Origin of the sequence: Corynebacterium sp. HMSC06G04 (assembly GCF_001807365.1) — a bacterium.
Lineage (GTDB): Bacteria > Actinomycetota > Actinomycetes > Mycobacteriales > Mycobacteriaceae > Corynebacterium > Corynebacterium simulans.
The window spans coordinates 37961-94613 of sequence record NZ_KV788599.1 but is presented as its reverse complement, the minus strand read 5'-3'; the positions used below and the strand labels follow the sequence as shown (position 1 = coordinate 94613).

Genomic DNA, 56653 nt, shown 5'->3' with positions numbered 1-56653 from the left:
AGCTTTGCCTTTACGTCAGGGGATACCGGATCCCACTCGAAAGTGCGCATGGCCAGGCGGAAACGGTCGGTAGCAGTCATTTCGACGTGGGAACCGTTGATTTCCATATGCACGCCGGTCAGCATCGGCAGAGTGTCATCCTTGCCGGCAGCGGATGCGACCTGGCTGATGGCCTCAACGAAAAGCTGTGGGTTGATGGTGCCGGTGACCTCCGGCAGAACCGGCAGCTGCGGGTAATCATCGAGTGGAATGATAGGCAGCTCGAAGCGGGAAGAACCGCAGGTGAGCAGGACCTTGGAATCCTGCTGGGTCATCTCGACTTCCTTGTTCGGAAGGGTGGCAACGATGTCTGCGAGCAGCTTACCGGCGACGGCGATGCGGCCTGGTTCGTCGATCATTGCCGCGATGCGTACGCGAGTAGAAACTTCGTAGTCGAAGCCGGTGAATTCCAAACCATTGTCATCGGCGGTGATAAGCATCGCGCGAAGAACAGGCTGCGTCACCTTGGAAGGCAGACTACGGGCTACCCAAGCAACTGCGTTGGCCAGATCATCTTTGGCAACACGAAATGACACAGATTGGTCCATGGTCTCGATGAGCTCCTTGCTGGGTTCTAGCTGGGTTGATTTTTGTAAGTAACAAAAGCTGTTTCCAACTTACCGCATAGGCGCCGTGCGACAGACTTTTGTAATTTACTCGCGGCCTGGCGCCTCGGGCCGAGGCGAGGGCGAGAATTACACACATCCCCTTTTTACTTAAGGGATCAGGAAAAATAGTTAGTAGTAGTAATAACCGTTGTGAGATCTGTGGATAACGCCCTAAAAGGCAAGGTGACGGGCCCGATCCGCGCTGTGATCGTGGCTGTGGGATCAGTGTGATCAAATTACATAAATTGTGAGTAACCGGAGGGGTGCCGGTTTTATCCACAATCTATCCCCAGGATTGTGGAATTTGATCACAGCATTGATCACAAGCTCCTGATCAGGACGAATGCTTTGTGAAAAACAAAAATGTGTCGAAGATCTATGAATTACAACAATGAAATTACACAGATGTGAATAACGCTGTGGATAAAAATAACCCGCCACCTAAGTGCAGGTGGCGGGTTATATTTCTAGCTGCAGAAAGCGTTTTAAGAACGGCTGTGGTTCTTGATCCTTTGCGTCAGCGCCTGGATCTCATCGTAGGTATTGCGGTTTTCTGTCATTTCCTTACGGATCTTGCGATCGGCATAAATGACAGTCGTATGATCCTTGCCTCCGAACTGATCACCAATCTTCGGCAAGGAAAGCTCAGTCAGCTCGCGGCAGAGATACATAGCCAACTGGCGGGCATGAGCGACGGCGCGCTTCTTGCCCGCACCACGCAGGGTCTCGACGTCGATGTCGAAGAACTCTGCTGTTACTTCCATGATCGCGGTTGCCGTAATTTCACGTCCCGCTGCATCGGGCGCGAGATCGTGCAATGCGATCTCCGCCATCTCTAAGCTGATCGGTTCGTTAACCAAAGAGGAATAAGCAGAAACGCGAATCAGCGCGCCTTCAAGCTCGCGAATAGAAGACTCGAAGCGCGAAGCGATGAGCTCTAGAACAGATCGATCTACTTCGGTGCCGTCCGCAGCTGCCTTCTTCATCAAGATGGCTATGCGGGTCTCGAGATCTGGCGGCTGAATATCCGTGATCAAACCACCTTCGAAGCGAGTGCGCAGGCGATCCTCCAAGGTGGTCAGCTGCTTCGGCGGACGGTCAGAAGATAAAATGATTTGCTTATTGGCTTGATGCAGTGCATTAAAGGTATGGAAGAACTCCTCCTGAGTCGATTCCTTACCCTCCAAGAACTGAATGTCATCAACCATCAAGATGTCCAGATTGCGATAACGCCGCTTGAAGGACTCCTGGCGGTCATCGCGCAAAGAATTGATGTAGTCGTTAGTAAATTCCTCGGAAGAAACGTACTTCACGCGCAGACCCGGATGCAGAACCTGCGCGTAGTTGCCCGCGGCGTGCAACAGGTGGGTTTTGCCTAGGCCGGAGCCGCCCCAAATAAACAGTGGGTTATAAGCACGCGCTGGATTTTCCGCTACGGCCACCGCCGCGCCGTTGGCAAAGCGGTTGGAGGAACCGATAACGAAGTTTTCAAACGTGTGCTTTGGGTTCAGCGACTCTTCCCTATTGGGATCGTGCGCCGGCTGCTCACGCGGAATGCGGGCATCTGCATTGTGCTGGGGCTGGTATTGCTGCTGTTGCTGGTTGTAATGATCAGCCAGTTCATCCAAGCTCGCCGGGGCATGGCTGGTCTGCCAAGCCTGCTGTGGCGGCTGGTACTGCTGCGGTGACGGCGCCTGCGGTGCTTGAGCCGGGGCGTCGTTAAGCGGTGCTTCTTCTTCCACCGGATTGGCCAGAGTTACAGCAAGCGTGCAAGGCCTGCCCAGGTGCCGGGTAAGGGCACGCGAGATGTGTGAGCCGAGATCGGTTTCGATGACTGCCTTGGCCTTTTCATTGTGTGCTGCCAGTAGTGCGTAGCCATCCATCATCATGATGGGTCGCGCGAGCTGCAGATACAGTCGCTGCGTGTGGTTGAAGTTGGGTACCTCTGAGTTGGGTTTCTCAGATTGGGCGAGCAGATCTTCCACTACTGCTCGCCAGTTGGCGTTAAGTACCGCTTGTTGATCAGTCAACGCGCCTACCTTGTGCGGCCTTCCCAGAAGAAGGCCCTAGTTCGGACGGAGAAAAATTTACAGTGAATTTCACGGACGTATCCACATCGAAAATTGCGGCACGACCTTGATCTCCACAGAGTTATCCACAGATGTGGAACAAATGTTTATCCACAGCCTAGTCGATGGCTGTGGATAACTATCAATCGGGTACTTTAGGCTATTTACCTGCTGGAATACAAAAAGTCTAAAGCTGAGATTTAGAGTTATTCACACCTTGTGGACGGCTGTGGAATTCGATTCTTTAGTTTTACCGCCGAGTTAGCGGGGCTGTCTAACGCTTTTCGGCGCTTGCATGGCGTGAACCTAAAATGCAAGCCGCCGTATGTGCTCTGACCCCGCAAAGTAGCCTTTTAGCTGCAGATAAAAACATCTTTGTAATTTTGGGTACACCCGGGTGTCGATTTGTTCAAGGCTGCATTCGTCACGTAATCTGTCATGGTCTATCGCAACAGAAGACGTTGCGCGTGAGTGTGAACCCACTCCCAAGGGTTGCTAACTACTCACATATCCATTCATCAGTGGAGCTGGGGGAATGACTTTCCCTGGGCTCCGCGCACAACTTCAAGGAGATAATCGTGGCAAAGGGTAAGCGTACCTTCCAGCCCAACAACCGTCGTCGCGCTCGTAAGCACGGCTTCCGCACCCGCATGAGCACCCGTGCAGGTCGCGCTATCGTCGCAGCTCGTCGTAAGAAGGGCCGCGCAAAGCTGTCGGCATAATCGTGCTTCCAGCCCAGCATAAGCTCACTTCGCCAGCGGAATTCCGCAGGACGATCAAGGGCGGCAAGCGGGCCGGTACACGTACGGTTGTTGTGCACTTTCGTAACAACGCCAGCCAAGACACCAAATTCGATATTGCGGCCGCCGGCCCAAGGTTCGGATTGGTTGTTTCAAAAGCCGTCGGGAATGCAGTGGTTCGCCACCGCACCTCCCGGCGGCTTCGGCATGTGTGCAGGTCCCTCTTTCCGGATCTTCCACCGACCGCAGATCTGGTTATCCGCGCGCTTCCCGCAAGCGCCACAGCGAGCAGTGAGCAATTAGAAAAAGACATCCGCAAGGCTCTGCGTAAATGCGGTATGTAAATTCTTCCGGTGCCGAAATCCCGGAAGCTAAGGGTGCGGCAAAACCGATGGTAAAAGCGGTGCGCTTCTACCAAAAGTATTTCTCACCCCTTAAGATGGTTTCCACCTGTCGTTTTGAACCGACTTGCAGTGCCTACGCCCTCGAAGCACTCTCCGTTCACGGAGCTATCAAAGGCGCCGGCATGGCCATCGCTAGGGTTTGCAAATGCGGCCCTTGGCATCCGGGCGGGTTTGATCCCGTACCCGGCACGAACAACAACTGAGGACTATCCTTGCTTAATATCATCTATTGGCCGATCTCGGCCGTCTTGTGGTTCTGGCACTGGCTTTTGAGCTTCGTGATGGATCCTTCTTTGGGAATCACGTGGATTCTCTCGATTGTCCTGCTGACGTGGACGCTCAAGGCCATCATGGTCAAGCCGACCATCACTCAGCTGCGCTCATCCCGCAAGATGCAGGAGATCCAGCCGCAAATCCAAGAGCTGCGTACCAAGTACGCGAATGACCAAACCAAGGCTGCGCAAGAGATGCAGCGCATCTACAAGGAATCTGGCGTTCGCCCGATGGCAGGCTGCCTGCCGATCTTCGCTCAGATCCCAATGTTTATTGGTCTGTTCCATGTTCTGCGCGCCTTCGACCGCACCATTCACACTGCGGGTGGCTTCGGTCACCCAGCTGATGAGCCAATGTCGGTGGAGGCTAACGCGAACACTGCGAACTACATCTTCAAGCCGGAATTGGTGCAGCAGTTCCTAGACGCCAAGATCTTTGGCGTTCCGCTGATTACCAACTTGCGCGTGAACTCGCCGATTCTGGATCAGCAGGGCATCACGACGTCGCAGGCAGCGGTCATCATCGTTCCGTTGATTGCCATCATTGCGGTTTTGACCCACTTCAATGCCCGTATGTCGCTCAACCGCCAGGAGGCACGCCGTGCTTCCGGTAAGACCCCGACCCCGCAAGGCCAGAACGCTGAGATGATGCAGCAGCAGATGGCAATCATGAACAAGATGATGCTGTGGGTCATGCCAGGCATGCTGGTCTTCTCCGGTGCTATTTGGCCTATTGGCTTGCTGTTCTACATGTTGGCCAACACCGTCTGGACCTTCTTCCAGACTCGCATCGTGTACAAGAAGATGGATGAGGAAGAGGAGCGAGAGGCAGCCGCCAAGGCAGAACTCAAGCGCACTTCCGCACCGAAGCCAGGTGTGCGCAAGAAGGACAACCGCACCAAGAAACAGCGCAAAAACAACAACTAAAAACAGGAGTTTCTAGTGTCCGATTTGGACCCGTCTGAAGTATTTGGCTTCCGCCTGCCACTCGCGCAGGCTTACCACGATTCGCTCGCTACAGACGGGTCCATTCGTGGTTTTATAGGCCCGCGCGAAGTCCCGCGCCTGTGGGAGCGCCATCTTCTCAACTGTGCCGTGATCGGCGATGTCATGCCGGAAGGCGCCCGCGTAATCGACGTCGGCAGTGGCGCAGGCCTCCCAGGCATCCCGCTGGCCATTGCGCGCCCAGATCTTGATATCACTCTGATCGAGCCGCTCCTAAAGCGCTCTAATTACCTGTCTGAGGTCAAGGAGCTGCTGGACCTAGATAACGTCACCGTCATCCGCGGCCGCGCCGAAGAAGGCCCAGTGAAAAAGGCCGTGAAGGGTGCAGACATTGTGACCTCTCGCGCCGTCGCGCCCTTGGGCAAGCTTGCCAAGTGGTCGCTGCCATTGGTCAAGGTGGGCGGCGAGATGATCGCTTTGAAGGGTGAGTCCGTGCATGAGGAGCTGGAGCGCGACGCAGCTGAGCTAAAGCGTGCTGGCGCAGGTAAAGCCGAGGTCATCACCATCAAGGGCACGACTATCATCCGTGTCCCCCGCGTGAACTAGAGTAGACGGCATGACTAATCCACGTCTTATCACCATCGCGAACCAGAAAGGCGGCGTCGGCAAGACCACGTCGGCTGTCAATCTAGCCGCGGCGCTTGCTGAGGCCGGCAAAAAAGTGTTGGTGATCGACCTGGACCCGCAGGGCAATGCCTCAACTGCGGTGGGCGCTGCTCATACCTCAGGCACTGATTCGAGCTACGAGGTCTTGCTGGGAGACCGCACTGCGGAGCAAGCAATGCAGCCGTCTCCTTCTAGCACCAATCTCTTCTGTATTCCCGCCACCATTGATCTGGCTGGCGCGGAGATCGAAATGGTCTCGCTGGTACGCCGTGAGTTCCGCCTTTATGACGCACTCCACAACGGCTTCCTTGAAGAGCACGGCTTTGAGTACGTCTTCATTGATTGCCCGCCTTCGCTGGGCCTTTTGACCATCAATGCCATGACCTGTGCCGAAGAGGTCATCATTCCTATCCAGTGCGAGTACTACGCACTGGAGGGCGTGGGTCAGCTGCTGGGCAACATCTCCATGATTCGTGAGCACCTCAACGAGGAACTACATATTTCCGCCGTTTTGCTCACCATGTATGACGCCCGCACCAAATTGGCAGAGCAAGTTGCCCATGAAGTGCGCGAACAATTCGGCGCCGTAGTTCTTGGTAATGTAATTCCGCGTTCGGTGCGCGTGTCTGAGGCGCCGGGTTACGGCAAGACTGTTATCTCCTATGATCCTTCTTCCACCGGTGCTAGGGCTTATTCGGCGGCGGCCCGCGAGCTCGATTCGCGCGGTGACTACCGCCCGCACCCCACCACTGGCGCCATCGGCGTTAGCCCAGAGATTTTCGCTGAATTGGAAGGATAAGTTTTAGCATGACGGAACAAAAGCAAGGTGGCCTCGGCAAAGGTCTTGCAGCACTTATCCCTTCTGGCCCCGACGCCCCATCCCGCAAGCCGCGCCTTGGTAACGATGCAGCAGATATCATCCTTGGCGCTGCTACCGGCGGTCCAGCTGGGGATAAGCCCCGCGTGAAGGGCGCGCCAACTATTCCACAGGGCGCTAATAAGAAGCGTCAGGCAAAGCCTTCCGTGATCGGCGCTACCTACCGCGAGATCGCGGTTGGTGACATCATCCCTAACCCAAAGCAGCCGCGTACCGTCTTCGACGAAGAAGGCCTCGCAGAACTCGTTCATTCCATCAAGGAGTTCGGTCTGCTCCAGCCGGTCGTCGTGCGCCCGGCAGATGAGGGCGGCTTTGAGCTCATCATGGGTGAACGTCGTTGGCGTGCTTCCTCCAAGGCGGGACTTGCCACCATTCCGGCCATCGTCCGCGATACCAAGGATGACAACCTCCTGCGCGATGCCTTGCTGGAAAACATTCACCGCGTGCAGCTTAATCCATTGGAAGAGGCACACGCCTACCAGCAGTTGCTGGAGGAATTCGGCGTCACCCAGAACGAGCTGGCTGATCGCCTCGGCCGTTCCCGCCCGCAGGTGACCAACATGATTCGCCTGCTCAAGCTCCCGGTGAACGTGCAAAAGCGCGTCGCTGCTGGCACCTTATCCGGCGGCCATGCGCGTGCCCTGCTGGGCCTGCCCGATGCTGAGGCCATGGAGCTCATCGCCAACCGCATCATCGCAGAAGGCCTGTCCGTCCGTGCCACCGAGGAAGCGGTTACGCTGTACAAGAGGGGCGATAAGCCACAGGAGAAGAAGCCTGCTGCCCCGCAGCCACAGTACTTCACCGATTCCGCAGAGCGCCTGTCTGACCGCTTCGACACCAAGGTCACCGTCACCATGGGCAAGCGCAAGGGCAAGATGGTCGTCGAATTTGGCGATCAGGAAGATTTCGAGCGCATCCTTGGTCTCATCGAGGGCAAGTAATGCTCGTCGAGTCAGTCAAGGAAGGGGTGGAAATCAACCCCTTGGCGGCTCGTTCCATCTTTTGGGAGCTTGATACTGAGGTAACTGATCCCGCCTTCGAGAAAGAGGCGTGGATTTCCGCTGTGCTCCTAAGCGCCGGCGACTGTGGCCTAACGGTGGGCAACGAGGCTACGGTCTTCTTCTGCCCCGCTGATTATGCGCCTGGGGCGTCCAAGCTGCCTACCGCACCCGTAAGCCAGGACGCAGCTTTGCTGTCCTCATTGTTTGTGAAATCCCATCGCGCGGCACGTGGCTTGGAAGCGGTGCTTCTCGACGCCGCGATTATGAACCTTTCCTCGCGTGAGTTCAGCGCGGTAGAAGCTTTTGGCTACCGCGACGCAAAAGAGGCAGAGTTCCTATTACGCGAAAAACCCGCCTTCATCGGGCTTCTGTCAGTAGAAACCTTAGAATCGGCGGGTTTTATGGTGGTCCAAGACCACCCCGTTACTCCACGGCTGCGCCTGGATCTCCCACCAGCCTTCGACCTGCTCTCGGCCGCTGCGGTAGAAGATCTGCTAGCAAAAGCTTTGGCTTAAGCCTCCTCGGCGCGCAGCAACTCCGAGAACTTATAGGTGCCGGTGACAGCATCGTCATCATCGAGCAGGTAGAGGCGCTTTACAGAAACCACGATTGCTTCTGCAATATCATCGCGCTTGGCTGGCGTAGTAAGCACTTCTACGTCACCAGGGTTGGTGAGATAGCCCAAGACAACCTGGACAACTGGCATCTGCGTCAGGCGCAAAAGATCCCAGGTGCGGCCGTGGTTCCAGCAGTTTTGCAGTGGCGTGCGAGCCACGATCTCGCGCTGGATGAAACCAGAAAGAGTTTCACCAATGAGCGAGGAGCTGCCGATCTCTGAACCAAAGTAGAAGGTGGCAATGCCATTGGCCTTCTCGTTTGGATAGCGGTCACAAGCCAAAGAAATAACCAGATCGGCGTCGAAGGCGTTTGCCAGATCCGCACGGTCCTTGACAGAAGGATTATCGGTACGTGGACGCGAGATGATGGTTTCCATGCCCGCTGCAATCATGCGTCCGGCCACGCGCTCTGCCAAGTCCCACAGAAGCTCTTCTTCGGTGACGTCACCAAAGCGGCCCTTGACCTTGATGCCCTTGTCGGCACCGCCTAAGGCAGGGTCGATGACGACGCGCTTGCCTGCAAGCTGTGGGCCGGCGTTGCGGACACGCTCGCGCTCTTGGATGTTGTGTGCGGAACCGCCGGTGATCCGGCGGCCCAGCAGATTAAGAGCGTTGATCGTGGTCGGACCACACACGCCATCCTTCTGGAGACCGCTGTTGAGTTGGTATTCCATGAGTGCGGCGTGAGTATCGGGACCGAAGTGGCCATCCACTCGGTTCTGGTAGAAACCGAGTTCTTGAAGTTGCTGCTGAAGTTGTGCGACATCGTCGCCAACTAAAACGTTGCCCGGCTCGTACGTGAGTACGCGCGCGCCCAAGCTATAAGAAGCCTGGCGCAGCTCACGAAGGGTAAGGTCATCGATTACGCCGGTGGGAACAATTCCGCGAGACTGCTGAAAGGCCTTGATGACCTCAGAGAGTTCGGCGTCGAATACTTTTTCCGTCTCGGAATACTTTTGTTGCTTCCAATCGGACAGTGCGCCTCGGTAATCCTTCATGAGGCCGAGACGGGCGAGGGTTGCACGTGCTTCGGCGACGCGGACACTTTGGTCACCGACCTGCAGAACGCGATTCACACCTACCCCTTTTCTCGTGTTAAAACTGTGCGCCCTGTGACGCATGTGAATAAGGCTACCAGTTAAAGCTGCTTTTGAATTTGTGCCACGATGTCTGACTTGGAACGCAGGCCGACAAATTCGTCGACCTTCTCGCCGTTGCGGAAGATCAGCACAGAAGGAATCGACATGATCTGGAACATGCCGCCCAGAGTGCGCTCCTCGTCGACATTAACCTTTACGACGGAAACATCCTCGCCCAACTCGCTGGCAACTTCATCCAAAATCGGGGAAAGCTTCTTGCATGGACCACACCATTCAGCCCAGAAGTCCACGACGACAGGCTTGGAAGCCGAAGCCTCAACGACGTCAGTACGGAAAGTATCCGTGGTTACGCTTTTTACGTTGCTCATGATTATTTAACGCTTTCTGCGAGGAAGTGCTCCGCATCGATTGCTGCGCGGCAGCCGGAGCCTGCCGCAGTAATAGCCTGCTGGTAATGGTCATCAACCAAGTCGCCGCAGGCGAAGACGCCCGGCAGGTTGGTCTTGGTGGAAGGCTGCTCAACGACGACGTAGCCGCCCTCGTTGAGCTCAACCTGGCCTTCCAGGAAGGCGGAGCGCGGATCGTGGCCGATGGCAACGAACATCGCGGTGACGTCCAGTGTGGAGACCTCACCGGTGATGGCGTCCTTGATCTCCAGGCCGGCAACCTTGCCCTCGCCCTCGAGAACGCGCTCTACGGTCTTGTTGGTAGCCCACTTGATCTGTGGATTGGCCTTTGCGCGCTCCAGCATGATCTTGGAAGCTCGGAAGTTCTCGGAGCGGTGAATGATGGTGACGGTCTCTGCGAACTTGGTGAGGAAAGTTGCCTCTTCCATCGCAGAGTCACCACCGCCAACGACGGCGATGTTGTGGCCCTTGAAGAAGAAGCCGTCACAAGTAGCGCAAGCAGAAACGCCGCGGCCAGCCAGCTCGGCTTCACCCGGGATGCCCAGGTAACGCGGTGCTGCGCCGGTGGCAAGAATGACGGTTCGAGCTTCGAAGACCTCGTCTCCAACGTGCAGCTTCTTGATATCCCCTGCCAGCTCGACAGAGTCAACAACTTCCATGCGCAGGTCTGCGCCGAAGCGGATGGCCTGGGAACGCATTTCTTCCATGAGCTCTGGGCCCATGATGCCCTTCTGGAAGCCTGGGTAGTTCTCCACCTCGGTGGTGTTCATGAGTTCGCCGCCGTACTCGAAGCCCTCGAAGACGATCGGCTTCAGTTCAGCGCGTGCGGCGTAAAGCGCCGCGGTGTAACCGGCAGGGCCGGAGCCTACGATGGCGACATCGTGGACGGTCATTAAAAACTCCCTTGCAATGTTTTGCTGGATTAACCCCACAAATCCTACCCGCGCCATGGTTAAATTCGGGTATCAGAAACGGGGTTGATGCTTAAACGTGACCTGTCCTGCAACGCTAAATACCGCAAGCTTATTTCCTTAATTAGGCCATGGCCTTGCGTAATACGCTGCGTGCGCGGGCTCTACGGGATTTGATAGTACCTGGCGCTACTCCCTGCGCTGCGGCGACTTCGGCGATGCCATAGCCTTCAATGTCGGTCCAATACAGGGCGTCGCGTTGGTCTTGGCGCAGCAGCTCTAGGGCTTCGCGGACTGCCAGTTTGTCATCCAAGAACTCGTTCGGGTTATGCGCAAGCAGGTGGTTGCGGTCATCATCGATGAAGTCCACATCGAGAGAAGAATTTTGCTGGTTGGAGCGATGCTTAACGTAGTCATAACCACAATTCATGACCAGCCGATGCAGCCACGTAGAAAGCGCTGACTTGCGCCGGTACTTGTGCAGATTGCAGCTGGCGCGAAGCAGGGCTTCCTGGACGACGTCCTGCGCATCGGTGTCGTTGCGCGTATAACGGCGCGCCACAGTTGTAAGGCGGGCGCGGTGCCTTTCTACTATGACGGAAAAGGCTTTGTTATCCCCCTCGATGAAAGCCTCAACCAATTCATGATCACTGCGTTCAGACATGTAGATTCCCCCCGGATCAACAAGTATGTGAACCTGTTTTAACCGAGGGGAATCTAGTCGCGCTAGCGAACTGTGTCTTTCCTATTGACCACTTTTGACCCGCAGCGTGCGGCGCAGGTGATCCTGGCATTCGAGCAGCACGCGGCGCAGGGCACGTGGGCGCTCAATGCGCAGGAACTCGTCCGTCGCGCCGTCTGCCATAGGCAGCTCTGGGTAGAGCCCGCGGACGAGACGGTTGGCGATTTCGATCGGATGCTCCTGCCAGATCTTGTCCAAGACCGTGAAGAACTCTTCGGCGAAAGGCTCGGTGAGCTGCTTCGAACGTGGCGCGTTGAAAGCGGCCAGCAGCGAATCGACCTCGGCATTCGAGTAAGCGCCAGGTCGCAGGACCATATCAAAGACCTCGCGCTTGTCCCCTGGGAAGGAACGGGATACGCCGAGGTACGCCGCTGCACCGGTCAGCGTGTTATCGCGCTGCTTTTCTGCTTCCAGCTCCTCCTTCGTCACTGCCTCACGGGCTGCGAGCGCACGCAGCGCGGCCCAGCGAATATCGGGATCCGTGGCGTCGTCAAGCACTGCACGCAGGCGCCCGTTGGTGTCCTCCGGGCTGTCACCGAGCGCCGCGATGGCCGCACGCGTGAGCAGCAGGTGGGTATCGGTACCTTTTTCTGCGTCTTGCAGCAGCTGCCAAATCTGGTTGGCAAAGTCGGGTGATTCCGGCAGATAATGGCTAACGGCGTACTGCGCATTGTTCAGGGCCGTGGCCAGCAGTGACGGCGACTCCCCTACTGCGTGCCGCAGTACGGTGTCGACGTAGTTTTGAGCCGGCCATTCGCCATCGCGCGTGAGGTTCCACAGGGAGGTCCAGATGACGGCGCGGGAAAGCTCATCCTCAATCGCAGAGAGCTTGTCTTGGATGGTGGCAAGCGAGGTTTCGTCGAAGCGCACCTTGGCATAGGTGTGGTCGCCATCGTTAAGCAGCAGCAATGCGGGTGCTGCCAGGCCAGAGGCGGCATTGACAATCGTGCGCGGGCCGGCGACATCGACGTCGAGGACCGCGTACTTGTTGAGATCGGCGTCGAAAAGCGCGGCGTTGAGGCGGTGCGGGCGTGTCTCATCCTCGGCCTCGGCGAGCACGGCCAACTCCGTGATCTTTTCTCCTTCTACGTGCAGCTGCGGGGTCAGGGTATCTGGACCCCAGGTCTTGAGCCATGCTGCAGACCACGCGTCGAGATCGCGCTCGGTGTGGTTTTTCAGCGCATCCAGTAGATCATCGAAGGTCGCAGCGCCGAAAGCATGGGCCTGGAAGTAGTCCTGCGCGCCCGCATAGAAGTTCTCACGGCCGACGTAGTGCACCAATTGCTTGAGTACGGAAGCGCCCTTGGCATAGGTGATGCCGTCGAAGTTCTGGCGCGCGGCATCCACGTCCGGGATATCGGCCTTGATGGGGTGCGTGGTGGGCAGCTGATCCTGCAGGTAAGCCCAGTTCTTGCGCTGGCCTGCGAAGTTCGCCCACGCCTCGGTGTACTCGGTGGCCTCGACGGAAGAATCCGCGCCCATGAACTCCGCGAATGACTCTTTGAGCCATAGATCATCCCACCACTTCGGTGTCACGAGATCGCCGAACCACATGTGCGACATTTCGTGCAGGATCGTGTTGGTGCGGCCCGCATGCTGGGCACGGGTGGCCTGGGAGCGGAAGAGGTAGGTCTCGGTGAAGGTCACCAGGCCCGGGTTCTCCATCGCACCCAGGTTGTACTCCGGCACAAAGATGGAATCGTACTTGCCCCACGGATACGGGAGCTTGTACGCCTGGTGGAAGAAGTCCATGCCTTGTGCAGTGATTTCTAGGATCTCATCGTCGAGGTACTGTTCCATCGACGCACGTGCGAAGGCGCGCAGCTGCGCGCTTAGGGTGCCATCCGGCGCGTTCCAAGTGCGCTGCTTGGACACGTAGGGCCCTGCGGCAAAGGAGGTCAGGTAGGTAGAAAGCAGCGGAGTGGATGCGAAGGTGACGCTCACGGAATCGCCGGACTCGCTGCGGTTTTCCTCCGGCTGGTTCGAAAGCAGCTGCCAGCCTGTTGGGCCGCTCAACGTTACCGTGAAATTCGCCTTGAGATCCGGCTGATCGAAGCATGGGAAGATGCGGCGGGCGTCGGAAGGCTCAAGGTGCGAGTAAAGGTAGGTATTCCCATCGGCCTGATCCTGCATGCGGTGCAGGCCCTGACCGGTGCGCGAATAGCGTGAGGAGCCCGTGATCTCCACGCTGATCTCCTCGCCTACCGGAAGATCGCGCAGGTAGATGCGCCCACCATCAAAGGTATTTTCCACCTCCGTGCCGTTTAGCCGCACGGAATGGACCTTATCGCCTAAGTAGTCCACGAAGGTCTCAGGTGCGTTAGTAGTAAAGGTGATGCGGGAAGTTACCTCAAATGTCTCCGCCGAGGTAGGCGCGCTGTTGACATCGAGGTGCAAGTCATAAGCGGAAATCTGCAGCGCCGCGCTGCGGGCCTGCGCTTCAGCCTGTGTGAGGTTCGCGGTTTTACGGGAAGTCGTGTTAGCCATGTCGCTTATCTTAGGGATTGCTGTGCCCCGCGACGCCGTTTTATCAGCTTGGTCTGATTTGTTTCGGCTTGGCGGGTGCAAGGACCTTGTGGGCGCATGACTAAACCCCAACATCGACCGCACTTTGGGCGCGCTATCGGTGATGGGGTTTATGGCTGGTAGCCGGGCCAAATCTGGCCGCAAATTTTTTACTGCTTGATGGCGGAGATCTCGAGCTCGATCTTGATCTCCTCGGAGACCAGCACGCCGCCGGTCTTCAGCGGTGCGTTGAAGTCGATGCCGAAGTCGGTGCGGTTGATCTTGGTGGCTGCCTCGAAGCCGAAGCGGGTGTTGCCGAATGGATCCTCTGCCAGGCCCTCTGCCTCGACGTTCAGGGTGACCGGCTTGGTGGTGCCCTTGATGGTGAGGTCACCTGTAACGGTGCCGTTGCCAGTCTCGTCAACGTCAAAGGAGGTAGCGCTAAAGGTCAGCTCTGGGTACTGCTCGACGCTGAAGAAGTCATCGCCCCTAACGTGTGCGTCGCGGTCCTCGTTGCCGGTGTTGATGGAAGCGGCCTTGATGGTGGCCTCCGCCTTGGAATCGGCGATGTTCTCAGCGACGGTGATGGTGCCCTCGAACTCGTCGAACTTGCCGCGGGTCTTGGTGACCATTGCGTGGCGAGCTACGAAGCCGATGGTGGAGTGTGCTGGGTCGATTGCGTAAGTGCCTGCGAACATGGTGTCCTCCTAAAAAGTTTCGCTTTTGTTGATGTGACAACATTGATTCTAGTTACCGTCTTGAAATAGTCAACGCTTTAAGTAAAACTACTATTTCCAAAAACAAACGCCATCATGCCTAAGCAGGCATGATGGCGCTATTTAGAAGTGAATAAAATTATGGCAATCCAACGACTTGCATCTCTGAGACGGCCGTCTTGCCGTCAAACATGATGAGCACGCCGTCGAAGCCCTCCTGGACCTTCTCTAATTCGATGTCCTGCTTGGAAGAGCTCAGCTTACCTTCGGCCAGCTCGGTGCCCTCTGGGTCCTTTGGATCGAAGTCGGCCATGTCGACGCCATAAACCGTGAACTTATTTCCCGTGGCGCCGTAGTGGCTCAGCTGCAGCACGTGCAACTGCGTTTTCTTCTCAAGGGTGACCAGCGCGCCTTCTTCCACGTTGACGCGGTCAGCTGTCTTGCCATCAATGAGCGCCTTCTGCGGCTTATTATCCGGAACCGTGAAGGCTTCCTTTTCCTTCAGCAACACGGGCGGCGTATTCGGGAAGCTCGTTACCGAAGTCGAAGGCTTCGACACTGGCGAGTCATCGCCCACCAGGGACATGATCCACGCCGTCAGCGCCGCCATCAACACCACGAAGACCGTGGCAAAGACGCCCAGCACAATCGCGCCCGATCCCGAGTAGCCGCGGCCGCCGAAGCCTGGGATGGCCTCTGGTTGTTCAACCTTTTCTTCCGGAACGTCGAGCTTGTGGACCTCAGGTGCTTCGCCCTCGCCTTCGAGCTCCGCGTCCTCCTTGGCGAACTCCTCAAGCTTCTGCGCGCGCTCGGCCAGTCCGTCTTCGGAATCGGCAATTTCTTGCAGTTCGCTGGAACCCGCGGCCTCGGTCAACAACGTGATCGTGGAGTTGATTCCATCGAGGTCGGTTTCTTCCGTGTTACGCTCCAGCACAGCGGGGAAAGCCAGCTTTGCGACGCCGTCGGTACCGATCTGCACGCGGCTGCGGTTGTCCAGACCCAACACCAAGCCGTTTTCGTGGGCCGTAGCGATATCAGCAACCAGCGGAGCCAGAGCACGTGCGACGGCCTTTGGATCCAGGTTGTGGTCTTCTGCAACCGTCTTCAACGGCGTGCCCTCAATCCAGTCAGCCACTACGAGGCAGCCCTGACGATAGGACAGGATCTTGATGTTTGATGCAATCGCCGAAAGATGAAGCTCGCTGAGCTTGCGGGTATTGCGGGAGATCTCAGCCGAGCGGCGGGCAGCTACCGCCGGGGTGGCCGGTGCCAGCGGAGCCTCACCAGTGGTGTCCACGAAAGTCAGGGAGACGAGCCTGCCAGAGGACTGTTCGCGGGCCTTCCAGAAGCGGGCACCGGGGACGGAGCCGTAGTCTTTCAACAAGCGGAAGCGGCCATCAGAGACCGGAGCGCCCGGCACCAGGCTCGGGCCGCGGACAATGCCAGCAGACATCGGTGGCGGAACCGGCGAGGAGTTGAATGCGTCTGCCGTGTAGACCGGCTGAATCTCTCGCACCTCCGGTTCTTCGATCTCGATAGCTTCGGCGTGCTCGATCTTGATGATCTTCGACATGCCCGGAATGCGCTGCAGCTGGCGGCCCAAGTTGATGACTTCTGGCAGTCCGGAGCGCGAAAGCACGATGCCGGCCACGACCACGAATACAACGCCCAGGAAGGCTACTTCGAGCAAGTAGACGATGGAAGGAATGCTGTCCGGCAAGACTAGGTTGAAGCACCAGTGGAGGGCGATTGCTGCGAGCAAGCCAATGCCACCGGCCAGGGTGGACCAGATGACGGTGGTGCGCAGTTCGCGGCCGCCCAGGCTGCCCAGCTTGCGCTTAAGCAGGAAGCCGCCGATGACCGCACCGGAGAGGAAGCCGAAGCCGTTCGCAGTACCCAGCAGGATTACTACGCGGTCGGTGGAATCAGCGACCATCGGAGCAAGCAGGGTCAGCGCGATCTTGGTGGCCGTAATGCCGGCGATGATGAAGGTCGGCGTCCAGGTTTCCTCACGGGCGTAGAAGACGCGCAGGTGCAACAGTACGAGCGCATAAGGAATGAGCGTGAACGCGGAGAAGCTAATAGTCAGGCCGAGCTGCTCTGCGCTCGATGCGCCATAAGCGCCGTATTGGAACAGCGCGCGGGCGATTGGAATACCGAAGCCGGTCATGAAGATGACGATCGGAATAAGAGCGATAAGCGTCAGCTTCGAACCCAGCGTGAGATCGCGAACCACGGCTTCGACATCGCCGTCTGCTGCGTTGCGCGAAAGTCGCGGCATGATGGCGGTCAGCAGCGTGACGCCGATGACGCCATAAGGCACCTGCAGCATTAGCCATGCGTTCTGATAGACCAACATCGCGCCGCGGTCGGCGTAGGAAGCTACCTGGGAAGTGACAATGTAGCCGGCCTGGGAAATGGCAACGTAGACAATAATCGCCAACGCCATTCCGCCGAACTGCTTGATGCGGTGATCGATTCCCCACTTCGGGCGCAGATCGATCTTGGCCTTAACCAGATAGGGAACCAAGATGAGGCACTGGACTACCACGCCCAACGTGGTGCCCAAGCCAAGCAAGATGACGTGCTTATCTGTCACGGGGGAAGCTGCCGTCGGATCCAGCTCACCCGGCAGCAAGCGGTACATCAACAGCACTGTAATGGAAATGACGTTGTTGATAACCGGTGCCCAAGCGCCCGGCCCGAATACATTCTTCGTATTCAGGATCGCCTGGAAGAGCGCGAATAGACCATAGAAGAGGATCTGTGGAAGCAACAGATACGCCATCGATGTGGCCTGGAAGGCATTAACTTTACTGTCTTCCGGGACCATCAATCTGGTAATCAGTGGCGCGAAAACGATCGACAAAATCGTCACCACCGCAAGTATCGACATCGCCAGGGTAAACAGCCTTCTCACGAAGGTTCTGCCGTTATCCGAATCTTCCTTTTCGGCACGAACCAAAACTGGAACCACCAAAGAAGTCAGCACGGCGCCCAGGACAATCTCAGTAATGAGGTTAGGGATCTGGTTTGCCGTACCGAAGGCAGTTCCGACTACTTCGCCGAGGGTTGCGCCAATGAGCATCTGACGTAGGAAGCCAGTGATGCGCGAAAATAGCGTGGCAATCGCCATGGTGCCTGTCGCGCGGACAATCGAGCTATTGGAGTCTGTCTCCTGCTCGTGGTGAGAGCCACGCAGTGTCGACTTGTCTTCTTCTGGAACGACCTGGACGGGTTCGATCCGTTTCTCCGGGACAGGTGCCGGTGGCGTCGGCGTCACGATGCGACGGCGGGAGCCATATTCATTAGTCATAAAAGGAACTAACTATCTCTTTTTCGAACTTTTCTTTTCTCTACGGCCCAGCCGGAAGAGCAGGGTTAAAATGAGAGCAAGAGCGGCAATGGTGCCGACTCCGTACACGCTTACGATACCGGCACGAGTCTGAACAGCGATATTTATCGGCTCGGAGATGGTCTGCTGGTTAGGCGTGGCCAACCACAAGCTGATGTCTGTTCGGTCGACGTCCGGCATATCTGCGGTCATGGTTACCGTAATGGAACCCTTTGCTGGGATGCGCACGCGCGACGGAGTGTTGAGCGATGCGTCGTCGGACTCATAGATAAGCGAGGCGTCGACAGGCAGCGGCAGTCCATTTTCCGCCACGATGAGCAGCGGCGATGAATCCGAGACGCGGGTATAGACGTTGCCCGGTGGGATCAGCGACACCGAAGAACGCAGAGTGCGCAGCATCTCAGATTGCTTGGACAGGCGGTAATCAAAGTCCCGGGTCAGCGCCAACAGCAGGTCGCGGCGCAGCGGCAGCGTAAACCCATAGCGCGTCATTGCAATCGCCGGGTCGTTGACCATGATGTTGGTCAGCTCATCCGTATAACGCGCCTGCTGCTCCACGCGCACGATATCCGTGTCGCTGTAGGCATTTTCATCTTCATAAGGCGAGCCCAACGGGCGTTCAGTCTCCTCCAACGGCAGCTGCGTCACTGGGCGCGGCTGCACCTTGTCATGCTCGATGAGCCGCGCCGCGGTCTCGAGCACCTTCTGGCCTTTTTCCGGGCTCAGGTTATTGGGCAGCTTGGCCACCACATCTTCTTCAGTTGCCGCAATGCTTAGCGATGCCGCGCTGCTCAGCGCCTCAGCCAGCGCAGAGTTCTCTGCCTCATCGTGGCGCAGATACGGGTTACCGTAGCCCGCCTTCGGATCCAGAAGCGCTCCCAGCGAGGCGTCGAAAGTTGCAGCTTTACCAGACCAGCCGGTGTTATCGGCCACCAGAGCCGGGCGTGAAAACTCCTGGGTGACATACCCGGCGTCGGGAAGCAGCAGCGTCGACGTCGGCTTGCCCAGCAGATCATCGAAGTGGCGGTCGATCGCCTCATGAGTCAAGAACTGATTATTAATGTGGGCCACCGCATTGATATCGGTGTTGCCCCACGGCAGCGCCATTGTGCAATCGATCTGCTTGAGGCGCTCAATCCACGCCCTCGCATCCGCGGAACCGCTGCCCTTCTCGCCGCGCTCCTCGGATTCATCCCTAAACCAAGAGTCGCGCAGGCGTTTTGGACGCTCCGCAATTGAAGGACGCGTGGAATTGACCGTATAACCATCGGCCATGCGGTCCACCGTATCCACCAGCGCAGGATCCAAAGCCACGCAGCCCGCGCCCTTTAAATCATGATCCAGGTAGGAGTCCAGCAACTTATCCAGCCGGCCGCCCTCACGCAGCTCCCCGGCCAGACGATCATCGCTCAAGATGAGGGACTCTCCCCCGGTCTCACCAGGCACGATGTTTATGTCCGCGGTGATCGGGTAGATCAGCGTCAGGGCGTGACGATTTTCCACCTGCGCATTGAAATCAAAGATCATGCGCTCCTCGGCAAAGCTATTGGCCTGCCCATTCTGGGTACCCGTCAGCGTGAAAAGCAGCGGGTAATTGCCCGGCTCCGTCATTGCGAGCGTGGGCTCCTGCCCCAAAGAAAGCGGCGCTTTGATCGTCACTTCCTTGGTATCCCCTGGGGCAAGGCTGCCTGCGCTTGTCGACGCCCCGTAGTACGGGTAGGTGCCCGCCGCCAGCTCTTCCTGGGCCTGCGCAGTGGTCGAAATGGCATCGCTGCGCCGACTCGTAATCTGCAGATCCTCGATCTCTTCTTCCGTCGGATTATGGATCCGGAAGGTCGCGGACATGACGCCGTCTTCGGTTGACTCGGTGAGCATGTCGAAGTCGAGCGTGCCCGACGACGTGGTCTGCGTGGTCTGCGCCTGCGCAGGAATCGGGGCAGCCAATGCTCCCGCGAGGATCAGTGCTGCCAGCCGCTTCACCGTGGGGTCGCCTTTCCTGCGGCGGCTTCCTTTCGGGCCAGATCCGGCAGCAGATCGTGCGCGATGCGCGCCAGCTTGCGTTCATCGGCATAAGCCAGGTGCTCGATGAGCTCCGAGACCGGGATCCAGGAGACCTCGGTGACTTCTGGGTCCTCGTCGTTCAAGACGCCGTCGACGAAGCGCAGCAGGTGGTGATGCACCGTCTTGTGGATGCGCACGCCCTCAGAGACGAACCAGTAATCAATCATTCCAAGATCCGCGAAGACCTTGCCGTGAATACCCGTTTCTTCCCAGACCTCACGCTCAGCGGTGACGTTTTTGTCCTCACCGTTTTCCACGTGCCCTTTCGGCATGGACCACAGCAGGCGGCCGCGGCGGTCGAGGCGCCCGATGAGCGCTACATAGATACGGGACAGATCTACCTGGTCCCCATCGACGGCTTCGGCGAGTCCGGACACGACAAGTCCGCCTGCGGAAGTCTCGTCACGCGTGGTCATGTGCGTGGCGGAGCTGCGCTGGGGGCGTCTTTCCGGACGGCGGCGGCGACGCCGTCTGCCGGAACCTTGTTCGTGCTTAGTCATCCTGGTTAATCGTAGTAGACTCACATCCGTGAATTTTCAGGACACTCAGCTAAACGGCGTTGAAAAGACTCTAGCCTCGCTCAGTGGCCTCGCAGAGCAATTTCGTGCTCGCGGAAACCGGCTCTATCTAGTCGGCGGCTCTGTGCGTGACGCGTTGTTGTCGCGCCTCGGCCACGATCTTGACTTCACCACGGATGCGCGTCCCGAGGTGGTCCAGGAGATTTTGGAAGGCTGGGCCGAAAAGGTCTGGGATACCGGCATCGACTTCGGCACTGTATCGGCCGTCTATAAAGGCCAGCAGATCGAGATCACCACTTTCCGCTCCGATTCCTATGATGGGGATTCCCGTAACCCCGAGGTAGTCTTCGGCGACACCCTCGAAGGTGATCTGGTCCGCCGCGACTTCAAGGTCAACGCCATGGCCATCGAGCTTAAGGAAGATGGGTTTGAGTTCCACGACCCGATGGGTGGCCTAAGCGATCTGCAAAACAAGATCCTCGATACTCCTGATAAACCGGAGATCTCTTTCCACGATGACCCGCTGCGGATGCTGCGTGCTGCGCGCTTTGCCTCGCAGCTGGAATTCCAGGTGGCAGATCGCGTCAAGGCCGCGATGGAAGAAATGGCTGGCGAGATCCGCCGTATCACCGTCGAGCGCGTGCAGGTCGAGCTGGATAAGCTGATCCTGGGCAAGCGCCCGGAAACGGGCATTGACCTGCTCGTTGATACCGGAATCCTAGATCATGTTTTCCCCGAGATTCCGGCGTTGCGTATGGCGCCCGATGAGCATGCACAGCACAAGGACGTCTATGTCCACTCGCTGACCGTGCTGCGGCAGGCCATCGATCAGGAGGAAGAGCCGGACCTTATCCTGCGCTGGGCAGCCTTGCTTCACGACGTCGGCAAGCCCGATACCCGCGATACCACCAACGGCAAGGTGACCTTCCATCACCACGAGGTCGTCGGCGCGAAGCTGGTGCGCAAGCGCCTGCGCAAGTTGAAGTACCCCAAGGCCACCGTCGAGGCCATCGGCCAGCTGGTCTACCTGCACATGCGCTTCCATGGCTTTGGTGAAGGCCAATGGACCGACTCTGCCGTGCGCCGCTACGTCACCGACGCGGGCGATCTCCTTCCTCGACTGCACAAGATCGTGCGCGCCGATTGCACCACCCGCAACGAAAAGAAGGCTCGCCGCCTGCAGCGCACTTACGATCACTTGGAAGAACGCATCGCGGAGATCGCTAAGAAGGAAGATCTGGCCAAGGTGCGTCCGGATCTCGACGGCAACGAGATCATGGAGATCCTCGGCCTGCAGCCCGGGCCGGAGGTTGGCCAAGCTTGGTCTTATCTTAAGGAATTGCGCTTGGAGGAAGGCCCGCTGGGGCGCGAGGTTGCTATTGCAAAGCTGCGTCAGTGGTGGGAGTCTAGGTAAGTAATGTATGCCGATAGACTTTTCAACGCCCTAGAGCGCAACGAGCCCGCCCCCGGCCAGCTTTTGATCGCTGCACCGGGCATGCTTTCTCCTGAATTCGCTCGCTCGGTGATCTTGGTGATCGAGCACAACGACGTGATGACCTTCGGCGTCGATCTGACCAAGCGCTCCGAAGTGGCCGTGTTCAACGTGCTTCCTGAGTGGCTGCCCCTCGTGGCTAAGCCGCAGGCGCTCTACATCGGTGGCCCGATGAATCAGCAATCCGTCATAGCGCTTGGCATGACTAAGCAGGGCGTGCGCATCGAGCAGGAGCCACAGCTCAATAAGCTTGCCCCGCGCCTGGTGCACGTGGATCTGCGTGCTGAGCCCGAGGAGATCGCTGAGCTTGTCGCCGGCGCGCGTTTCTTCGCCGGCTATGCGGAGTGGGGCCCTGGCCAATTATCGGAAGAAATTGATCGCGGCGACTGGTACGTTGCTCCGGCGCTTGCGCAAGACGTGCTCACTCCCGGTGCCGCTGACCTGTGGGGCGATGTTATGAAGCGTCAGCCTATGCCGTTGCCTTTGTATTCCACATACCCAGCGAATATTAATGACAACTAATGATCTAGTATTTGCGCATGCGTGAGGAGATTCTTAAAGGTCTGAAAGATACTGCGCCGGTAGCCTTAGGACTAGTACCGCTTGGACTCGCGTTCGGAATCCTGATTGTGCAAACCGGCTACGACTGGTGGTGGGCGCCCATCTTTTCCACCGTTATTTATGCGGGTTCGATGGAGTTCCTCGCCATCAATATGGTTACGGCAGGCACCAGTGCAATTGCCTCGTTGGTCACTGGTTTCATGGTTAACTTCCGCCATATTTTCTACGGGCTTACATTCCCACGAGATAACATCCACGGCCGTCTGGGCCGCGCTTATGCCACTTATGCGCTAACCGACGAGGCCTATGCCATCGTTTCCTCCAAGCCTAAGGATGAGGAAGTTAGCGGCCCACGCATCCTTACTATTCAGGGTCTGATTCAGTCCTCCTGGGTGTGCAGCGGAATCGTCGGCGCTCTTGCTGGCCAGGTTATCCCCGCGGATATCAAGGGCCTCGAATTCGCCCTCGTGGCGCTCTTCGTTGTCCTGACCATGGATGCCTTCCAAAACAACAAGGATTACTCTCTGCCGCTTTCCGCAGCAGTGTGTGGCATTCTTTCCGCGGTGCTGTTTCCGGGGCAGGTTCTCATGGTCGCACTGGCAGCCTATTTCTTGCTGCTGTTGATGCGTCACTTCTCTCCACGTCTTGATACCGCAATGATTTTGCGAAGGGGTGAGCGTTAATGCCAGCTGGCGTAAGTCTGTCCATGGTAGCGGCGGTGTTGCTGCCAATCTGCGTTGTTACTCTGCTGTTGCGTGAGCTGCCCTTTTCCTTCATCAAGGCGCTGAAAGGCAGCCAGTTCATCGGCCTGCTCGGCATGACGATGCCGGTGGGCGTTATGACCGTCCTGGTGGTTTATACCGTCTATGGACAAAAAGAAGCGCCCGGCGGAATCCTCGCCGCCTTGATTGGTGTGGTGATTACTGCCGGGCTGCACTGGTGGCGAAAGAGCTCCGCTTTCTCGATCTTCGGCGGGACTGTCGCCTATGTGCTTTTAGTTAACTTCGTCTTCTAACGCTTCTACCTCGAAGCGTCTTATAGATCTCCGTAGAGCGCCAAAGCCTCGGTCCACAGTGCCGTGAAATCCTCTTCGGAGACATGCTCCGCGCTGATATTCGGGTAATTGTCGTAGGTGTTTGGATGCGGCACCGTGGATTGCGGGATGTCGGCGTTTCCCACCGATTTATTTGGGGTGGCGGCGCCTGCCACGGCGTCGTTTGGCGCGAGCGCAATCATGCGCAGCATGGTGCAGGTCTCGGCGTCTACTTCTTCCATTTCCGCTACGTGAATGGCGGAACCGACGCCCGGGACCTCCATGGTAGTGCGGATGTACATCAGGGTGCTCATGACTGCCCAGCATACCGGGCGGCCAGCCAGGAGCAGATCATTAGCTGAACCTGGTGGTAAATCATCAGCGGCAGGATTAAAAGCCCCAATGAGGTCCCACCCGCCGCGAAGATAACTGACGCCATGGGCAGCCCGGTGGCGAGAGACTTCTTGGAACCACAGAATTCGATGGCGATGACGTCCTCGCGCCCGAACCCGATGTGGGAGCTAATGATGCGCGTTAGCCACAGCATGAAGGCCACCATAGCGATGGAAAGCGCCACGAGGGACACCAGCTCCCAGATCTTGATTGAGCCCCAGATGCCGTCGACCACTCCCTTGGAGAAGGCGCCATAAACCACCATCGCGATCGAACCACGGTCGACGATCTTTGTGCCTTTGTTAGCGGCAAAGTCCTTTACCCAGCGACGCGTGAGTTGACCTAAAACGAAAGGTGCAAGCAGAAGCAGACTGATCTCCAGGAAGACTCCCCCGTCTACCGATATGCCATCTCCCGCGCCCATCAGCGCCATGACTAACAAAGGAGTTAGGACGACTCCGACTAGGTTTGAGGCCGAGGCAGACACGATGGCTCCCGCGACATTTCCTTTCGCCACCGAGGTAAAGGCCACCGAGGATTGCACTGTTGATGGCACCAGCGTTAGGAACAGGATTCCCAGATACATGTCCTGTGAAATGAATGCCGTAAGTGGGCGAAGTGCTAATCCCAGCAACGGATAGGCCACGAAAGTAAAAGCCAAGATCGTTAAATGTAAGCGCCAATTTTTCAGCCCTGCCAGTGCTTCCGCAGTAGAAAGACGAGCACCGTAGAGGAAGAACAGCAGCGCAATAGCGATGTTCGTTAACGAGTCGAAGACTGCGGCAAATTCTCCTCTGGCCGGGAAAATAATAGCGACTATTACCGCGGAGACGATGAGCAAGATGAGCGGATCTATCTTCTTGAGGCGCGAAGTCATGAGCAAATCTTATCGGTAGCATGTGAGCATGACTAAGCTATTTACTCCGCTGACCTTGCGCGGCGTCGAGTTTCCCAACCGCGTGTGGATGCCGCCGATTGGATCTTTGATCGTCCAGCTTGGAATGTCGAGGAGACCGTCAGCCTTGCCGTGCAGCTGCGTGAACGTGGGGTCGACCTGATTGACGTATCTACCGGCGGCAACGCGCATGCCGATATTCCGGTTGGACCTGAATATCAGGTGGACTATGCCACTAAGGTCCGTGAAGCGGGCCTGCCGGTTTCGGCGGTTGGCCTCATTACTGAGCCGCAGCACGCCGAAGAAATTCTTGCTGCCGATCGAGCCGATGTCATTGAGGTTGGCCGTGCCGCATTAAAGGACCCCCTATTGGCCGCGACGCGCTGCCGAAGAACTCGGTTCACCGTTGGAGGCGCTCCCCTCCTATAGCCGCGCTCGGTGATTGCGTCTTAGTGTTTCGGCGTTATTAAGCAAAAGAGCGAGTGTTTCACGTGAAACACTCGCTGTTTTTGGTGTTAAGCCGAGACGTTCTTAACCTTGTCGCCTTCGGTCTCAACGCCGTACTCGGTCAGTGGCTTACTGCCCGGACCATCAATGACGGAACCGTCTTCCAAGTTGTAAGAAGTGAAATGTGTGGTGCAGGTTGCCGTCATCTCCTCGATCTGGGTGATTAGGCTGCCCTGGTGTGGGCAAGTCTGCGAGTATGCTTTAAACTCACCCTTCTTGGGTTGCGCGAAGATGACCTTGTCTACGATGATGGCCGAGCCGACCGGAACCTCGGTGGCTGCGATTTCTGCGCTTGGTTCCTTACCGCATGCGGCAAGGTAGGCGCCCGCGAAGGTGGTTGCGGAGCCAAGAAGGAAGATGCGACGTGAACACTGAGTCATGTGTCTACCCTATCGCATTCTTTTGGACATTCGGTCAAGTTTCCTTTCGACGGGTGAGGCCAAGTCTTGGAGTAAACAAATTCTTTACACTCCCCATTTTCGGCTGACATAAGTTGCCAATGTTAAAGTCACCTATGACGATAAGTCTTTAGACTATCTGATTTGTTAATTAACATCACTGTGTCTTTATGAAACGCCATGAAAATAGCCCCCGCGGCGCGAGGGCTGAAGGCTTGCTAGGCGCGATCTGCTTGCTCGGCTGCCTTGCGGAGCGCGCCGAGATCTACCTCGGGTTCGGTGGAGCCGCATCCATCGTCGCCACAGTTGCAGCTGTCGCCGCAGCCCTCTTCTGCCTTGTGGGCTTCATCCCACAGGAAGGCTGCGCGGGAACCCATGTTGGATCCGATGGACAGTGCCAGGATGGAAATAACAAAAGTCAGGGCCGGGATGGTCCACATCCAGCCGCGTGCGGAGATCGCCACGACTCCGCCGAAGAGCAAAGAGACACCAGCCAGCATCCAGAATGGGCCAGCGATTGCATGAGCATTGTCCCAAGCTTCCTTAGTCTTGCGGATCTCTACCAGGCGGAGGCCCACGACACTATTACCGGGGAGCTTACGCGCGGTGGCGAGGCCGCCCACGATGAGGAATATGGCGGCGAGGGTAAAGAAGATGATGGCTATCGCGAGCATGTCCCCTAGTTTATCCCTGAATTTGCCAGAAGAAAATCCAGCTCTTCGTGGGTTCGCGGCGATTTTACGATGAGTGTGAAAAGCCGCTCGTTTGGTAACATTCTGCTCGTGTTGTGCCAAAGAAAACAGTCGTCACACGCACCACATAACAATGAAAAGAAAGCTAAATGAACCTCAAGAGTATTACTGGCTCTTTGCTCTTTAAGATCGTCGCCGCGATCATATTGGGCATTGCTGCCAGCTTCATTCTGCCGGAATGGGCCGCGCGCATCTTCGCCACGTTCAATGGGCTCTTCGGAAATTTCCTGGGCTTTTTCATCCCAGTTCTGATTTTCGCCCTCGTGGCGCCTGCGATTGCGGGGCTTGGTCGCGGCGCCGGCAAGTGGCTCGGAATGACGGTCGCACTCGCGTATGGCTCCACAATTCTCGCGGGCTTCATTGCCTATGGATTGTCAGTCGCGCTTTATCCAACGATGCTTGCGGGCCAGAACATCGATACCAACGTGTCCGATATTGAGGAAGGCGCGCTGCAGCCCTACTTCACCGTGGATATGCCGCCGCCATTTGAAGTAATGTCGGCGTTGCTTTTGTCCTTCTGTATCGGCGTCGCGATGACTGCGGTGAAATCCGACACTCTCTACGCGGTGACCAAAGAGCTGGAAGCCGTCGTAGTCAAGATCATCTGGGGATTCGTCGTTCCGCTTCTGCCGATCTACATCTTCGGCATGTTCTTGTCGCTGGGAATGAATGGCAATCTTGGCGACGTCCTCGTTGCCTTCTCGAAGGTGCTTATCCTCGCCGTCGTCATGACCATCGTGTACCTCCTCTTCCAGTACCTGGTCGCTGGTGCAATCGCGCGGAAGAATCCCTTCGTCGCGCTAAAGAATATGGCACCGGCCTATTTCACCGCGCTGGGTACCTCATCCTCGGCTGCCACGATTCCGGTCTCCCTAGAGTCCGCGCTCAAGAATGGCATCTCCCGTCCGGTGGCTGGTTTCGTCATTCCGCTCGGTGCAACCATCCACATCTCGGGCTCGATGATCAAGCTGACCCTGTACGCTTTCGCCATCGTCACGATGACGGGCATGGATGTTTCCTTTGGCGAGGCGGCAGGGTTCATCTTTCTTCTGGCCATCATGATGGTTGCTGCGCCTGGCGTCCCAGGCGGTGCGGGGATGGTTGCGGTGGGTCTTCTGCAGGCAAACATGGGCTTCGATGATTCCCTCGTGGCGCTTATGATTGCGGCATACATTGCCATCGACTCTGTCGGAACCGCAGCGAATGTCACGGGCGACGGTGCAATCGCGATGATTGTGGATCGCTTCGCGCGCGGCGAAATTGAGGGCCTTGACGAGCAATCCGCTTCCCCAGCCGAACAACAGTAAGAGTTGGTTTTATAGGCGCTTAATCCAAAACTAGGGCCCGAGGATAGTTCAGGTGAGAACTTTCCCTCGGGTCCTTTTCGTTTTGCTTACGTTCTAAGAACCTAGCTACGTTGCGCTGTTACCGCTTGGTTGCGGCCTTCATGGATGCGACGAAGTCGGTGATGTCTTGCTTAAGGGCATCGATATCAATGTCGGTTTCACGTGAAACGTGCTTCTCAATGATCTTGGTGATTGCGGAGCCGGTGATAGCGCCCGCTGCGCCGGCGGCGATGGCGTCGGCAACATGTTCTGGGGTGGAGATGCCGAAGCCGAGGAGAACCGGAGCGCCTTCGAAGCGTTTGACGTTGGCGACCACTTCGTCGAGGCCGCGGGTCTCTGAGGCTTTCTCCGTACCAGTCACGCCATCGCGGGAGATGGCATAGATGTAACCCTTGGAGTACTTAGCCACGCCTGCCAAGGTCTTCTCGCTCGCCTGTGCCGGTGCGATGAAGATTGGGTCGACGCCAGCCTTTTCCGCGGCCGCGACGAATGGGGCGCCTTCGCGCACCGGGACGTCGGGAAGCAGGATGCTATCTGCACCCGCATCGTGGAACTCCTGATAGAAGTTCTCGATGCCGCGGGTGAATGGGACGTTGCCGTAGATCAGCATGCCGATGGGAAGCTCCGGAAACTCGGAGCGAATCTGCTTGATCTGCTCAATTGCGGCATCGACGGTCGCGCCGTTGGCTAGCGCGCGGATGTGCGAGGCCTGAATCGTCGGGCCATCGGCAACTGGGTCGGAGAAAGGAACGCCCAACTCGAGGGCGTCGGCACCGCCGGCGACGGCCGCGCGGACGATCTCCAGAGCTACTTCCAGAGAGGGATCGCTCAGCATGATGAAAGGAACGAATGCTCCCTCGTCCTTGAGGGCGGCAAACAGGGTGTCGTAGCGGCTCATTAGTTTTCCTCCTTGAGGCGCAGCTGTGGGTTCTGCTCGAGGGTGTGACGGACATGGTCGATGTCTTTATCGCCGCGGCCAGAAAGGGATACGAGGATGGTGATGTCTTCTTCTTTACGCTTCAACGCGTAGGCCAGAGCGTGGGAAGATTCGAGGGCCGGGATGATGCCCTCTTTCTTGCTCAGTAGCTGAAAGGCTTCGAGTGCCTCGGCATCGGTGATGCCGACGTACTTAGCGCGGCCGGTCTTAGACAGGTGTGCGTGCTGTGGGCCGACGCCCGGGTAATCCAGGCCGGCGGATATGGAGTAAGACTCCTCTACTTGGCCGTCAGCATTGCGCATCAGATAGGAGCGCGCACCGTGGAGGATGCCTACCGTTCCGTTGTTGATGGTGGCGCCGTGCTTACCGGAGTCGAGGCCCTCGCCTCCTGGCTCAGCGCCAACTAGCTCGACTCCCTCGTCTTCGATGAAATCGGCAAACATGCCGATGGCATTGGAGCCGCCGCCGACACAGGCGACGACGAGGTCTGGCAGCGCGCCAGTCTGTTCGATCATCTGTGCCTTGGCCTCTTCAGAGATGACCTTGTGGAACTCGCGCACGATGGTTGGGAATGGGTGCGGGCCGGCGGCAGTACCGAGGAGATAGTGGGACTCGTGGAAGGTTGCGGTCCAATCACGCAGTGCTTCGTTAACGGCGTCCTTGAGGGTGCCGGAACCGGTGTCGACTGGGACGACTTTGGCGCCCATGAGTTCCATGCGGTAGACGTTGGGCTGCTGGCGCTCGACATCCTTGGCTCCCATGTAGACCACGCACTCAAGGTCGAGCAGCGCGCAAGCCAGTGCGGTGGCGGTGCCATGCTGGCCGGCGCCGGTCTCTGCGATGATGCGGGTCTTGCCCATGCGCTTGGCCAGCAGAGCTTGGCCGATTACTTGGTTCGTCTTGTGTGCACCACCGTGCACCAAGTCCTCACGTTTGAGGAAGATGCGGGCCTTGCCGCCTAGCTTGGTTGCCTCAGTCAGCGGAGTCGGGCGGCCGAGGTAATCCTTCAGGTAGCCGGCGAGATCCTCACGGAAGGAGGGATCGTTCTGGGCATCTACGAAGGCTTGCTCAAGCTGATCGAGAGCTGGGATGAGGGATTCTGGCACGAATTGCCCGCCGAATTCACCGAAGTAGGCCGGGAGCAAGGTTTCCCTGGTTTCTTGTGTTTCAGTCATGTTCTTTCCTGTGTCGGGGTGTTGTGAAGAAGTCAATTTAAGGATTTGTGTAGTTGCGGATGGTTTGGAAGGCGCGGGCGATGAGGCCAGAGTCCTTGCCGCGGGAGGTCTCCATTCCGGAGTTGAGGTCGAGGCCGGCGGTGCCGACGGCGAGCGCTTCCTCCAGATTCTCGAGGTTGAGTCCTCCAGCGAGGAGGGCCGGGATATCACGTGGAACCGTGGACCAATCGAAGGTCTGCCCCGTGCCGCCGCGGCCGGTGTCGAGAACGAGGAGATCCGCGTCTCCGGCAAGCGCCCGCGCCAAGTCCGGGGCATCCGGCGCCGTCATGTCGATGGCACGCCAGACAAAGTTCGAATGCTTGCGGGCCTCCGCGATGAGCGCGCGCTCGGCTTCGACGCTCCCCTGATACGGGGCATGCAGCTGGATTGCGTGGATGCCCTCGAATGCAATCTCCGCGAAGTTGGATGTGCGGCGCGAGACCGCAACGTAACGCAGCCCCGGCTCGTGGCTGATGATCTGTTCCGCAGTTTCACGTGAAACATTGCGCGGAGAGTCCTCCTCGAAGATGAGTCCACCGTAGATGGCACCGGCCGTGCGGGCTGCCTGTGCCGCGGAAGGAGTACTGAGTCCGCAGACCTTGTTGTCGCCGTAGACGAGGCGGCGCGCGGCCAGGTCAATGTCCGGCTGGCTCGTCAGTTGAGAGCCGACGAGGAAAGCGTTGGCGTGGCCGCCGATGCGACGCACCGTCTGGTTATCGCGGATTCCTGACTCGGAGACAATGATCTTGCCTTGCGGAACATATTCCGCGAGCTTTTCCGAACGCGTCAGGTCGATGCTCAGATCGTGGAGGTTCCGATTATTGATGCCGATGATGTCGACGCCGAAGGCGACGGCGCGGTCGACCTCCTCCTTGGTAATCGCCTCCGTCAGTACGTCCAGTCCTAAGGAATCGGCGAGCGCCTTCAGCTCCGCGTAGGTCGCGTCGTCGACGATGGACATCATCAACAAGATGGCGTCGGCGCCATAGTAGCGCGCGGCATAAACCTGAATCGGGTCGATGATGAAGTCCTTGCACAGCACCGGCAGATGTGTGGACATCGCGACGGTTTGCAGATGATCATAATCGCCGCCGAACTTATCGGGTTCGCACAGTACCGAAATTGCCGAGGCATAGCGGGAGTAGATGCGCGCGATGGCACCCGGCTCGTAGTGCTCGCGAATAAGTCCGAGCGAAGGTGAGGAGGACTTGCACTCCATGATGAAACGATTGGTGCCATTCAGGGCGTCGTAAAGCGAACGCTCCGACTTCGGCAGGTTCGCCAGATCCACGTGGGCGATGCGCTCATGGATCTCCGCGAGATGGGTGCGGCGCCCCGCGACGATCCCTTCCAACACCGTTGGCAGCTTAGGCATAGTTGGCCTCCTCGTGGGTGCGCAACCACCCGGCCACCTGGCCGGAGTCGATGATTTCCTTCGCGTGGGCAACGCCCTCGGCAATGGTTGCGGTCTTGCCGTAGAGATAGAACATCGCGCCCGCCGCGGCGACGATGGCATCGCGGTGCGCGGGCTTGCCCTCCCCCGCGAAGACGTCGCGAAGCAGCTGCGCATTCTCCGCGCCGTCGCCGCCGACGAGGTCTGCGAGCTCGTGGCGTTCAACGCCGAGGCTTTCTGGCGTGACGTCATATTCGGTGATCTCGCCATCCTTTAGCTCCCACACGTGGGTGGTGCCGTGGACAGCAATCTCATCGGTGCCCGCACCGTGGACCACTAACGCGCGAGTGCGGCCTAGCTCCTTGAAGACTTCCGCGATGAGGCGTCCCTGCGCGGGGTTGGCGATGCCCATGATCTGAAACTCCGGGCGGCCCGGGGAAAGCAGTGGACCGAGGGTGTTGAAGATGGTGGAGATGCCGAGTGCTTTGCGCACCGGCTGCACGTGTGCCACCGCCGGGTTATAGGCTGGGGCGAAGAGGAAGGTGAAGTTGGACTCCTCAAATTGGCGTACAGCTCGCTCGGGGTTGAGGTCCAGTGGGATGTTCAGCGCCTCGAGGACGTCGGCCGAACCCGACTTGGAAGAGACCGAGCGGTTGCCGTGTTTAATCATCTTCACCCCATCGGAGGCTGCGACTAGCGACGCCGCGGAGGTGATGTTGATGGTATTCGCGCCGTCACCACCAGTGCCCGCGGTGTCCATCAGGCCCTCGCCCGTGATGGGGAAAGGGCGCCCGGCCTTCAGGAAGGCATGGGCGGCACCGGCGACGTCGGCAAGCGTCTCGCCCCTGGTGCGGATGTGGATGAGCAAAGCGGCGATGTGAATGTCGTCGTACTCGCCGACGGTCAGAGGAGTAAAGACCTTCTCGGCTTGTTCGAGGGTGGGTTCGGCGGTGTTCAAGTACTCCTGGAGCAGCTTCAGTGCGTTCTCGTTTTCCATTTAGTTGGCCTTTCCAAATATCTACTTCGCGGACAAATACTCGATGCAGCGTTCCAACATGATGGGCCCGGTGGGACTAAGTACGGACTCTGGGTGGAACTGGACCCCGAAGGCCATCTGGTCCTCGGTCTCGGCCGCCATGACGACGTCTCCGATGGCGGTCTCGGTGGTGGCCAGCGCCCGCATTCCTGTAGAGATTTGCTTGCAGCCCAGGGAGTGATAGCGCGCCACTGGGACTTGGGTGCCGACGTAATCCGGATTATCCGGCTCGGAGTCGACGGCGAGCCCGGTGAAGATGGGATGTTTCGCGCCAGCTTTAGTGAGGGTCATCCGGACCGACTTGCCGTGTACCGGGCCGCAGGGCTCGACGATGCCGCCGTGGTGATCCAGCAGCGCTTGGAAGCCGAGGCAGATGCCAAACAACGGGATCTTCCCCAGCACCTTATCGATGAGTTCCATCATGCAGCCGGCCTCGCGCGGGTGGCCCGGGCCTGGGGAGAGACAGATGATGTCGGGTTCCGCAGCCAGGACTTCTTCAACCGAGACGGTATTGCGGAAGATGGTCGTGCGGTAGCCGGCGAGTGCGTCGACCAAGTTGTAGACGAAGGAATCGTGGTTATCGATGAGCACCACGTGCGGGGAATGAGTCTGCGTGGAATGAGTCACCGGACAACCTCCAGTTTTGCGTTATGAGCGAGTGTGATGGCGTGCAGCACGGCATAGGCCTTGTGCAAGGTTTCATCGGCTTCGGCCTGCGGCACGGAATCGCGGACAACGCCGGCGCCAGCCTGAACCACCGCTACCCCGCCTTTCACGTAGGCGGAGCGGATGACGATGCAGTTATCCATGGAGCCATCGCCCTTCAGGTAACCCACTGCCCCGCCGTAGGAACCGCGGCGCGTTTTCTCGGTTTCGCGGATGAGTTCCATCGCGCGAAGCTTCGGGGCGCCGGTGAGGGTGCCCATGTTCATGCATGCGCGATAGGCGTCGAGGGCGTCGTAGTCCTCGTGGAGGGTGGCGGTTACACGTGAAACCAAGTGCATCACGCGGGAGTAGCGATCCACCTGGAGGAGCTCGGCGACCTTGCGGGTCTGTGGGACGGCCACGCGCGCGAGGTCGTTGCGGGCCAGTTCCACGAGCATCGTGTGCTCGGCAACTTCCTTGTTATCCGTGCGCATTTCGAGCTCATTGCGGATGTCGAGTTCGTGGTTGATGCTGCCATCCTTGTTGAGCCCGCGCGGCCGGGTGCCGGCGATGGGATAAAGCTGAACCTCGCGGCTTGGGGCGTCGAACTTTAGGTTGGATTCTGGTGAGGCGCCGAAAAGTTCGTAGTCCGCGCCGCGCACGTAGAACATATACGGCGAAGGGTTCGTCTCGCGCAGTTGGCGGTAGGCGGCGAAGGCGTCGGGGCAATCGAGGGAAAATGCGCGGGCGGGCACCACTTGGTAGATGTCCCCCGAAGTCACGTTATTTTGTAACTGTGACACAATGGTGCGGAACTCGGAGTCGGAGATCGAAGCTTCCGCAACGAGGCGATCACGGTCCGGCGCGGGTTCTAGAGCTTGCGGCTCGATGGATGCGAGCTCTGCTAAGCTTGCCGACGCCGCGTCCTCACTCAGGTCGACCGCATGCAACGCGGCGGTCTCTGCGGCGTGGTCGATGGTCAGTAGCGTCTGCGCGACGACAAACTCATAATCCGGATAATCGTTCGGGCCCTCCCCTACGGCGGGCAGTTTCTCGAAGGTCTCGAGATAGTCATAAGCAAAGCCGCCGCCGACGAATGGAAGGGCGCCATCCCGCGTGGAGTATCCGGCATCTAATTGAAGAGCGCGAAGTACGGCGGCGGTCGAAACGTCGCGGAGGCGCTCGCGCTCGTCGCTCTTCGCGGAAAGGCTAAAGGCGAACGCCTCGCCATCGAAGTACCCGCCAAGCTGATCCTTGAGGCGCTCCATCATTGCCTCGCCCACTTCAGTCAGTGGCGTGGCTGTGACACGCTGTCCCCGGCAGGTAACTTTCAATGCGGCCTGGAGAACTGCGATGCAATTGAGGTTCTTCTTCGACTCGATGTCGGCGGCCTCAAGGAGGAGGCTATCCTTCGACTGCGCGAGCCGGTGAAAAAGCAGCGACGCATCCTGCTCATAAGGTATCGCTCGGGAGGCGGTATGGAAGACCGGTCCGGAGGTAGGGGTTGGTGGCATTCGTGGTGGCATTCGTGGTGGCCTTTCGCGGCTATATGTTGTCTGTAGCTTTTAAAGTTTTGAAGCTTTAGATTCGCGCCGCGTGCGCCATGGTGGTTATAAAACCACGAAAGGCCCGCATAGCGCGAGCCTAAATCTTCTGGGTTCGAGTGAACTGGCCCGCAGTTACGCGCGCCACCACCAGTTCTGGGATTTGTTGGTCAGAAGTTGCATGAGACACACCTTAGCATGAGTGTGCGCTACGTGTGTGGTTTCGAGCACATTTTATGCACGGACAGAATGAATGCTCCGATGTATGGTTGTGACCATGGGCACACTTGAATCCAAACTTGCACCACTTCAAGAACAGTACTCGGAGCAACTAACCAAGCGCCGTGAGGAAGCGGCCGAGTCCTTCAAGCGTTTCATGGAAGTTCACGGCGACGATGAGGAGCTGAAGAAGCACAAGACATGGCAAGCGCCATATGTCGACGCCTTCGCCCGTGAGGTCGCTCCGAAGCTCAGTGTCGATGAGGTTGAGCTCGTGCTCGGCCAATCGCTGGTGGAATACCACGGCAGCGATTGGCTCGTGGTTGGAGAGGACGATGGCGAGCCAGTCCTCGCTATCTTCGATCCGGGCCGCCGTAGCGCTGCCGTTCCCCGCAACTTCGCCCGCGAAATCGTGGAAGGAAATTGTCCCAAGTTCTTCGGCCTCGACTGGGTCCAGGTCTGGGACTTTGAGCCGGATGCTCCGGAATATGCTCCGGGCAAGCCCATAGCGGTGATGGAACAAATCGTGTTGAGTGCCGCTTTCTATCGTGCGTTGAAGCACCCAGAAGAATCTTCTAACGAGGTCTTGGATAAGGTCCTTCCAGAATTTGAAGCTGCCGATCTCCGCGAGAAGGGAGCGGAGCTGAACCGCCAGCCGCTCGCGGAGCGTCTGGAAGCGCTCCTGGCTAAGCACTCCTAGGCGCTGCTAACGCTTAACGCCCCGCGTAGTGTTTCACGTGAAACACTACGCGGGGCGTTGTTTGTGGCTGCTATTTAGAGCTGTTGCTTACTTGGTTGGCAACAGCGCCTTGTCGAAGTAGGCCTCGACAGCCGCGGCGTCGTCAAGCGGCAGGACCGCGCCGACGTATTGGTCTGGGCGGACGATGATAGCAGCGCCCTCGCGGGAGATGCCGCGGGCTTCGAAGATGTCGCGCTCTTCGGGCAGGGCGTTGAATACGTTCTCCCAATTGGGGATATGGAACTTGCCGTTAAGGGGGCGGAAGAGACGCGGGGCGTCCAAGAGCTCGTAATCGTGGTGGTTGGTCTGCTGGTAGATGGCCTTGACGTCGAAGTAGGTGTTCTCGTCGGCATCAGCGGGAGTGAACTTGGCCAGAACCTCCTTCATCCGCTCGGCCCAGGCGCTGAGCTTGGATTCCTCGCCGGCCTTCGGGGTGTCGGCAAAAGCGTAGATGCGGTAGCGGCCGTCTGCGAAGTGCTGGTGGCCCAGGTGCTGCGGAACTGCGTCGCAGCGGCGGAGAACCTCAAAGGACTTAAAACGCTTGCCCACCGGGAAGCCAGTGGCCAGTTCTTGATGCTGGGTGTCGCCGACGATGATGTTCTCCTCGTACTGGGTCATCATGCCGGCGGCGAATTCCTCGGCGGCGACGTAGTACTTCTCCACCGCGCACGGATCCTCGAGCTCCTCCGGCGGGGTGGCCATGAGGGTGGACCATTCCTTATCGAAGTTGATGAGGTTCTGTGCGGCTGGCTGGCGCTCGCCATGGTAGGTGCTCAGCAGCTCCTCCGGCGCGCGGCCATCCAAGACGTGGCCAAGCTTCCAGCCGATGTTGAAACCATCCTGCATGGAAACGTTCATACCCTGGCCCGCCTTCGCGGAGTGGGTATGGCAAGCATCGCCGGTGAGGAAGACGCGCGGGGAATCGTTGTTGTCATCAAAGGCATCGACCAGGCGGTGGCCTACTTCGTAGACGGAGTGCCAAGCCACCATCTTCACATCGATGAAATAAGGAGAGTAGATCTCGTTGGCCTTCTCAATGATCTTCTCGATTGGCGTCTCGCGCACCTTGCCGTTGTCACCTTCTGGGACGACGCCCAAGTCGACGTAGATGCGGCAGAGGTAGCCGCCCTCGCGCGGGATGTGGAGGATCGAGCCGGCCTTGGAGTGGATGGCACACTTGGTGCGCCAATCTGGGAAGTCGGTATCGACCACGACGTCCATGACGCCCCACGCGTGGTTGGCCTGATCGCCGTTTAAGGAGCGGCCGATGGACTTGCGCACGCGGGACTTGGCGCCGTCCGAGCCGACGACGTACTTGGCGTGGACCGTGCGGGGATTGCCGTTCTCATCTTCGAGCTTGACGGCGACGGGGTATTCGCCCTCCCCTACCTCGAGCTCGATGAACTTCCAGCCATAGTCCGGTTCGATGCGGCCCGGGGCGCGGTGGGCAAAGCGGGCGAAGTAATCCAGAACGCGGGCCTGGTTGACGATGAGGTGTGGGAACTCGGAGATGCCACCCTCGTCATCGACGGGGCGGGCGCCGCGGATAATGTGCTCGCGGTTTTCTGGATCCGGGTTCCAGAAGGACATCTCGGTGATCTCGTAGGCCTCTTCGGTGATTTCCTTGGCAAAGCCGAAGGCCTGGAAAGTCTCCACGGAACGGGACTGGATACCGTCTGCCTGGCCCAGGATGAGGCGGTGCGGGCGGCGCTCGATGATGCGAGTGTTGACGCTTGGGAACATTGCCAGCTGTGCAGCCGTGATCATGCCCGCCGGCCCGGAGCCCACGATGAGGACGTCCATGGTGTCTGGCAGCTCGCTGGTGCGGTCGACGCCATAACCTGCGGGCTCGAGGACGCGGGGGTCTTGGGAAACATAACCATTGTGGTGGAACTGCACTGTGATCTCCTTGTTAGCCAAGATGAAGTGGATGGGATGCGGGTGACTTAACTCAATGCATTTAGGGAGTGTGATCTAAGTCCTATGTGCGGAATCATATATGATGTCGCAATTTTCTACAATGAGCATTCAGATTTGCGTGGAAACGCTGGGGATTTACTTGCTGAAGATGAAGTGCCCGCGTGCTTGCGCGGCTTCGTGCTCTGGGCCAAGAGGGATTCCCTTGCGTTCACGGAGGATGAAGGTGCACACGAGGCCAACCAGCGAAGCCGTGACTAGATAGCCGGATACCGCGAAGGTGGTGCCCGTTGCTTCGACCAGGGAAGCCGCAATCATCGGGGCGAAAGCTCCGCCTAGGACCGAGCCGAGGGCGTAGGTGACGGAAACGCCCGTGGCGCGGATGGACGCCGGGAAAAGCTCGGCATACATGGCGGACTGGGCGCCGTAGGTCAGGCCCAGGCCAAAGGTTAGCGAGGTCAGTGCCAGATAGAGCAGCTTGAGATCGCCAGTGTTGACCAGAGGGAAGAGCGCTGCGGCGCCGAGCGCCTGAGCGATAAAGCCGATGAGGTAAGTCGCGCGGCGACCAATTCGATCGGAGATGGCACCGGCAAACAACGTAAAAAGTGCCCAGGTAAACGCGGAAAGCGTGACGGCGTTCAGGACGTCGCCGCGCGCGAGCGCAACCGGACCGTCCGGGTCGGTCGCGTACTTCTGGATGTAGCCGCCCGTGGTCATGTAGCCCACGGTGCCATTGCCTGCGAAAACCAGTGCTGCAGTGAAGACCAGCGGGAAAAACTTCTTGAACAGAACTGCGAAAGGATGTGGCGTTTCTTCCTCTTGGCGCTCGGCGATTTCCTCGAAGACTGGGGATTCGTCAACGCCCATGCGGATCAGGTAACCCACCAAAACCAGAACGAAGGAAAGCAGGAACGGTACACGCCAACCCCAGGCCATGAAGGCGTCGCCAGGCGCGATGGTGTTCATGATTGAAAGAACTCCGGAAGAAAGCAGCAGGCCAGCCGGCACGCCCACCTGGGGTCCGGCGCCATAGAGCCCGCGCTTGTCGACGGGTGCGTGCTCCACCGCCATCAGCACCGCACTGCCCCACTCACCGCCTGCGGAAATTCCTTGGATGATGCGCAGGAAAATGAGCAGGATCGGCGCCCAAACACCAGCACTATCGAAGGTGGGCAGGACGCCGATTAGTGTGGTGGCGCCGCCCATGGCGAAGAGGGTGACCATGAGAACCACGCGGCGACCAAGGCGGTCGGCGAAGTGGCCGGCGAGGAAAGCGCCGATTGGGCGGAAGAGGAAGGAAAGGCCAACCGTAAGGAAGGAGATGATGGTGGCTAGGCCGCCTTCCAGCGGACCGAACATGAGCTTGTTGAATACGAGGCCAGCTACCGCGGCGTAGAGGAAGTAGTCGTACCACTCGATGGCGGTACCGATGGTGGTCGCGGCGACAACACGGCGGCGTTCGGCCGTCGTGATTGTCGGTGCGGCAGTTGCTTGCGACATGTTTTCCCTTTCTAGTTGTGGCTTGTCGTATACCTAACCACTTATTGTGAGTTGAACCACTTGCGGCGTTGGTAGGGATAATATACGATTTGGGCAAACATTTGAGAGAAAAGAAGGATTTTTCATGGCTGTACCCCAATTTCTGCCTGAGAAACCGGGCAAGATTATTGCCGTGCACGTGGCTTTTGAGTCCCGTGCCGCTCAACGTGGTCGCTGGCCCAAGACCCCGAGTTACTTCCTGAAGGCGACCAGTACCCTGGCGGAATCCGGCGGCGTCGTCGAGCGTCCGGCGGGCACTGAGCTGTTGGCGTTTGAGGGCGAGATTGCGCTCATCATTGGCAAGCCGGCTCGCAATGTCACCTTGGAAGAGGCTTGGGGTCATGTCGCCTATGTAACTGCTTCCAATGACCTGGGTCTTTATGATTATCGCGCGCAGGATAAGGGATCTAATACCCGTTCCAAGTCCCGCGATGGTTATACGCCGATTGGGCCCATGCTTATCGACGCCCAGAAGATCGACCCCGCCTCGTTGCGCCTGCGCACCTGGGTTAATGGCGAGCTGGCGCAGAAGGGTACCTCGTCGGAGAAGGACCTCATCTTCCCTCTCGCGCAATTTGTCGCGGACCTCTCCCAGCACATGACTCTGGAGACTGGCGATATCATCCTGACGGGCACCCCGGCGGGCTCCACCGTGATCAAGCCCGGCGATGTCGTTGAGGTCGAGGTTGACGTACCGGGTGGCGAGACCTCCGGACGTCTTAAGACGGCAGTCGTGGAGATCCCGGCTTCCTTCGATTCGGCTCTGGGCAACCTGCCGAATGTCGATGACAAGCAGCGCGAGGATGCCTACGGCGACCGTGAGTCCGCTGGGCTTCCGCCGCTTCCCTCTTCCTCCTCTTCCGAACTTTCCGCGGAATTGAAACGGAAATTGGAGGAGGCGCCCACCGCCGGACTTTCGGCACAGTTACGAAATCGCGGCATCAACCAATCCGTTATCGAAGGCGTCTATCCACAGACTCCGGGCACCAAAATGGTGGGCGTCGCCCGCACCCTGCGCTTCGTTGCCGGGCGCGAAGATCTCTTCAAGAGCCACGGCGGCGGCTTCAACGAGCAGAAGAAAGCCTTCGACACCGTAAAGGAAGGCGAAGTAATCGTTATCGAGGCTCGCCAAGAGCCGGGGTCTGGCACCTTGGGCGACATCCTTGCACTGCGCGCGAAGACCCGCGGCGCGGCCGGTGTTGTCACTGATGGTGGTGTGCGCGACTACGAGGCGGTCCGTGAGATCGGCCTGCCCGTCTTCACCCAAGGCGCACACCCATGCGTGCTCGGCCGCAAGCACGTTCCGTGGGATAGCGACATTGCTGTTTCCTGTGGCAACGCCACCGTTATCCCGGGAGACATCATCGTCGGCGATGACGACGGCGTCATCGTCATCCCGCGCGAGCTGGCTGAGGAGGTAGCAGACGCTGCGCTTGCCAAGGAGCACGAGGATGAGTGGGTGGCCGAGCAGGTCAAGGCCGGCGCAAGCCTCGACGGGATGTTCCCGCCAAAGGGCGCCAACAAGGAGGCCTACCTCGCCTTCAAGAATGGGGGTGGTCAATGAGCCTCGCGGAGAGCAAATCCCAACAGGCCTATAACTGGATAAGCCAGCAGATCCGCACCCGCGGATACGAGCCAGGCCACCGCTTGGTTCTTACAACAATTGCGGAAGAACTCGATGTCAGCGTCGTGCCGGTGCGCGAGGCCATCAGGCAGCTCGAGGCCGAAGGGCTGGTTACCTACGAACGCAATGTGGGCGCGCGAGTAACCACCCACAACCGCGAGGCCTACTACGAATCCATGGAGATCGTGGCCACACTCGAGGCCCGGGCAACCGCCCAGTCCGCTCCCTTCCTCGAAGCCGCGGACGTCGCCAAGGCGCGGGAGCTTAATCAGCAGATGCGCGAGCTTGATGTCACCCACGACCCAGACGAGTTCACCAAGCTTAACAAAGAATTTCATAGCGTGCTCTTTGCCAAGTGTCCCAACGAAAGGCTTGTAAAGCTGGTTTACGAGCAATGGGACCAACTGGAATATCACCGCGTTTCGACCTTCCGCTACATCCCGGAGCGGGCGTTGGACTCGGTGGAAGAACACGAAAAGCTAATCACCCTCATTGAGATCGGCGCCGAGGAAGCATACGTGGAAAAGGTTGCACGGGAACACCGCTTGCAAACCTCCCGGAGCTATCGGGCAAAAAACGCCGAAACAGACACTGCAAACGCAACCTAGATACCCAGACTTAAAGGAGAACCCTAAAGCCATGAGCATCAACAACGACGCCGCGAAGCCAAACGACCTGCCAGAGAAGATCCTCCACTACATCGATGGTGAATTCGTTGCCTCTATTGATGGCGACGAGTTCGAGGTACTCGATCCGGTAACCAACCAGAACTACATCAAGGCCGCCTCCGGCAAGCCGGCCGACATCGACAAAGCCGTTGCTGCCGCCAAGGCTGCCTTTGAGCGCGGCGAGTGGTCCAAGGCTCTCCCCCGCGAGCGCGCTCGCGTCCTCAACAAAATCGCAGACATCGTCGAGACCCGCGCAGACAAGCTGGCTGCTTGGGAGTCCTTCGACTCCGGCCTGCCAATCACCCAGGCCAATGGCCAGGCCAAGCGCGCGGCGGAGAACTTCCGCTTCTTCGCTGACCTCATCGTTGCGCAGGCCGACGACGCCTACAAGGTTCCGGGCCGCCAGATCAACTACGTCAACCGCAAGCCAATCGGCGTCGCAGGTCTTATCACCCCGTGGAACACTCCTTTCATGCTGGAGTCCTGGAAGCTCGCCCCTGCTATCGCCACTGGTAACTCCGTTGTCCTGAAGCCGGCTGAGTTCACCCCGCTTTCCGCACAGCTGTGGGCAGGCATCTTTGAGGAGGCTGGCCTCCCGAAGGGCGTCTTCAACCTAGTCAACGGCTTCGGCGAGGAAGGCTACGCGGGCGACCCACTGGTCAAGCACCCAGACGTCCCGCTGATCTCCTTTACCGGCGAGTCCCGCACCGGTCAGATTATTTTCGGAAACGCGGCACCGCACCTGAAGGGTCTGTCGATGGAGCTGGGCGGCAAGTCCCCTGCCATTGTCTTCTCCGACGCGGACCTCGACACCGCAATCGACGCCTGTATCTTCGGCGTGTTCTCCCTGAATGGCGAGCGCTGCACCGCCGGCTCGCGCATCCTCGTCCAGCGCGACATTTACGATGAATTCGTTGAGCGTTACACGGCCGTCGCCAAGCGCGTAAAGGTGGGCCTGCCTTCCGATCCGAAGACCGAGGTTGGCGCCCTGGTTCACCCAGAGCACTACGAGAAGGTCACCTCCTACATCGAGATCGGCAAGCAGGAAGCAAAGCTGGCAGCCGGCGGCGAGCGCCCAGAGGGCTTTGAAGAGGGCAACTTTGTGCAACCGACCGTCTTCGTTGACGTCGACCCATCCGCCCGCATCTTCCAGGAAGAAATCTTCGGCCCAGTCGTTGCCATCACCCCGTTCGACACCGACGAGGAAGCGCTCGAGCTGGCCAACAACACCAAGTACGGTCTGGCCGCATATGTCTGGACCTCCGACCTCAAGCGTGCGCACAACTTCGCACAGAACGTTGAGGCTGGCATGGTCTGGCTGAACTCGAATAACGTCCGCGACCTACGTACCCCATTCGGCGGCGTGAAGGCTTCCGGCCTGGGCCATGAGGGTGGCTACCGTTCCATCGACTTCTACACCGACCAGCAGGCAGTCCACATCAACCTCGATAAGGTTCACAACCCGGTCTTCGGCAAGCAGGACTAAATCCTTTTTCTCTCACCTACTTTTCACCCAAGGAGCACATCATGACCAACGTTCAAGCACCGGATATCCTGCGTTGCGCCTACATGGAGATCGTTGTCACCGATCTTGAGGCTTCCCGTAAGTTCTACGTGGATACCTTAGGCCTCGTCGTGACCGAGGAAGATGACAACGCAATCTACCTGCGCACCTACGAGGAGTTCATCCACCATAACCTGGTGCTGCGCAAGGGCCCTGTTCCGGCAGTGGCGGCCTTCTCCTACCGCGTGCGTAGCCCCGAAGATCTGGACCGTGCTGAGGAGTTTTACAAGGCCCGCGGCTGCGAGGTTCGTCGCAACAAGGACGGCTTTGTCAAGGGCATCGGCGATTCCGTTCGTGTGCAGGATCCGCTCGGTTTCCCGTACGAGTTCTTCTACGAGGTAGAGCACCGCGAGCGTCTGGCGTGGAGCTATGACGCTCATATCCCGGGCGCGTTGGTTCGCTTGGATCACTTCAATCAGATCACCCCGGATGTTCCGAAGGCCGTGGATTACATGGAGGATCTTGGCTTCCGTATCACTGAGGATATCCGCGATGAACAGGGCACCGTCTATGCCGCATGGATGCGCCGTAAGCCGACCGTCCACGACACCGCAATGACCGGTGGTGACGGCCCGCGCATGCACCACATCGCGTTCGCTACCCACGAGAAGCACAACATCATCGCCATCTGCGACAAGCTTGGCGCTCTCCGCGAGTCTGACGCTATCGAGCGCGGCCCAGGCCGTCACGGTGTTTCCAATGCCTACTACCTCTACTTGCGCGACCCGGATGGTCACCGCGTGGAGATCTACACCCAGGATTACTACACCGGCGACCCAGACAACCCGGTTGTCACCTGGGACGTCCACGACAACCAGCGTCGCGACTGGTGGGGTACCCCGGTTGTTCCTTCTTGGTACCGCGACGGCTCCACCGTCCTCGACCTCGATGGCAATCCGGTTCCGCTGGTCGAGCGCACCGATGAGTCCGAGATGGCGCAGACCATCGGCGCGGATGGCTTCTCCTACACCCGCAAGGAAGATTCCGAGGAGATGCCGGAGTGGAAGCAGGGCGAGTTCAAGCTCGGCAACCAGCTCTAAAGCTCTCATGGATGCTGGACTGTGATTTCAAGGTTGATTAAAACCCAGAAATGCGGTCCAGCTTTTCTGCATGTTTCACGTGAAACAACGAACTAAGGAATTCGACAATGTTAGATAGCAAGCAACATATAGCCATCGCGGATGAGCTGGCGCAGGCCGAGCGCGACCGCACGATGATTCCTCTGCTGAGCACTCGTTTCCCGGACATGGGTGTGGAGGATTCTTATGCCATCCAGGGTGAGTGGGTAAAGCGCGGCATCGCCGGTGGGCGGCGCCTCGTTGGCCGCAAGATTGGTCTGACCTCCAAGGTGATGCAGGAGGCAACCGGTATTACCGAACCGGACTACGGTGCCATCTTTGCGGACCAGGTCTATGAGAACGGATCCGCTATCGAGCACGCGCAGTTCTCGAACGTGCGCATCGAGGTGGAGCTCGCCTTTGTTCTCAAGGAGGACCTGGCGGGGCCTAACTGCAGCATCTTTGACGTGCTCCGCGCGACCGATTACGTGGTGCCAGCCTTGGAGATCCTCTCCTCCCGCATTGAGATGAAGGGCCGCACCATCGTGGACACCATCTCTGACAACGCGGCGCTCGGTGCGATGGTTTATGGCGGCAACCCAGTCCGTCCCGAAGACGTTGACCTCCGTTGGGTCTCCGCCCTCCTCTATCGCAATGAATCCATCGAAGACACCGGCGTCGCCGCGGCGGTGCTCAACCATCCGGCGATGGGCGTCGCCTGGCTGGCGAACAAGCTGCATGCCCACGGCGACACTTTGAAGAAGGGCGACATCATCCTCGCCGGCTCCTTCACCAAGCCGATGTGGGTGGAGCCGGGCGATGCCGTCCACGCCGATTACGGAAAGTTGGGAGCAATCACATGCCGATTCCAGTAGAACTTCCGCCAACCTTCACGCGCGCGCTTGACGACGCCCCCTTGATCGGCGCCTGGATCTGCTCCGGCTCCCAGGTGGCGGCGGAGATTGTTGCTTCCGCCGGTTTCGATTGGCTGCTCATTGATGGCGAGCACTCCCCTTATAGCTTGGAGACCATCGCAGAATTGCTTCGGGCCACAGATGTGTATGGGCCAACCCGCATGGTGCGTGTTCCGGTTAATGATACCGCACTTATCAAGCAATACCTAGATGTTGGTGCCCAGAATCTGATGGTGCCTATGGTCGATACTGCAGCCGAGGCCGAGAAGGCTGTAGCGGCAATGTATTACCCACCGCGCGGTGTGCGCGGCGTCGGCAGTGCGTTGGCTCGTTCTTCCCGCTGGAATGGTGTGGAGGGGTATTTGCAGAAGGCCGCTGAGACCGTCAGCCTGACCGTGCAGATTGAGTCCTTCACCGCTGTGGAGAACGCGGCGGAGATCGCGGCAGTCGATGGTGTTGACCAAGTATTTGTCGGCCCATCGGATTTGGCGGCCTCAATGGGGCTGCTGGGACAGCAGACTCACCCAGACGTGCTGGACGCAGTGCAGCGTACTTTCGATGCGGTCCGTGCCGCGGGCAAGCCGGTGGGCGTCAACGCTTTCAATCTGGAGCAGGCGCAGCGTTATCTTGACGCAGGTGCGTCGTTTGCACTGGTAGGAGCTGATGTCCAGCTGTTGTCCGGTGCGGCGCGTACGCTGGCGGACAAATTCTCGAAGAAAGGTTAGCAACTTTTATGACTATCAATGTTGAGCAACTGTTGGCCAAGGTTCCGACCGGCCTGCTGATTAACGGGCAGTGGCGCGATGCTGCGTCAGGTGAGACCTTCGACGTGGAGAATCCCGCCACCGGCGAGGTACTAGCCACATTGGCTTCGGGTAACTCGGAGGATGCCGTGGCCGCACTGGATGTCGCCTGTGCCGTCCAGGACGAGTGGGCGCGCACAACCCCGCGCGAGCGTTCTAACATCCTGCGTCGTGCCTTCGAGCTTGTTACCGAGCGCAAGGATGAATTCGCTGCGTTGATGACCTTGGAAATGGGCAAGCCTCTGGCTGAGGCCTACGGTGAGGTCACTTATGGTGCGGAGTACCTGCGCTGGTTCTCTGAGGAAGCCGTGCGTGACTATGGCCGCAGCTTGCCCGCACCGGAGGGCACCCTTCAGATGGTGACCCGCCGTAAGCCGGTGGGCCCGTGCCTGCTTATCACCCCGTGGAACTTCCCACTCGCCATGGCCACCCGCAAGGTTGCGCCGGCGGTTGCTGCGGGCTGCACCATGGTGCTCAAGCCAGCGAAGCTGACTCCGCTGACCGCTCAGTACTTCGCCCAGACCATGATTGACGCGGGTCTTCCGGAGGGCGTTCTGAACGTCGTGGCGGGCAAGTCCGCTTCCGCCATTTCTGAGCCGGTCATGGCTGACTCGCGCCTCCGCAAGGTGTCTTTCACTGGCTCTACTCCGGTGGGTAAGACCTTGTTGAAGGCTGCTGCGGACAACGTTCTGCGCACCTCCATGGAGCTCGGCGGCAACGCGCCGTTCATTGTTTTCGAGGACGCAGACTTGGATCAAGCTGTAGCGGGTGCGATGGGCGCGAAGATGCGCAACATTGGTGAGGCCTGCACCGCAGCTAACCGCTTTATTGTGCACGAGTCCGTGGCCGAAGAGTTCGCACAGAAGTTTGCAGCCAAGATCTCTGAGCTCAAGGTGGGCAACGGTATGGACGAGGGCGTTACCTGTGGGCCGCTCATTGAGAAAAAGGCCCAGGACAACGTCGCCGCGCTCGTCGAAGACGCCGTCGCCAAGGGTGCCAAAGTTCTCGTCGGCGGCAGCCGTGGTGAGGGTGCTGGCTACTTCTACGAGCCGACCGTCCTGACCAATGTTTCACGTGAATCACGCGTGGCGCAGGAGGAGATCTTCGGACCGGTTGCGCCGATCCTTACCTTCAGCGATGAAGCCGAGGCCATCGAGCTGGCCAACGACACCGAGTATGGCCTGGCCTCCTATGTGTTCACGGAAGACTCCGACCGTATGTGGCGCCTGGGCGATGGCCTAGAGTTCGGCCTCATGGGCTTCAACGCCGGTGTCATCTCTAACGCCGCTGCCCCATTCGGTGGCGTCAAGCAGTCCGGCATGGGCCGCGAAGGCGGCGCCGAGGGCATCGAGGAGTACACCTCGCTGCAGTACATCGGTGTGCGTAACCCATACGCCAACCGATAAGGAATATAAGAAAAGCAGCCACTCCGATGGGGTGGCTGCTTTAGGTCTTAACGAGGGTCGCGCTCGCAACCAACGCCATCGCCATCACGATCAAACTTCGACATGAAGCCAGGATCGCCAGAGCGGATTGGGCGGCCAATGGAGTTCCACACGGCAGTGCAGTTTGCATAGCTGGCGGTGACGCGAGCAGGGGCGGGTGCCATCACGCGAGGTGGGGCTGGAGCTGGCCTAGCGGCGGGAGCGGGAGCTGGTGCCGGTGCTGGCGCAGGGGCGGGAGCTGGTGCTGGAGGATTCGGAATAATTCCAGGTAGCGGATTGGGGATCATGCGCTGTTGAACAGCCCAATAGACTCCGCCCGCGATGAGGCCGGCCAATGCGAGAGCGCCAACGACAGAGCCAACAATTACCCCGGTATTAGGTTCAGAGGACTGGGAGTTGGTGGCGGTATCTTGTTCGGCTGTAACGCTCGTTTCGGAGGCAACCGGAGCGTTAACTTCTTGTGCTTGCGCTGGAGAGATAGCGCCAAATGAGAGGGCCGCTGCAAGCAGTAGGCCAAGAGATTTCTTCTTCACAAATTTGTTATGCGACCACGCAGAGCCGTATGGAGGCTAAATGGGAGATTTACCCCCATCTAGAACTCTTAAAGGGATGGAGTGCGAAACGGGCGCGATAAGCGCTGGGAGAAAGTCCGAACTCAGCCTTGAAGATGCGCGAGAAATGCGAAGGATCGTGCAGGCCGTAGCGCGAGGCGATGGTGCCAATGGATTCCTTGGCATTTAAGGGGTTTGTTAGCTCCTCCCGTACTTTCTCTAGTCGGCGGCTGCGGATATAGGAGCCTACTGATAGGCCTTGTGCGGCGAAGCGGGAATGGAGATGACGCACGGATACGAAAAGCGCCGTGGCGATACTGCTTGGGGAAAGTTCTGCATCACCCAAATGCTGCTCGATATATGAGGTGGCCTGGTTGAATAACAAATTCTTCGAGTCAGAGGCGGTGTCGACTTCAGAAGAGAACACTGTGACCAACATGTTCAAGGCGGAGCGAACAAGGGCCGGGGCGTGCGGGCCTTCCAGCACGTCGAGGTTATTGGCCAGCTGCTCGAAAAGCGGCACTGCCACCTTGCCCAAGCCATGATCACGGGAAACTGGGCTCGCAGTTAGCTGCTGAATCTGCGCCGGTGTGAGGCTAAGTAGGCTCTGTGGAAAGTGAACGATAAGAGTGTGCTGCTCGACGGGATATTCAAGAACATAAGGCCGTTGAGTGACATACAGTGCTAAGTCACCGGGATGAAGCTCGCAGGTTCGGCCATCTTGCGCCATGGTGGAGCGGCCGGAAAGCTGGAGGCTGAGCTTGCAAAAGGGGGCGTCGGCAAGCGCTGCGTTTTCCCTTTTTACCGAATGGGGCGCGGTGCGCATGTCAAAGAGGGAGACCTCCCCCACCCTGGTGCTGGTGAGCTGAGCCCAAAAGGTGCTCGCCTCGGGTGCATGAACTTCCAGCTTGCCGAAGGTCTCCGAAGACGCCGCGCGCCAGGCCGCGAGGTCATAGTGCGAGGAAGGGTTGGGCATATAAGTACTATACAGTGACCTCAAGCACATTTTTGAACAAGTTTTGTGCGCTTAAAGTCAAGCGGCAATATGTGTTGTGGGTAACAATAGTCAAAACTTTGCACACCTCGACTAAGGAGAATAAATGTCGCAGTTCGCCACGTATGAAGATCTTCTCGCAGCTGTTAGCGCTGAGGATGGCGTAGAAATCATCAACCCAGCCACCGAAGAGGTTGTGGGCGTCGCACCTGAAGGCAGTGTTGAGGAGCTCAATGCGGCGGTCGAGCGCGCGGTTCACGCGCAGAAGTCCTTTGCAAAGCTCAGCGACTCTGAGCGCTGTGACCTCCTGCTCAAGGCTGCGGACGCCATTGAGGCTTCCGCGGAGCCACTGGTGGAGCTGCTCTCCCGCGAGCAGGGCAAGCCGCTGAACGGCCCGAATGCTCGCTTCGAGGTTGGTGCGTGCTCCGCGTGGCTGCGCGCGACGGCGTCCTTCGAGTCCCCTGATTACACCGCTGTCGATGATGACATCACCGCGACGGTGCACTACCGTCCGCTCGGCGTCGTCGGTGCGATTGGCCCGTGGAACTGGCCGATGATGATCACCATTTGGCAGATTGCCCCGGCCCTACGCATGGGTAATGCCGTGGTGGTTAAGCCTTCCGAGTACACCCCGCTGTCCGTCCTGGCGCTCATCAAGGTCTTTAATTCCGTGCTTCCGGAAGGCGTCCTGCAGGTTGTCACCGGTGACGGCGCGGTAGGCGCAGCGCTGACCACTCACGCGGACATCGACAAGATCATGTTCACCGGCTCCACTGCGACCGGCAAGAAGATCGTCGAGTCCTCTGCCGCGAACCTGCAGCGCCTCACCCTTGAGCTCGGCGGTAACGATGCGGGCATCGTGCTTGACGACGCCGACCCAGCCGCCATCGCCGGCGACCTTTTCTGGGGCGCGTTCATCAACACTGGACAGACCTGCGCGGCAATGAAGCGCCTGTACGTGCCGGAATCGCTTTACGACGCCGTCTGCGAAGCCCTCGTCGAGGTAGCCAAAGCCTCGCCGATGGGTGTGGGCTTGGAAGAAGAAAACGTGCTCGGCCCGCTGCAGAACAAGCAGCAGTTCGACATCGTGGACAAGCTGGTAAAGGCAGCGAAGGAGTCCGGAGCGCGCGTGCTGTTGGGCGGCGACCCTGACTATGACGCGCCGGGCCACTTCTACCCCACCACCCTGGTGGCAGATATCGACCCGGATAACCCGCTCGTCGTCGAGGAGCAGTTTGGCCCTGCTCTGCCGATCATCAAGTACACCGATTTGGACTGGGCAATCGAGCAGGCCAACAAGCTCGATGTCGGCCTTGGTTCCTCGGTGTGGTCCGCCGATCGCGAGCGTGCGCGTGAGGTTGCGGCGCGTCTCGAGGCTGGTACCACCTGGATTAACGGTCACGGCGGCGTCGACCCGCGCGTGCCATTCGGCGGCATCAAGTCTTCGGGCTACGGCGTGGAGTTCGGTACCGAAGGCCTCAAGGGCCTGGCCTACCCGCAGATTATCAACGGCTAAAACCGCCGTGGCGCTGCTATTCTAAGCGCCATGAGCACCGCCAACGTCCCGGAGATCGAGTACGCAGCCTTCGACGCAATGAAGGAGGTTGCGTCCTCGCTGAAAGCTGCCTACCTCACTCGGGCCGCTGAAGCAGGCAACGATGTTGAATCACAATGGTGGATTCGTCAGAATTGGCTGGTAGAGGACATAGTCAGTGGTGTTGATTCAACCGACATTGAAGCCATCCGCGCCGCTGCGGCTCTCTTTGCGCAGCGGCTTGAAGCCCTCTCCTCCGAGCACAAAGCGGCATAGCTTATGCTTTCCGCCGCTGATTTCCCCGTTGATCCACAAGTTATGGAGCAACGGCTAAAGACTCTGCAAGCCAGCTACTTTGGCCGATCGAATGCTCACAGTCCGTCTGTTCCAGAAGTCATTTATGTGGCGGGGCAGCCAGCGTCAGGCAAATCAACGGCTATTGAATCTGTAAAGAATGGTCACGCGGTCCTTGATTCCGATGAGGTTCGGAAGCTGCACCCCGCCCTCGACGAGATCATGGAGCGCGACCCCCTGCGCATGGACGTGCTCACCAATGGTCCGGTGCCCTATTGGATGTCCTCGCTGATTGAGTATGGCCGGCAGCACGGGCACTCCCTCATCATTGAGAACACGCTGTCCAACCCGGAATTCATCGCAGGAGAGATAGCCAAGTTTCGCTCCGCGGGTTTCCGCGTGAGGGTCGTGGGCTTGGCGGTGGCGCAGGAGGTCTCCAGGCTCGGTGTCGTCCAGCGCTACCTGGAGGCGCAGCGCGTGAGCCGCTACCCGCGCTGGACCAATGAGGTTTCCCATACGTCGGGCTTTAAGGCCATCGTCCCAGGGCTTCAAGCGATTGCCCCGCTTGTCGACGACCTCGAGATCCGCACCCGCGACGGCCGCACCTTGAGCGGTATCGAGGATATTGAAGCCGAGCGCGCAACCTGGTTCGACTCCCCCGCCATTCGTGCTGATTGGCTGGCCCGCTTCGACAGCTGCGACTTGAGTGGCCTTGAAGCGGAGAAGCTCACGCAAAACCTCGTGGCTGATGCAGAGCGTATCCGCAAACTTTAAGGCTGTGCCCGTGGAACTGCGCGCCCGGTAGGCGGTGAGAGCTTCGTGTCAAAGCGGCTGCTGGCGAGCTAGCGGTCTGCGAGGTCGAGCAGGCTGAGGATGTCGTCTGCGTGGAGTTTCGTTTCAATGTAACCTAAATGCGCTATGAATAGCGTATGACTACACGTGCTACTATTTACCTCCGTATCTCGTTAGATGCTGCCATGGACGGCCTCGCCATCGACCGGCAGCGTCAGGACTGCGAAGCCCTCGCCGAGTAACGCGGCTGGGACGTCGTGCATACCTACGTCGATCAATCGATCTCTGCATCAAAGAAGGACGTGGACCGTCCCGACTACGACGCGATGGTGGCGTCCTTTGAGCGCGGCGAGATCGACGCGATCATTTGCTGGGACCTCGACCGCCTCACACGACAGCCCGCGCAGCTCGAAGAGTGGATCGACAGGGCGGAAGAGCAGGGGCTGAAACTCGTCACCGCGAACGGTGATGCTGACCTTGCCACCGACGGCGGCAGAATGTACGCGCGTATCAAAGCAGCCGTGGCGCGCGGCGAGATCGAACGCAAAAGCATGCGCCAATCCCGTGCGCAACAGCAGCGCGCCGAGCAGGGCCGCTGGTACTCCGGCGGTGTGCGCCCGATCGGCTACACCTCCACCGGCGAGATCATCCCATCCGAAGCCGCCGCCGTGCTCGGTATGTTCCGCGCTGTCGAGAGGGGCAACTCCATGCGCGATATCGCACGCGCCTTATCTGGGGTCGATCAACCGGGCTTGCCGGACATTCCGACCACGCCGCGCCATATGCACACCGTGGTCACAGAGCGCAACGCACGCCGTCGCGCTGCTGGCCAGGAAGAAAAGTCGGTTCCCGACGCGCAGCCCTGGGCCTACACGTCGTTGCACTCGATCCTGCGCAACCCCGTGTATGCCGGCTACTCCACGTATAAGAAGGCCAAGCGCAAAGGCGTGAAGAACAAATACCGCCGTGTCACGCATATCGTCCGCGACCCCGATACCGGCGAGCCGGTGAAAGGGCAGTGGGAGCCGATCGTCACACCCGATCTGTGGTGGCGTGTGCAAAACGTGCTCGATGATCCCGACCGGCTGACAAACAAGGAGCGCCGGAACACTCGCCGCCATCTTGGCTCGGGCCTGTATGTCTGCGACGAGTGCGGCAACCCCGTGCACACGCATGCCGACCGCTACCGCTGCGCGGCCTGTGGCTTAGTGCGCACTCATAGCGTCGATGATTTTGTGCTCGCCGTGATCCGCGCCCGCCTTGGCCGTGACGACCTAGCAGACCTGTTGCCAACTGCGGATGACGACGAGGTCGACGCCATCGACGACGAACTCGCTGAGCTTCGCGCAAAGCTCGCCCGCGTCCAGGCTGACTACGACGAGGAGCTTATCGAGGCCCGTGACCTCAAGCGCGCGCGAAACCGTTATGAGCCGCAGATCGAGAAACTCGAAACGCGCCGTGCCCGCCTTGCTGGCGCATCGGCGCTGCTCGACACAACCGGCTACGCCTCGCCCGTGGACGCCTTCGACAACGCAGAGCTTGCCGTGCAGCGTCGAGTCATTAACACCCTGTGCCAGGTGCGCCTGCGCCGTGGCGTGCGCGGCACCAAGACCTTCAACCCTGAATCGGTGCAGATCGTGTGGAACTAGGTTGCAGTGTGTGGCACATCAACAATCGCGCGCATGTGCTGCGCCTTAGGGGCGGCCTAAGCAAGCGCACGACACCGTGCGCTTGCGGCGTGCGAAACTAGGCAGGAGTTTCGCGCAGCTGACGTTGGCGAGGATGACGTCAGAAGAGAGCAAGGACGAAAGGGCGTGTTGCGGGCAACCCCACTCCGTACGGGGTGAATCCAAGACATAGCGGACCAAGGACAACCACCGCCCTCCCGAGCCTAAGGCCCGTGAAAAGTACCAATAAAATTAGAAAACTGGTTCTATTCCCATTTATATTCACTTAGGGTAGCCTTCCTTTTGAGGCAATCCCGCCTCATTTCCTCTCTCAAAGGAGACTGTTATGACCCCCAAAAAAGCGCACTCGGCAGTTTGCAGCGCTGCTGATTGCCTCTGCTCTGAGCGTTTCCGTATCTAACTCAGCCGTTGCTTCCGCAGAAGAATTCCAAGACCACGGCGCCAAGGGAGGCTTTGCTTCCGGTGTGATGGCCGAGCTACTCGGCGAGGCAGCACCAGCCTTCACAACCTACTGGGCATCTGTCGGCCGGAAAGTTCGCTACCCTGCAGGTGGCGGTACCTGGGAGTACGGATTCTGGGACGCTAAGGCGCGTTCTTATTTCACCGTGAATCGGTGCCATACTTCGACTGTGATCGTCAACGACAGAAGGCAACAAAGCATCGACACCCGCGGCGGCCAGAAGTCGATCGCCGAGCTTTGGGCAACGAATTTGCCGGGCACTAAGGACAGCTACTACTACAACTTCTGCTAGAACTCATGCGTATTCGACCCCTAGTACTTGGGCTTTTGAGCCTACTTCTTGCTGCAGTCATCGCGACTACTGGGTGGCTGCTGACAGCCCTGGTTGACTCCACCAAGCCCTTGTCCTTAGGGGTCGAATCAACCTTTAGTCTTGACTACGTCGAGCCTAAGACTTCACTCGCGGAGGAACTTGAGTCAGACTACGCACCGACGGTAATCCGTAACTCACTGGTTTCATTGGCCGAGCAGAACGGCTACTCCATCTACCGGCTGACTGGCACCGATGACGCAAGCGGGACTTCCCACGAGGTTTTCATCCCGCTGGAGGAAAATTATCCAGCACCGGAACGCATTCCCCGGCTCAACCGGCCGGATGCCTTGAGCCAAGCGGCCAGTGAGCTTGGGTCGCTGGATTACCACGGTGACTACGTCTTGGTTCCCAAAGCAACGGGTGGCAATGCGAACCACTTCTACGAATCGGCCAGGAATGACGGGCTCAGGCTAAGCGAAAAGACGCAGTTCCTTCACCTCATCCAATCGGTCGTATTCCGCCTGCCCGCGTTGGTGGCGATCCTGTTTCTATTTGTCGTTTCCCTTTTTGCCCTGGTATTTGTTCTTCGGGTTTCCGGTCTTAGATTGGCAGCGCTGCGCACAATAAATGGAGGGCACCGCAGTCAAAAAGGCAATTCGCGGCAATGGACCTTTGTCATCCTCCCGCACCTAGTTCTCATTGGCCTTGCGAGTACATTCCTCGCCCGCCAAGGGAGCTATTCTTTTGCCCTCCTGTTCCTCAGGTTCTACGCCGCCGGGATAGGCTTGGCCCTGGCTACCACCGGTTTGGCCGTAGCCGTCACCGCCCCATTGTTGCGCCGCGCAGTAGCGCTGCTGGGGCAGCGTGCCCCCGCAGAGAAGGCGGCGGGAAAAGCGCTGAAAGTAATTTCGGTCTTTACCTGCGTGACCTTTGTAGCAGCGGGTCTTAGCTCAGTGGCTGCGCTCCGCTCCTACCAGCAGGAATCCGAGGCCCAGCAGACCTGGAAATCTCTCGCGGAGTTTGGAGCCTTGCATTTTTCAGCCAACTTCGACGGCCCTGCTGGCCGCGTGGAAGGAGGCGAGCTCTTGCCGCCCAGTGTGCAGCAGAACTTCCGCGACTTCGCGCTCAGCTGGGAACGGGAGCACGGGGCTGTCCTCAGCCATACTTTGCCGAAAGAAGGTACCGGTATGCCGGACTCCTGCCCCGTGGCACTTGCTAACCGCCAATGGCACGATCTGCAGGATTATCAGTTCCGTCCCGGAGACGACAACCACTCGGTCGACTATTCCGCAGCCCAAGAGCATTTCGCAGCTTCCGTGGATCTGTGGGCTCAGGAATCCGGCGACCTGCTCCTTAAATCTGCGCAAATTGGTCCGGTCAGTGCCGATCATGCGGTCGGATTCATTAGTGGAACAATGTCGGGGGAACTGGTTCCCGGCGATTGTTTTTACGTGCTTGAAACGGACGATCTATCCGGCTTCGACGCAGACTTCCTAAGCTCCACAGCTTCGAGTGAAAATTTGCTCTTCGCGGATTTCTCGGAACTGGGTCCAGAACTTACCGCTGCCGGCCTCGAAGGCTACGTGTACCCGGTACGCGCGGCCGATCGCGGTCTGGCCGAACTAGTAGCCAGCACGGCGCTGTTCTGGCTGAGTATCCTGAGCGTCCTCGGAGCTTTGCTCGCCACGCTTGCGGCCTTGATAGTCCAGGCGCGCATCCAGCTCCGAGTTCACCGTCGCCTCCTGGTACTCCTCCACAGCGCTGGGCAATCACCGGACAAAACGATGTGGCGACTATTCAAAAGCCAACTGGTCAGCCTGACAGTTGTCGTCATATTGTCCGTCCTGGCTCCGCTACTGCTTCCCAACCCGTTCCTCTACACCTTCACCGCGCTAAGCTGCCTTGTCTTAATCGTCTACCTCGGTTTTGTCCGTCTCAGTATTTCTCAGCACATGTCCGCCTCCCCTAGGAGTCACAATGTCATTGGCTAGCCCCAATCAGTCCCCCACTCTGCCGCCAGAGATTTCCACCTCTCATCTCTGTCTCGCCGCGGAGTCGACTTTTTCTGTGGGGCGCAGCACGCGGATGGTGAAGAAGTCCCTCGTGGAAAATGCAACGTTTTCCCTACCCGGGCCAGGCTTTGTCGCCATCTGTGGAGCCAGCGGTTCCGGAAAGACTTTGCTGCTCAACACCTTGGCCGGGCTCCTGCCGCCGGCGGACGGCCTCCTCCGGATAGACGGCGAGAATGCCTCCGCGTGGAAGATGAAGCGGAGGCGGAGGTTCTGGCGAGAACGCGCAGCGATAATCCACCAAGACCACGGAATCATTCCCGAACTAAGCTGCGAAGATAACCTCACCCTCGGGCTATCCAGGAAGCAATACTCCAAAGAAGAATTGCTGCACTCCCTCGGCGAAGTCGGTCTTGATGTCCCCTTCGACGGGCCGGCAGCTATTCTCAGCGGAGGCGAGCAGCAGCGGCTGGCCATCGCCCGAGCCCTGCTCCGCGGCGCGGCTTATGTGTTCGCTGACGAGCCGACCGCCTCCCTCGACCCCACAAACCGCGACCAAGTTATCGCGCTCCTGCGGCGAGCTGCGGACGGGGGCGCACTCGTTCTGGCCGCCACGCACGATGCCGCAGTTATTGCTGCCGCTGACAACACCTTGCGCATCAATGATCGCCAGGTCACAGTCTCCGGCTCTGCGCGGGATTAAATCGCGATGCCCGCGGCCTTGGCCACCTTCCGGTACCCGGCCGCATGGTCCGCGACGCTGGCGTGGGCGTTGAGTCCGCTGGGGTTGTCGAGCACGGGCCTGACCCCCGGAAAGTAGACACGTCGG

54 protein-coding genes (1 of these 54 only partly in view) are annotated in these 56653 nt (G+C 58.7%); 29 read left to right on the top strand and 25 right to left on the bottom strand.

All coding sequences use genetic code 11. From position 1 onward, the window contains the following. Window positions 1–587, bottom strand: the 5' portion of a protein-coding gene (gene dnaN / locus HMPREF3158_RS03470; protein WP_082778674.1) for a DNA polymerase III subunit beta. The gene continues 595 nt to the left of window position 1, outside the view; only the first 587 of its 1182 coding nucleotides appear in the window; the start codon lies at window positions 585–587; its stop codon lies off the left edge, out of view. A gap of 545 nt (window positions 588–1132) precedes the next feature. Continuing rightward, a complete protein-coding gene (gene dnaA / locus HMPREF3158_RS03465; RefSeq protein ID WP_062036511.1) occupies window positions 1133–2677 on the bottom strand; it encodes a chromosomal replication initiator protein DnaA in 1545 nt (514 codons plus the stop codon). 617 nt (window positions 2678–3294) lie between these two features. On the opposite strand from dnaA, the gene rpmH reads away from it, so the two are divergent. The 8 genes from rpmH to HMPREF3158_RS03435 are packed head-to-tail and all read left to right on the top strand — an operon-like array spanning window position 3295 to window position 8136. Continuing rightward, a complete protein-coding gene (rpmH, locus tag HMPREF3158_RS03460; protein WP_005530694.1) occupies window positions 3295–3438 on the top strand; it encodes a 50S ribosomal protein L34 in 144 nt (47 codons plus the stop codon). A 2-nt stretch (window positions 3439–3440) separates the two neighbouring features. Further along, window positions 3441–3800, top strand: coding sequence for a ribonuclease P protein component (gene rnpA / locus HMPREF3158_RS12415; RefSeq protein ID WP_062036513.1), 360 nt, complete (start codon window positions 3441–3443; stop codon window positions 3798–3800). After that, complete coding sequence (gene yidD, locus HMPREF3158_RS12410) at window positions 3788–4063, top strand: membrane protein insertion efficiency factor YidD (protein WP_201057347.1); 276 nt, start codon at window positions 3788–3790, stop codon at window positions 4061–4063. Before rnpA ends, yidD begins: the two co-directional genes overlap by 13 nt. Before the next feature lie 9 nt (window positions 4064–4072). Next, window positions 4073–5059 carry a membrane protein insertase YidC gene (yidC, locus tag HMPREF3158_RS03455; RefSeq protein WP_082787647.1) on the top strand — a complete coding sequence of 329 codons (987 nt, stop codon included), beginning with the start codon at window positions 4073–4075 and terminating at the stop codon, window positions 5057–5059. A gap of 15 nt (window positions 5060–5074) precedes the next feature. Then, entirely contained in the window at window positions 5075–5683 is a 609-nt protein-coding gene (gene rsmG / locus HMPREF3158_RS03450; protein WP_070497332.1) for a 16S rRNA (guanine(527)-N(7))-methyltransferase RsmG, read from the top strand. 10 nt (window positions 5684–5693) lie between these two features. Continuing rightward, window positions 5694–6542, top strand: a complete 849-nt coding sequence (locus HMPREF3158_RS03445; protein WP_070497330.1) for a ParA family protein — start codon at window positions 5694–5696, stop codon at window positions 6540–6542. 8 nt (window positions 6543–6550) lie between these two features. Beyond that, window positions 6551–7561, top strand: a complete 1011-nt coding sequence (locus tag HMPREF3158_RS03440) for a ParB/RepB/Spo0J family partition protein (protein WP_070432480.1) — start codon at window positions 6551–6553, stop codon at window positions 7559–7561. After that, entirely contained in the window at window positions 7561–8136 is a 576-nt protein-coding gene (locus HMPREF3158_RS03435) for a hypothetical protein (protein WP_061925507.1), read from the top strand. Before HMPREF3158_RS03440 ends, HMPREF3158_RS03435 begins: the two co-directional genes overlap by 1 nt. Here the strand turns inward: HMPREF3158_RS03435 and HMPREF3158_RS03430 are convergent. The 9 genes from HMPREF3158_RS03430 to HMPREF3158_RS03390 all read right to left on the bottom strand — a co-directional run bounded on the left by HMPREF3158_RS03430 (window position 8133) and on the right by HMPREF3158_RS03390 (window position 20535). After that, window positions 8133–9314 carry an N-acetylmuramoyl-L-alanine amidase gene (locus HMPREF3158_RS03430; protein ID WP_070455765.1) on the bottom strand — a complete coding sequence of 394 codons (1182 nt, stop codon included), beginning with the start codon at window positions 9312–9314 and terminating at the stop codon, window positions 8133–8135. The genes HMPREF3158_RS03435 and HMPREF3158_RS03430 overlap by 4 nt on opposite strands. Before the next feature lie 62 nt (window positions 9315–9376). Further along, window positions 9377–9706: a thioredoxin gene (trxA, locus tag HMPREF3158_RS03425; protein ID WP_061925502.1), complete on the bottom strand. Its 330-nt coding sequence runs from the start codon at window positions 9704–9706 to the stop codon at window positions 9377–9379. A gap of 2 nt (window positions 9707–9708) precedes the next feature. After that, window positions 9709–10638 (bottom strand): thioredoxin-disulfide reductase, encoded by a 930-nt coding sequence (gene trxB / locus HMPREF3158_RS03420; RefSeq protein WP_070455766.1) that lies wholly within the window; start codon window positions 10636–10638, stop codon window positions 9709–9711. 142 nt (window positions 10639–10780) lie between these two features. Then, a complete protein-coding gene (locus HMPREF3158_RS03415; RefSeq protein WP_070455768.1) occupies window positions 10781–11320 on the bottom strand; it encodes a sigma-70 family RNA polymerase sigma factor in 540 nt (179 codons plus the stop codon). A gap of 81 nt (window positions 11321–11401) precedes the next feature. After that, window positions 11402–13885 (bottom strand): aminopeptidase N, encoded by a 2484-nt coding sequence (gene pepN / locus HMPREF3158_RS03410; RefSeq protein ID WP_070497328.1) that lies wholly within the window; start codon window positions 13883–13885, stop codon window positions 11402–11404. A 188-nt stretch (window positions 13886–14073) separates the two neighbouring features. Further along, window positions 14074–14601, bottom strand: a complete 528-nt coding sequence (locus HMPREF3158_RS03405) for a YceI family protein (RefSeq protein ID WP_062036527.1) — start codon at window positions 14599–14601, stop codon at window positions 14074–14076. 157 nt (window positions 14602–14758) lie between these two features. Next, on the bottom strand, window positions 14759–17935 hold the full coding sequence (gene murJ / locus HMPREF3158_RS03400; protein WP_062036529.1) for a murein biosynthesis integral membrane protein MurJ: 3177 nt from the start codon (window positions 17933–17935) through the stop codon (window positions 14759–14761). A 12-nt stretch (window positions 17936–17947) separates the two neighbouring features. Then, a complete protein-coding gene (locus HMPREF3158_RS03395) occupies window positions 17948–19954 on the bottom strand; it encodes a DUF6049 family protein (RefSeq protein ID WP_062036531.1) in 2007 nt (668 codons plus the stop codon). Then, on the bottom strand, window positions 19951–20535 hold the full coding sequence (locus tag HMPREF3158_RS03390) for an NUDIX hydrolase (protein WP_061925480.1): 585 nt from the start codon (window positions 20533–20535) through the stop codon (window positions 19951–19953). The genes HMPREF3158_RS03395 and HMPREF3158_RS03390 overlap by 4 nt, the downstream gene beginning before the upstream one ends. A 28-nt stretch (window positions 20536–20563) precedes the next feature. Here HMPREF3158_RS03390 and HMPREF3158_RS03385 point away from each other — a divergent pair, with 28 nt between their 5' ends. Genes HMPREF3158_RS03385 through HMPREF3158_RS03370 form a run of 4 tightly spaced genes read left to right on the top strand, consistent with a single transcriptional unit; the run spans window position 20564 to window position 23621 of the window. Next, a complete protein-coding gene (locus HMPREF3158_RS03385) occupies window positions 20564–21967 on the top strand; it encodes a CCA tRNA nucleotidyltransferase (RefSeq protein ID WP_062036533.1) in 1404 nt (467 codons plus the stop codon). 3 nt (window positions 21968–21970) lie between these two features. Further along, entirely contained in the window at window positions 21971–22567 is a 597-nt protein-coding gene (locus tag HMPREF3158_RS03380; protein WP_062036535.1) for a YqgE/AlgH family protein, read from the top strand. Between the two features lie 17 nt (window positions 22568–22584). Continuing rightward, window positions 22585–23289 carry an AzlC family ABC transporter permease gene (locus HMPREF3158_RS03375; RefSeq protein ID WP_062036537.1) on the top strand — a complete coding sequence of 235 codons (705 nt, stop codon included), beginning with the start codon at window positions 22585–22587 and terminating at the stop codon, window positions 23287–23289. Continuing rightward, window positions 23289–23621 (top strand): branched-chain amino acid transporter permease, encoded by a 333-nt coding sequence (locus tag HMPREF3158_RS03370; RefSeq protein WP_062036539.1) that lies wholly within the window; start codon window positions 23289–23291, stop codon window positions 23619–23621. Before HMPREF3158_RS03375 ends, HMPREF3158_RS03370 begins: the two co-directional genes overlap by 1 nt. 20 nt (window positions 23622–23641) lie before the next feature. Here HMPREF3158_RS03370 and HMPREF3158_RS03365 read toward each other — a convergent pair whose 3' ends face one another. Together HMPREF3158_RS03365 and HMPREF3158_RS03360 are read right to left on the bottom strand one after the other, a co-directional pair. After that, window positions 23642–23953 carry a hypothetical protein gene (locus HMPREF3158_RS03365; RefSeq protein ID WP_061925465.1) on the bottom strand — a complete coding sequence of 104 codons (312 nt, stop codon included), beginning with the start codon at window positions 23951–23953 and terminating at the stop codon, window positions 23642–23644. Then, entirely contained in the window at window positions 23950–24909 is a 960-nt protein-coding gene (locus tag HMPREF3158_RS03360) for a bile acid:sodium symporter family protein (RefSeq protein WP_062036541.1), read from the bottom strand. The genes HMPREF3158_RS03365 and HMPREF3158_RS03360 overlap by 4 nt, the downstream gene beginning before the upstream one ends. 84 nt (window positions 24910–24993) lie before the next feature. Here HMPREF3158_RS03360 and HMPREF3158_RS03355 point away from each other — a divergent pair, with 84 nt between their 5' ends. Next, on the top strand, window positions 24994–25356 hold the full coding sequence (locus tag HMPREF3158_RS03355; protein WP_062036543.1) for an oxidoreductase: 363 nt from the start codon (window positions 24994–24996) through the stop codon (window positions 25354–25356). An 86-nt stretch (window positions 25357–25442) separates the two neighbouring features. On the opposite strand, the gene HMPREF3158_RS03350 is transcribed toward HMPREF3158_RS03355, so the two are convergent. Then, window positions 25443–25814, bottom strand: coding sequence for a Rieske (2Fe-2S) protein (locus tag HMPREF3158_RS03350; RefSeq protein ID WP_062036545.1), 372 nt, complete (start codon window positions 25812–25814; stop codon window positions 25443–25445). Between the two features lie 236 nt (window positions 25815–26050). Further along, window positions 26051–26506, bottom strand: a complete 456-nt coding sequence (locus tag HMPREF3158_RS03345) for an SdpI family protein (RefSeq protein ID WP_062036547.1) — start codon at window positions 26504–26506, stop codon at window positions 26051–26053. Window positions 26507–26673: 167 nt separating this feature from the next. Between HMPREF3158_RS03345 and HMPREF3158_RS03340 the strand changes: the two genes are divergently transcribed. Then, window positions 26674–27891: a dicarboxylate/amino acid:cation symporter gene (locus HMPREF3158_RS03340; protein ID WP_070497326.1), complete on the top strand. Its 1218-nt coding sequence runs from the start codon at window positions 26674–26676 to the stop codon at window positions 27889–27891. Between the two features lie 118 nt (window positions 27892–28009). On the opposite strand, the gene trpA is transcribed toward HMPREF3158_RS03340, so the two are convergent. The 6 genes from trpA to HMPREF3158_RS03310 are packed head-to-tail and all read right to left on the bottom strand — an operon-like array spanning window position 28010 to window position 34681. Next, complete coding sequence (gene trpA, locus HMPREF3158_RS03335; RefSeq protein WP_070497324.1) at window positions 28010–28828, bottom strand: tryptophan synthase subunit alpha; 819 nt, start codon at window positions 28826–28828, stop codon at window positions 28010–28012. Continuing rightward, on the bottom strand, window positions 28828–30042 hold the full coding sequence (trpB, locus tag HMPREF3158_RS03330; protein ID WP_062036553.1) for a tryptophan synthase subunit beta: 1215 nt from the start codon (window positions 30040–30042) through the stop codon (window positions 28828–28830). The genes trpA and trpB overlap by 1 nt, the downstream gene beginning before the upstream one ends. A 37-nt stretch (window positions 30043–30079) precedes the next feature. Next, the gene (gene trpCF, locus HMPREF3158_RS03325) at window positions 30080–31456 is read right to left on the bottom strand and encodes a bifunctional indole-3-glycerol-phosphate synthase TrpC/phosphoribosylanthranilate isomerase TrpF (protein ID WP_070497322.1); all 1377 of its coding nucleotides are present in this window, start codon (window positions 31454–31456) and stop codon (window positions 30080–30082) included. Beyond that, window positions 31449–32471 (bottom strand): anthranilate phosphoribosyltransferase, encoded by a 1023-nt coding sequence (trpD, locus tag HMPREF3158_RS03320; RefSeq protein ID WP_070497320.1) that lies wholly within the window; start codon window positions 32469–32471, stop codon window positions 31449–31451. Before trpD ends, trpCF begins: the two co-directional genes overlap by 8 nt. A gap of 21 nt (window positions 32472–32492) precedes the next feature. Further along, window positions 32493–33137 (bottom strand): anthranilate synthase component II, encoded by a 645-nt coding sequence (locus HMPREF3158_RS03315; RefSeq protein ID WP_070497319.1) that lies wholly within the window; start codon window positions 33135–33137, stop codon window positions 32493–32495. Beyond that, on the bottom strand, window positions 33134–34681 hold the full coding sequence (locus tag HMPREF3158_RS03310; RefSeq protein WP_371326195.1) for an anthranilate synthase component 1: 1548 nt from the start codon (window positions 34679–34681) through the stop codon (window positions 33134–33136). The genes HMPREF3158_RS03315 and HMPREF3158_RS03310 overlap by 4 nt, the downstream gene beginning before the upstream one ends. A 295-nt stretch (window positions 34682–34976) precedes the next feature. On the opposite strand from HMPREF3158_RS03310, the gene HMPREF3158_RS03305 reads away from it, so the two are divergent. Then, complete coding sequence (locus HMPREF3158_RS03305; protein ID WP_141740987.1) at window positions 34977–35618, top strand: hypothetical protein; 642 nt, start codon at window positions 34977–34979, stop codon at window positions 35616–35618. Between the two features lie 87 nt (window positions 35619–35705). Here the strand turns inward: HMPREF3158_RS03305 and HMPREF3158_RS03300 are convergent, their stop codons facing one another. Continuing rightward, the gene (locus HMPREF3158_RS03300; RefSeq protein WP_070497313.1) at window positions 35706–37556 is read right to left on the bottom strand and encodes an FAD-dependent monooxygenase; all 1851 of its coding nucleotides are present in this window, start codon (window positions 37554–37556) and stop codon (window positions 35706–35708) included. Window positions 37557–37712: 156 nt separating this feature from the next. Next, on the bottom strand, window positions 37713–39074 hold the full coding sequence (locus HMPREF3158_RS03295) for an MFS transporter (protein WP_070497311.1): 1362 nt from the start codon (window positions 39072–39074) through the stop codon (window positions 37713–37715). Window positions 39075–39198: 124 nt separating this feature from the next. Between HMPREF3158_RS03295 and HMPREF3158_RS03290 the strand changes: the two genes are divergently transcribed. The 7 genes from HMPREF3158_RS03290 (at window position 39199) to HMPREF3158_RS03260 (ending at window position 47150) form a co-directional block, all read left to right on the top strand. After that, window positions 39199–40677, top strand: a complete 1479-nt coding sequence (locus tag HMPREF3158_RS03290) for a fumarylacetoacetate hydrolase family protein (protein WP_070497309.1) — start codon at window positions 39199–39201, stop codon at window positions 40675–40677. Continuing rightward, complete coding sequence (locus HMPREF3158_RS03285) at window positions 40674–41345, top strand: GntR family transcriptional regulator (RefSeq protein WP_062042841.1); 672 nt, start codon at window positions 40674–40676, stop codon at window positions 41343–41345. Before HMPREF3158_RS03290 ends, HMPREF3158_RS03285 begins: the two co-directional genes overlap by 4 nt. A 31-nt stretch (window positions 41346–41376) precedes the next feature. Further along, complete coding sequence (gene hpaE, locus HMPREF3158_RS03280; protein WP_062036572.1) at window positions 41377–42891, top strand: 5-carboxymethyl-2-hydroxymuconate semialdehyde dehydrogenase; 1515 nt, start codon at window positions 41377–41379, stop codon at window positions 42889–42891. 41 nt (window positions 42892–42932) lie between these two features. Next, complete coding sequence (gene hpaD / locus HMPREF3158_RS03275; protein WP_062036574.1) at window positions 42933–44009, top strand: 3,4-dihydroxyphenylacetate 2,3-dioxygenase; 1077 nt, start codon at window positions 42933–42935, stop codon at window positions 44007–44009. A gap of 107 nt (window positions 44010–44116) precedes the next feature. Next, entirely contained in the window at window positions 44117–44902 is a 786-nt protein-coding gene (gene hpaH / locus HMPREF3158_RS03270) for a 2-oxo-hept-4-ene-1,7-dioate hydratase (RefSeq protein WP_062036576.1), read from the top strand. Continuing rightward, on the top strand, window positions 44887–45666 hold the full coding sequence (locus HMPREF3158_RS03265) for an HpcH/HpaI aldolase family protein (protein ID WP_062036578.1): 780 nt from the start codon (window positions 44887–44889) through the stop codon (window positions 45664–45666). The genes hpaH and HMPREF3158_RS03265 overlap by 16 nt, the downstream gene beginning before the upstream one ends. An 8-nt stretch (window positions 45667–45674) precedes the next feature. Next, window positions 45675–47150 carry an NAD-dependent succinate-semialdehyde dehydrogenase gene (locus HMPREF3158_RS03260; protein WP_070497308.1) on the top strand — a complete coding sequence of 492 codons (1476 nt, stop codon included), beginning with the start codon at window positions 45675–45677 and terminating at the stop codon, window positions 47148–47150. Window positions 47151–47197: 47 nt separating this feature from the next. Here HMPREF3158_RS03260 and HMPREF3158_RS03255 read toward each other — a convergent pair whose 3' ends face one another. Together HMPREF3158_RS03255 and HMPREF3158_RS03250 are read right to left on the bottom strand one after the other, a co-directional pair. Next, window positions 47198–47722 carry an excalibur calcium-binding domain-containing protein gene (locus tag HMPREF3158_RS03255; RefSeq protein ID WP_062036582.1) on the bottom strand — a complete coding sequence of 175 codons (525 nt, stop codon included), beginning with the start codon at window positions 47720–47722 and terminating at the stop codon, window positions 47198–47200. Between the two features lie 49 nt (window positions 47723–47771). Continuing rightward, window positions 47772–48716: an AraC-like ligand-binding domain-containing protein gene (locus HMPREF3158_RS03250; RefSeq protein WP_061925398.1), complete on the bottom strand. Its 945-nt coding sequence runs from the start codon at window positions 48714–48716 to the stop codon at window positions 47772–47774. Window positions 48717–48840: 124 nt separating this feature from the next. Here HMPREF3158_RS03250 and HMPREF3158_RS03245 point away from each other — a divergent pair, with 124 nt between their 5' ends. The 7 genes from HMPREF3158_RS03245 (at window position 48841) to HMPREF3158_RS03215 (ending at window position 56527) form a co-directional block, all read left to right on the top strand. After that, the gene (locus tag HMPREF3158_RS03245; RefSeq protein WP_061925395.1) at window positions 48841–50250 is read left to right on the top strand and encodes an aldehyde dehydrogenase family protein; all 1410 of its coding nucleotides are present in this window, start codon (window positions 48841–48843) and stop codon (window positions 50248–50250) included. A gap of 30 nt (window positions 50251–50280) precedes the next feature. Further along, on the top strand, window positions 50281–50544 hold the full coding sequence (locus HMPREF3158_RS03240; protein ID WP_005530783.1) for a hypothetical protein: 264 nt from the start codon (window positions 50281–50283) through the stop codon (window positions 50542–50544). Window positions 50545–50547: 3 nt separating this feature from the next. Next, window positions 50548–51336, top strand: coding sequence for a zeta toxin family protein (locus tag HMPREF3158_RS03235; RefSeq protein WP_062036587.1), 789 nt, complete (start codon window positions 50548–50550; stop codon window positions 51334–51336). A 275-nt stretch (window positions 51337–51611) separates the two neighbouring features. Beyond that, complete coding sequence (locus HMPREF3158_RS03230) at window positions 51612–53003, top strand: recombinase family protein (RefSeq protein ID WP_246817794.1); 1392 nt, start codon at window positions 51612–51614, stop codon at window positions 53001–53003. A gap of 506 nt (window positions 53004–53509) precedes the next feature. Then, window positions 53510–53794, top strand: a complete 285-nt coding sequence (locus HMPREF3158_RS03225) for a lactococcin 972 family bacteriocin (protein ID WP_046646499.1) — start codon at window positions 53510–53512, stop codon at window positions 53792–53794. Between the two features lie 5 nt (window positions 53795–53799). Further along, window positions 53800–55806, top strand: coding sequence for a hypothetical protein (locus HMPREF3158_RS03220; RefSeq protein ID WP_070497306.1), 2007 nt, complete (start codon window positions 53800–53802; stop codon window positions 55804–55806). After that, the gene (locus HMPREF3158_RS03215) at window positions 55793–56527 is read left to right on the top strand and encodes an ATP-binding cassette domain-containing protein (protein WP_062036591.1); all 735 of its coding nucleotides are present in this window, start codon (window positions 55793–55795) and stop codon (window positions 56525–56527) included. Before HMPREF3158_RS03220 ends, HMPREF3158_RS03215 begins: the two co-directional genes overlap by 14 nt. Window positions 56528–56653: the final 126 nt, after the last annotated feature.

Bases quoted from the DNA above. Each gene is read 5' to 3' on its own strand.
- yidD (WP_201057347.1), top strand. From the start codon at position 3,788: ATGCGGTATGTAAATTCTTCCGGTGCCGAAATCCCGGAAGCTAAGGGT.
- HMPREF3158_RS03445 (WP_070497330.1), top strand. From the start codon at position 5,694: ATGACTAATCCACGTCTTATCACCATCGCGAACCAGAAAGGCGGCGTC.
- HMPREF3158_RS03440 (WP_070432480.1), top strand. From the start codon at position 6,551: ATGACGGAACAAAAGCAAGGTGGCCTCGGCAAAGGTCTTGCAGCACTT.
- HMPREF3158_RS03435 (WP_061925507.1), top strand. From the start codon at position 7,561: ATGCTCGTCGAGTCAGTCAAGGAAGGGGTGGAAATCAACCCCTTGGCG.
- trxA (WP_061925502.1), bottom strand. From the start codon at position 9,706: ATGAGCAACGTAAAAAGCGTAACCACGGATACTTTCCGTACTGACGTC.
- trxB (WP_070455766.1), bottom strand. From the start codon at position 10,638: ATGACCGTCCACGATGTCGCCATCGTAGGCTCCGGCCCTGCCGGTTAC.
- HMPREF3158_RS03415 (WP_070455768.1), bottom strand. From the start codon at position 11,320: ATGTCTGAACGCAGTGATCATGAATTGGTTGAGGCTTTCATCGAGGGG.
- pepN (WP_070497328.1), bottom strand. From the start codon at position 13,885: ATGGCTAACACGACTTCCCGTAAAACCGCGAACCTCACACAGGCTGAA.
- HMPREF3158_RS03405 (WP_062036527.1), bottom strand. From the start codon at position 14,601: ATGTTCGCAGGCACTTACGCAATCGACCCAGCACACTCCACCATCGGC.
- murJ (WP_062036529.1), bottom strand. From the start codon at position 17,935: ATGACTAATGAATATGGCTCCCGCCGTCGCATCGTGACGCCGACGCCA.
- HMPREF3158_RS03390 (WP_061925480.1), bottom strand. From the start codon at position 20,535: ATGACTAAGCACGAACAAGGTTCCGGCAGACGGCGTCGCCGCCGCCGT.
- HMPREF3158_RS03380 (WP_062036535.1), top strand. From the start codon at position 21,971: ATGTATGCCGATAGACTTTTCAACGCCCTAGAGCGCAACGAGCCCGCC.
- HMPREF3158_RS03375 (WP_062036537.1), top strand. From the start codon at position 22,585: ATGCGTGAGGAGATTCTTAAAGGTCTGAAAGATACTGCGCCGGTAGCC.
- HMPREF3158_RS03370 (WP_062036539.1), top strand. From the start codon at position 23,289: ATGCCAGCTGGCGTAAGTCTGTCCATGGTAGCGGCGGTGTTGCTGCCA.
- HMPREF3158_RS03365 (WP_061925465.1), bottom strand. From the start codon at position 23,953: ATGAGCACCCTGATGTACATCCGCACTACCATGGAGGTCCCGGGCGTC.
- HMPREF3158_RS03360 (WP_062036541.1), bottom strand. From the start codon at position 24,909: ATGACTTCGCGCCTCAAGAAGATAGATCCGCTCATCTTGCTCATCGTC.
- HMPREF3158_RS03350 (WP_062036545.1), bottom strand. From the start codon at position 25,814: ATGACTCAGTGTTCACGTCGCATCTTCCTTCTTGGCTCCGCAACCACC.
- HMPREF3158_RS03345 (WP_062036547.1), bottom strand. From the start codon at position 26,506: ATGCTCGCGATAGCCATCATCTTCTTTACCCTCGCCGCCATATTCCTC.
- HMPREF3158_RS03340 (WP_070497326.1), top strand. From the start codon at position 26,674: ATGAACCTCAAGAGTATTACTGGCTCTTTGCTCTTTAAGATCGTCGCC.
- trpA (WP_070497324.1), bottom strand. From the start codon at position 28,828: ATGAGCCGCTACGACACCCTGTTTGCCGCCCTCAAGGACGAGGGAGCA.
- trpB (WP_062036553.1), bottom strand. From the start codon at position 30,042: ATGACTGAAACACAAGAAACCAGGGAAACCTTGCTCCCGGCCTACTTC.
- trpCF (WP_070497322.1), bottom strand. From the start codon at position 31,456: ATGCCTAAGCTGCCAACGGTGTTGGAAGGGATCGTCGCGGGGCGCCGC.
- trpD (WP_070497320.1), bottom strand. From the start codon at position 32,471: ATGGAAAACGAGAACGCACTGAAGCTGCTCCAGGAGTACTTGAACACC.
- HMPREF3158_RS03310 (WP_371326195.1), bottom strand. From the start codon at position 34,681: ATGCCACCACGAATGCCACCAACCCCTACCTCCGGACCGGTCTTCCAT.
- HMPREF3158_RS03305 (WP_141740987.1), top strand. From the start codon at position 34,977: ATGGGCACACTTGAATCCAAACTTGCACCACTTCAAGAACAGTACTCG.
- HMPREF3158_RS03295 (WP_070497311.1), bottom strand. From the start codon at position 39,074: ATGTCGCAAGCAACTGCCGCACCGACAATCACGACGGCCGAACGCCGC.
- HMPREF3158_RS03290 (WP_070497309.1), top strand. From the start codon at position 39,199: ATGGCTGTACCCCAATTTCTGCCTGAGAAACCGGGCAAGATTATTGCC.
- HMPREF3158_RS03285 (WP_062042841.1), top strand. From the start codon at position 40,674: ATGAGCCTCGCGGAGAGCAAATCCCAACAGGCCTATAACTGGATAAGC.
- hpaE (WP_062036572.1), top strand. From the start codon at position 41,377: ATGAGCATCAACAACGACGCCGCGAAGCCAAACGACCTGCCAGAGAAG.
- hpaD (WP_062036574.1), top strand. From the start codon at position 42,933: ATGACCAACGTTCAAGCACCGGATATCCTGCGTTGCGCCTACATGGAG.
- hpaH (WP_062036576.1), top strand. From the start codon at position 44,117: ATGTTAGATAGCAAGCAACATATAGCCATCGCGGATGAGCTGGCGCAG.
- HMPREF3158_RS03265 (WP_062036578.1), top strand. From the start codon at position 44,887: ATGCCGATTCCAGTAGAACTTCCGCCAACCTTCACGCGCGCGCTTGAC.
- HMPREF3158_RS03260 (WP_070497308.1), top strand. From the start codon at position 45,675: ATGACTATCAATGTTGAGCAACTGTTGGCCAAGGTTCCGACCGGCCTG.
- HMPREF3158_RS03250 (WP_061925398.1), bottom strand. From the start codon at position 48,716: ATGCCCAACCCTTCCTCGCACTATGACCTCGCGGCCTGGCGCGCGGCG.
- HMPREF3158_RS03245 (WP_061925395.1), top strand. From the start codon at position 48,841: ATGTCGCAGTTCGCCACGTATGAAGATCTTCTCGCAGCTGTTAGCGCT.
- HMPREF3158_RS03240 (WP_005530783.1), top strand. From the start codon at position 50,281: ATGAGCACCGCCAACGTCCCGGAGATCGAGTACGCAGCCTTCGACGCA.
- HMPREF3158_RS03235 (WP_062036587.1), top strand. From the start codon at position 50,548: ATGCTTTCCGCCGCTGATTTCCCCGTTGATCCACAAGTTATGGAGCAA.
- HMPREF3158_RS03225 (WP_046646499.1), top strand. From the start codon at position 53,510: ATGGCCGAGCTACTCGGCGAGGCAGCACCAGCCTTCACAACCTACTGG.
- HMPREF3158_RS03220 (WP_070497306.1), top strand. From the start codon at position 53,800: ATGCGTATTCGACCCCTAGTACTTGGGCTTTTGAGCCTACTTCTTGCT.
- HMPREF3158_RS03215 (WP_062036591.1), top strand. From the start codon at position 55,793: ATGTCATTGGCTAGCCCCAATCAGTCCCCCACTCTGCCGCCAGAGATT.